The sequence below is a fragment of the Sphingomonas phoenicis genome, assembly GCF_047238005.1.
Classification (GTDB): domain Bacteria; phylum Pseudomonadota; class Alphaproteobacteria; order Sphingomonadales; family Sphingomonadaceae; genus Sphingomonas.
Genome location: NZ_JBDFMC010000005.1, coordinates 110923 through 152871, shown reverse-complemented (window position 1 = coordinate 152871; position 41949 = coordinate 110923). Strand labels below are relative to the sequence as shown.

General features: G+C 65.1%; 43 protein-coding genes (1 of these 43 only partly in view). 33 read left to right on the top strand and 10 right to left on the bottom strand.

The genetic code is table 11. The features are described 5' to 3' along the window. The 7 genes from ABC319_RS19590 to ABC319_RS19560 all read left to right on the top strand — a co-directional run. On the top strand, positions 1–424 hold a 424-nt coding region (locus ABC319_RS19590), incomplete at its 5' end, for a COX aromatic rich motif-containing protein (protein WP_413071943.1). A gap of 20 nt (positions 425–444) precedes the next feature. Then, positions 445–2442: a cytochrome o ubiquinol oxidase subunit I gene (gene cyoB, locus ABC319_RS19585; RefSeq protein WP_413071942.1), complete on the top strand. Its 1998-nt coding sequence runs from the start codon at positions 445–447 to the stop codon at positions 2440–2442. Between the two features lies 1 nt (position 2443). Beyond that, positions 2444–3079 carry a cytochrome o ubiquinol oxidase subunit III gene (cyoC, locus tag ABC319_RS19580; protein ID WP_413071941.1) on the top strand — a complete coding sequence of 212 codons (636 nt, stop codon included), beginning with the start codon at positions 2444–2446 and terminating at the stop codon, positions 3077–3079. Continuing rightward, entirely contained in the window at positions 3076–3456 is a 381-nt protein-coding gene (gene cyoD / locus ABC319_RS19575; protein WP_413071940.1) for a cytochrome o ubiquinol oxidase subunit IV, read from the top strand. The genes cyoC and cyoD overlap by 4 nt, the downstream gene beginning before the upstream one ends. A 35-nt stretch (positions 3457–3491) precedes the next feature. Then, positions 3492–4190 (top strand): SURF1 family protein, encoded by a 699-nt coding sequence (locus ABC319_RS19570; protein WP_413071939.1) that lies wholly within the window; start codon positions 3492–3494, stop codon positions 4188–4190. Positions 4191–4274: 84 nt separating this feature from the next. Further along, positions 4275–4685: a low affinity iron permease family protein gene (locus ABC319_RS19565; RefSeq protein WP_413071938.1), complete on the top strand. Its 411-nt coding sequence runs from the start codon at positions 4275–4277 to the stop codon at positions 4683–4685. A 209-nt stretch (positions 4686–4894) separates the two neighbouring features. After that, entirely contained in the window at positions 4895–5605 is a 711-nt protein-coding gene (locus tag ABC319_RS19560; RefSeq protein WP_413071937.1) for a Crp/Fnr family transcriptional regulator, read from the top strand. A 26-nt stretch (positions 5606–5631) separates the two neighbouring features. Here ABC319_RS19560 and ABC319_RS19555 read toward each other — a convergent pair whose 3' ends face one another. Then, on the bottom strand, positions 5632–5997 hold the full coding sequence (locus ABC319_RS19555) for a response regulator (RefSeq protein WP_413071952.1): 366 nt from the start codon (positions 5995–5997) through the stop codon (positions 5632–5634). A gap of 294 nt (positions 5998–6291) precedes the next feature. Further along, the gene (locus ABC319_RS19550) at positions 6292–7302 is read right to left on the bottom strand and encodes an SDR family oxidoreductase (protein WP_413071936.1); all 1011 of its coding nucleotides are present in this window, start codon (positions 7300–7302) and stop codon (positions 6292–6294) included. A gap of 207 nt (positions 7303–7509) precedes the next feature. Between ABC319_RS19550 and ABC319_RS19545 the strand changes: the two genes are divergently transcribed. Beyond that, on the top strand, positions 7510–10014 hold the full coding sequence (locus ABC319_RS19545; RefSeq protein ID WP_413071935.1) for a PAS domain-containing protein: 2505 nt from the start codon (positions 7510–7512) through the stop codon (positions 10012–10014). A 71-nt stretch (positions 10015–10085) separates the two neighbouring features. On the opposite strand, the gene ABC319_RS19540 is transcribed toward ABC319_RS19545, so the two are convergent. Continuing rightward, positions 10086–11198, bottom strand: coding sequence for a sensor histidine kinase (locus ABC319_RS19540; RefSeq protein ID WP_413071934.1), 1113 nt, complete (start codon positions 11196–11198; stop codon positions 10086–10088). A 174-nt stretch (positions 11199–11372) separates the two neighbouring features. Between ABC319_RS19540 and ABC319_RS19535 the strand changes: the two genes are divergently transcribed. After that, on the top strand, positions 11373–11729 hold the full coding sequence (locus ABC319_RS19535; RefSeq protein ID WP_413071933.1) for a response regulator: 357 nt from the start codon (positions 11373–11375) through the stop codon (positions 11727–11729). A 33-nt stretch (positions 11730–11762) separates the two neighbouring features. Here the strand turns inward: ABC319_RS19535 and ABC319_RS19530 are convergent, their stop codons facing one another. From ABC319_RS19530 to ABC319_RS19510, 5 genes are all read right to left on the bottom strand, one after another. Next, the gene (locus ABC319_RS19530; protein WP_413071932.1) at positions 11763–15299 is read right to left on the bottom strand and encodes a PAS domain-containing protein; all 3537 of its coding nucleotides are present in this window, start codon (positions 15297–15299) and stop codon (positions 11763–11765) included. A 328-nt stretch (positions 15300–15627) separates the two neighbouring features. Then, positions 15628–16305 carry an SOS response-associated peptidase gene (locus ABC319_RS19525; RefSeq protein ID WP_413071931.1) on the bottom strand — a complete coding sequence of 226 codons (678 nt, stop codon included), beginning with the start codon at positions 16303–16305 and terminating at the stop codon, positions 15628–15630. Between the two features lie 65 nt (positions 16306–16370). Then, positions 16371–16670 carry a hypothetical protein gene (locus ABC319_RS19520; protein ID WP_413071930.1) on the bottom strand — a complete coding sequence of 100 codons (300 nt, stop codon included), beginning with the start codon at positions 16668–16670 and terminating at the stop codon, positions 16371–16373. A 42-nt stretch (positions 16671–16712) separates the two neighbouring features. After that, positions 16713–17081 carry a hypothetical protein gene (locus ABC319_RS19515; RefSeq protein WP_413071929.1) on the bottom strand — a complete coding sequence of 123 codons (369 nt, stop codon included), beginning with the start codon at positions 17079–17081 and terminating at the stop codon, positions 16713–16715. 170 nt (positions 17082–17251) lie between these two features. Next, entirely contained in the window at positions 17252–17623 is a 372-nt protein-coding gene (locus ABC319_RS19510) for a hypothetical protein (protein WP_413071928.1), read from the bottom strand. 322 nt (positions 17624–17945) lie between these two features. On the opposite strand from ABC319_RS19510, the gene ABC319_RS19505 reads away from it, so the two are divergent. The 20 genes from ABC319_RS19505 to ABC319_RS19410 all read left to right on the top strand — a co-directional run bounded on the left by ABC319_RS19505 (position 17946) and on the right by ABC319_RS19410 (position 37322). After that, entirely contained in the window at positions 17946–18266 is a 321-nt protein-coding gene (locus ABC319_RS19505) for a TrbC/VirB2 family protein (protein WP_413071927.1), read from the top strand. 35 nt (positions 18267–18301) lie between these two features. After that, complete coding sequence (traL, locus tag ABC319_RS19500) at positions 18302–18586, top strand: type IV conjugative transfer system protein TraL (RefSeq protein WP_413071926.1); 285 nt, start codon at positions 18302–18304, stop codon at positions 18584–18586. Position 18587: 1 nt separating this feature from the next. Next, positions 18588–19172, top strand: a complete 585-nt coding sequence (locus ABC319_RS19495) for a type IV conjugative transfer system protein TraE (protein WP_413071925.1) — start codon at positions 18588–18590, stop codon at positions 19170–19172. Then, positions 19169–19981, top strand: a complete 813-nt coding sequence (locus ABC319_RS19490) for a type-F conjugative transfer system secretin TraK (protein WP_413071924.1) — start codon at positions 19169–19171, stop codon at positions 19979–19981. Before ABC319_RS19495 ends, ABC319_RS19490 begins: the two co-directional genes overlap by 4 nt. Beyond that, a complete protein-coding gene (locus ABC319_RS19485) occupies positions 19978–21306 on the top strand; it encodes a TrbI/VirB10 family protein (protein ID WP_413071923.1) in 1329 nt (442 codons plus the stop codon). The genes ABC319_RS19490 and ABC319_RS19485 overlap by 4 nt, the downstream gene beginning before the upstream one ends. A 49-nt stretch (positions 21307–21355) precedes the next feature. Continuing rightward, the gene (locus ABC319_RS19480) at positions 21356–22162 is read left to right on the top strand and encodes a DsbC family protein (protein WP_413071922.1); all 807 of its coding nucleotides are present in this window, start codon (positions 21356–21358) and stop codon (positions 22160–22162) included. Further along, positions 22159–22947 (top strand): conjugal transfer protein, encoded by a 789-nt coding sequence (locus ABC319_RS19475; protein ID WP_413071921.1) that lies wholly within the window; start codon positions 22159–22161, stop codon positions 22945–22947. Before ABC319_RS19480 ends, ABC319_RS19475 begins: the two co-directional genes overlap by 4 nt. A 23-nt stretch (positions 22948–22970) precedes the next feature. After that, positions 22971–25490 carry a type IV secretion system protein TraC gene (gene traC / locus ABC319_RS19470; protein ID WP_413071951.1) on the top strand — a complete coding sequence of 840 codons (2520 nt, stop codon included), beginning with the start codon at positions 22971–22973 and terminating at the stop codon, positions 25488–25490. Between the two features lie 80 nt (positions 25491–25570). Beyond that, positions 25571–25873, top strand: a complete 303-nt coding sequence (locus tag ABC319_RS19465) for a hypothetical protein (protein ID WP_413071920.1) — start codon at positions 25571–25573, stop codon at positions 25871–25873. Beyond that, the gene (locus ABC319_RS19460; RefSeq protein ID WP_413071919.1) at positions 25866–26534 is read left to right on the top strand and encodes a TrbI F-type domain-containing protein; all 669 of its coding nucleotides are present in this window, start codon (positions 25866–25868) and stop codon (positions 26532–26534) included. The genes ABC319_RS19465 and ABC319_RS19460 overlap by 8 nt, the downstream gene beginning before the upstream one ends. Continuing rightward, positions 26518–27108: a S26 family signal peptidase gene (locus tag ABC319_RS19455; RefSeq protein ID WP_413071918.1), complete on the top strand. Its 591-nt coding sequence runs from the start codon at positions 26518–26520 to the stop codon at positions 27106–27108. Before ABC319_RS19460 ends, ABC319_RS19455 begins: the two co-directional genes overlap by 17 nt. Next, positions 27105–27752 carry a type-F conjugative transfer system protein TraW gene (gene traW / locus ABC319_RS19450; protein WP_413071917.1) on the top strand — a complete coding sequence of 216 codons (648 nt, stop codon included), beginning with the start codon at positions 27105–27107 and terminating at the stop codon, positions 27750–27752. The genes ABC319_RS19455 and traW overlap by 4 nt, the downstream gene beginning before the upstream one ends. A 5-nt stretch (positions 27753–27757) precedes the next feature. Further along, a complete protein-coding gene (locus ABC319_RS19445; protein ID WP_413071950.1) occupies positions 27758–28069 on the top strand; it encodes a hypothetical protein in 312 nt (103 codons plus the stop codon). Continuing rightward, the gene (gene traU / locus ABC319_RS19440) at positions 28066–29079 is read left to right on the top strand and encodes a conjugal transfer pilus assembly protein TraU (RefSeq protein ID WP_413071916.1); all 1014 of its coding nucleotides are present in this window, start codon (positions 28066–28068) and stop codon (positions 29077–29079) included. The genes ABC319_RS19445 and traU overlap by 4 nt, the downstream gene beginning before the upstream one ends. A gap of 8 nt (positions 29080–29087) precedes the next feature. Next, complete coding sequence (gene trbC, locus ABC319_RS19435) at positions 29088–29831, top strand: type-F conjugative transfer system pilin assembly protein TrbC (protein WP_413071915.1); 744 nt, start codon at positions 29088–29090, stop codon at positions 29829–29831. Position 29832: 1 nt separating this feature from the next. Continuing rightward, entirely contained in the window at positions 29833–31854 is a 2022-nt protein-coding gene (locus ABC319_RS19430; protein WP_413071914.1) for a conjugal transfer protein TraN, read from the top strand. After that, positions 31854–32216, top strand: coding sequence for a hypothetical protein (locus tag ABC319_RS19425; protein WP_413071913.1), 363 nt, complete (start codon positions 31854–31856; stop codon positions 32214–32216). The genes ABC319_RS19430 and ABC319_RS19425 overlap by 1 nt, the downstream gene beginning before the upstream one ends. 1 nt (position 32217) lies before the next feature. Beyond that, positions 32218–33078, top strand: coding sequence for a conjugal transfer protein TraF (gene traF / locus ABC319_RS19420; RefSeq protein WP_413071912.1), 861 nt, complete (start codon positions 32218–32220; stop codon positions 33076–33078). A gap of 47 nt (positions 33079–33125) precedes the next feature. Then, positions 33126–34517, top strand: coding sequence for a conjugal transfer protein TraH (locus ABC319_RS19415; RefSeq protein ID WP_413071911.1), 1392 nt, complete (start codon positions 33126–33128; stop codon positions 34515–34517). Between the two features lie 15 nt (positions 34518–34532). Continuing rightward, positions 34533–37322: a conjugal transfer protein TraG N-terminal domain-containing protein gene (locus tag ABC319_RS19410; RefSeq protein ID WP_413071910.1), complete on the top strand. Its 2790-nt coding sequence runs from the start codon at positions 34533–34535 to the stop codon at positions 37320–37322. 755 nt (positions 37323–38077) lie between these two features. On the opposite strand, the gene ABC319_RS19405 is transcribed toward ABC319_RS19410, so the two are convergent. Further along, positions 38078–38347, bottom strand: a complete 270-nt coding sequence (locus tag ABC319_RS19405; protein ID WP_413071909.1) for an HU family DNA-binding protein — start codon at positions 38345–38347, stop codon at positions 38078–38080. Between the two features lie 60 nt (positions 38348–38407). Between ABC319_RS19405 and ABC319_RS19400 the strand changes: the two genes are divergently transcribed. Then, positions 38408–38563 carry a hypothetical protein gene (locus ABC319_RS19400; RefSeq protein ID WP_413071908.1) on the top strand — a complete coding sequence of 52 codons (156 nt, stop codon included), beginning with the start codon at positions 38408–38410 and terminating at the stop codon, positions 38561–38563. Positions 38564–38692: 129 nt separating this feature from the next. Further along, on the top strand, positions 38693–39199 hold the full coding sequence (locus ABC319_RS19395) for a Ros/MucR family transcriptional regulator (RefSeq protein WP_413071949.1): 507 nt from the start codon (positions 38693–38695) through the stop codon (positions 39197–39199). 17 nt (positions 39200–39216) lie between these two features. Here the strand turns inward: ABC319_RS19395 and ABC319_RS19390 are convergent, their stop codons facing one another. Continuing rightward, the gene (locus tag ABC319_RS19390) at positions 39217–39666 is read right to left on the bottom strand and encodes a hypothetical protein (protein WP_413071907.1); all 450 of its coding nucleotides are present in this window, start codon (positions 39664–39666) and stop codon (positions 39217–39219) included. A gap of 278 nt (positions 39667–39944) precedes the next feature. Here ABC319_RS19390 and ABC319_RS19385 point away from each other — a divergent pair, with 278 nt between their 5' ends. Together ABC319_RS19385 and ABC319_RS19380 are read left to right on the top strand one after the other, a co-directional pair. Further along, complete coding sequence (locus ABC319_RS19385; RefSeq protein ID WP_413071906.1) at positions 39945–40622, top strand: ImuA family protein; 678 nt, start codon at positions 39945–39947, stop codon at positions 40620–40622. Continuing rightward, positions 40537–41949 carry the 5' portion of a Y-family DNA polymerase gene (locus ABC319_RS19380; RefSeq protein ID WP_413071905.1) on the top strand. Its footprint extends 387 nt past the window's final position, so 1413 of the gene's 1800 nt are visible here — the first part of the coding sequence; it begins with the start codon at positions 40537–40539; the stop codon falls past the right edge of the window. The genes ABC319_RS19385 and ABC319_RS19380 overlap by 86 nt, the downstream gene beginning before the upstream one ends.

Below are 41949 nucleotides of genomic sequence, written 5' to 3'. Positions count from 1 at the left end.
CGGCGCGCTCCAGACGGCCAACTACATCGATCTGGCCAAGCCGAGCGAAAAGGTCCCGGTCATGCACTTCGCCTCGGTGCAGGCTGGCTTGTTCGATCGCATCGTCAATCGCTGCGTTGAGCCCGGCAAGCCCTGCATGGTCGATGTCATGGCCCGCGACATGGCGCGCGGCGGCGGCAACCCGAATGATCCTCGCATGGGCGCCGGCATGGCTCCCGGCCGCGCTGCGGCACCGATCATGGGCGAGAAGCCGACACCTGCACTGCAGAAGGCTCCCGAGGACAAGGGCACTGGTCCGAACGTGACCAAGCCCGCGCAACCGGACCCGCCCGGTCAGCGCAAACCCGGTGACCAGCGCAACCGCGACCTGTCTGCCGTCTTCCCATTCAACGTCCCCGGCGCCGCCCGCGCCGAGCGGGCCTGACCCCCGCGAACGGAACCACGATGACTGATTCCATGCTGAAAACCGTCTTTGGTCGGCTGACCTGGGAATCCTTTCCCTTTCACGAGCCGATCCTCTTCGGCACCTTTATCGTCGTGTCCCTGCTGGGGCTCGGGATTGTCGGAGCTATTACCCGCTATCGCCTCTGGGGGTATCTCTGGAGCGAGTGGTTCACGAGCGTCGATCACAAGAAGATCGGCATCATGTACATCATTCTCGGCATTATCATGCTGCTCCGGGGCTTCTCGGATGCGCTGATGATGCGCGCGCAGCAGGCGGTCGCGTTCGGGGCGAACCAGGGGTTCCTGCCTGCGCATCATTATGATCAGATCTTCACCGCGCACGGGACGATCATGATCTTCTTCGTGGCGATCCCGCTGGTGGTCGGCATCATCAACTTCGTCATGCCGCTCCAGATCGGTGCGCGCGACGTCGCCTTCCCGTTCCTCAACAATTTCAGCTTCTGGCTGACGGCGGCAGGCGCGGTGCTGGTGATGATCTCGTTGTTTGTCGGCGAATTCGCGCGAACAGGTTGGCTGTCGTACGCCCCGCTTGCTGAGCTCGCCTACAGCCCTGATACCGGCGTCGACTATTATCTATGGTCGCTCCAGATAGCGGGCGTGGGTACGACATTGTCCGCCATCAACATGGTTGCGACCATCATCAAGATGCGCGCACCCGGCATGACGATGATGAAAATGCCGGTGTTCTGCTGGACCGCGCTCTGCTCGAACGTACTGGCGATCGCCATCTTCCCGGCGCTCACCGCCGCCTTCTTCCTCCTCCTGCTCGACCGCTATGTCGGCACCAACTTCTTCACCAACGAGCTCGGCGGCGCGCCGATGATGTACTGGAACATGGTGTGGATCTGGGGTCACCCGGAGGTCTATGTCCTGGTCCTGCCCGCCTTCGGTATCTACTCGGAGATCACCGCAACCTTCTCGGGCAAGCCACTCTTCGGTTACTCGTCGATGGTTTACGCGACCGTCGTCATCACCATCCTCTCATATCTCGTCTGGCTGCACCACTTCTTCACCATGGGCGCTGGCCCGACCGTGAACTCGTTCTTCGGTATCGCCACCATGGTGATCTCGATCCCGACAGGCGCGAAGATCTTCAACTGGCTGTTCACCATGTACAAGGGCGACATCCGGTTCGAGCTGCCGATGATGTGGGTCGTCGCCTTCATGCTGACCTTCACAGTCGGAGGTATGACGGGGGTGCTGCTCGCCATTCCCCCAGCCGACTTCGTGTTCCACAACTCGCTGTTCCTGGTGGCCCACTTCCACAATGTCATCATCGGCGGCGTCGTCTTCGCGCTGTTCGCGGGCATGACCTACTGGTTCCCCAAGGCGTTCGGCTTCAAGCTCGACGAGTTCTGGGGCAAGGTGGCCTTCTGGGGATGGGTGATCGGCTACTGGGTCGCCTGGACTCCGATTTACGTCGTTGGTCTGATGGGCGAGCCACGGCGTGTTCATCACTTCGATGACACGAGCATCCAGCCCTATTTCATCATTGCGGCGATCGGCGCTCTCATCATCCTGGTCGGTATCCTCGGCTTCGTGATGAGCATCGTCATGGGCTTCGTGAAGCGCAAGCAGCTCGCCGACACGACGGGCGATCCGTGGAACGGCCGCACGCTCGAATGGTCGACCAGCTCGCCTCCTCCGGCGTACAACTTCGCGATCACGCCCGTCGTCCACGATCTTGACGCCTGGTACGATATGAAGGCGCGCGGTTATGAGCGGCCGGACGGGGGCTTCCGTCCCATCCACATGCCGCGCAATACCGGCAGCGGCGTGATCCTCGCCGGTCTCGCGCTCGTCCTCGGCTTCGGCATGGTCTGGTACATGTGGTGGCTCGCCGCCCTGAGCTTTGTCGGCCTGCTGGCGGTCGCCGTCGGCCACACCTTCAACTTCAAACGCGATTATTTCATCCCGGCGGATGAGGTGACGCGGACGGAAAGCAAGCGGCGGCAGCTGCTGGCCGCTGGAGCCTGACATGACCGATCACGCAATCGACGCCCGTGAGGCGGGCACTACCTGGCATCTCGCCGAAGAGGAGGACCACGACCACGGCGGCAACGGCGCCACCGTGCTCGGGTTCTGGATCTATCTGATGAGCGATGCGCTCATCTTTGCCTCGCTGTTCGCGATGTTCGGCGTGGTAAGCACCAGCTATGCGGGCGGCCCCGTGCCGCGCGAGATCTTTGACCTCAAGCTCGTTGCGCTCAACACCGCCTTCCTGCTCGCCTCCTCGATCACCTTTGGCGAGGCCATGCCGCACATGGAGGCCGGCCGGGTCGGGCCGACCCGCTTCTGGCTGGCGATCACCGGTCTGCTTGGCCTGGCATTCGTCGGTGTCGAGCTTTACGAGTTCTCGCATCTGATCGCCGAAGGTGCGGGGCCGCAGCGCAGCGCCTTCCTCTCCGCCTTCTTCACGCTCGTGGGCACCCACGGGGCGCACGTGACGGTAGGCCTCATCTGGATTGCTGCTTCGCTGATTCAGCTCGGGCAGCACGGGCTCATTCATCCGATGAAGCGGCGGCTGATCTGCCTCAGCATGTTCTGGCACTTCCTCGACATCATCTGGATCGGGGTCTTCACCTTCGTCTATCTGTATGGAGTGATCCGTTGAGCACCGAACCCTATGACGCCGCGCTGCACGCACACGGCGACACGCACGGGCACGGCAGCCGGCTTGGCTATCGCGTTGGATCGCTGCTCGCGATCGTGCTCACGGTCGTACCCTTCTGGCTGGTGATGTCGCAGTCAGGACCCGCACCCGGCTGGATTGCTGCGGTGATCTTCGGGCTCGCGATCGTTCAGATTGGCGTTCACGTGATCTGCTTCCTGCACCTCGACACGCGCTCGGAGGGCGGCTGGACGCTGCTGGCTTTCCTCTTCACGGCGGTGATCGTCGTGATCACGATCGGCGGGTCGATCTGGGTCATGTTCCACCTCAACACGAACATGATGCCGATGCCCGGTGCGCACATGGGCCCGGTTCGCTGACCGGCCTGCGCCGGTAGCAAGGGCGCCGGTCCACGATGAAGCGGCTGCTTCTGATCGGGCTGGCGCTCGCCGGTGTGCTGCTGTTCACCGCGCTTGGCGTCTGGCAGATCGAACGGCGCACCTGGAAGCTGGCGTTGATCGCGGCGGTGGACGAACGGATCCATGCGCCGCCAGCGGTAGCGCCCTCCGCGAACGAGTGGCTCCGGAGGGGGCCAGCAGCGGAGTGGCAATACCGCCACGTGACCGTCACCGGCCGGTTCGTGCACGCTCGCGAGACCCTCGTTGAGGCCGTCACTGAACAGGGCAACGGTTATTGGGTGCTGACCCCTCTGCGGGTCGCCGACGGGACGCTCATCCTCGTTAATCGGGGTTTCGTTCCTCCTGAGCGGGCAAACCGCACCACAAGGGCGCAGGCGCTGCCTGCCGAGCCTGTCGTAATCACCGGGCTTCTGCGGCTCACAGAGCCGGGCGGACGGGTCCTGCGGCCAAACCGGCCTGAGCAGGATCGCTGGTACTCTCGTGACGTTGCGGCCATTGCCCGAGCGCAGGGCCTTACCTCTGTCGCTCCGTACTTCATCGACGCCGACGCCAGCCCCAACCCTGGCGGGTGGCCGCTCGGCGGGCTGACCGTGATCTCCTTCCCTAACAACCATCTGGTCTACGCGCTGACCTGGTTCGGCCTTGCGCTGCTGTGCGGCTACGCGCTGCTGCTGGTCTTTCGCGCGAAACGCTAGCAAGCGCCTACACTCATCCGCTCCGCACTCGCGCCGCTGCTTAGCGTGCGTGCGACGCTGCATTGTCTCGAAGAAGGCGCAACCATGCTCGACAAGATATTCACCAAGCTGGCGGGTCGCACCGCGCAATTCGCCGGACAGCCGCTTGCCTTCGTCGTCGCGGCTGGCCTGATCGTTGTCTGGCTGCTGAGCGGGCCGGTGTTCCACTTCTCCGACACCTGGCAGCTGGTGGTCAACACAGCCACAACGATCGTGACCTTCATCATGGTTTTCCTGATCCAGAATTCGCAGAACCGCGATGCCGCGGCCATGCAGGCGAAGTTGGACGAGGTCATTCGCGCGCTCACCGATGCGCGGAACGAATTCATTGGGATCGAGCACCGGACCGATCGCGAAATCGAGGCCATCCGCTCGCAGCTGGAAGACGAATGCGCGGTTGCGGACCCCGCACACTCTGCCGCCACGAGCGTGTCTCGGTTGCGCAAGCGGTTCTAAGATCCGGGCCGCCGCGAGAGCCGGCATTTGGCCGCCTGTTGTGACGTTCGCCCAGCTTCAGGCACGTACGGTCATAGGTGCGCAGGTCTTGGGGCGGTGTGTCGGTACCTGGGCGCAGCGGTGGCCTCAGGAACGCTTTTGCACTAGCCTGAGCTTGACGGTCTACCGGAAGATCGCCTGAGTGGAGATCATGCTCTGAGTTCAGCGACGTGAAACAGACCAGCAATCCTCTATATTCCAAGCTTTCGACACACGTCTTTCTCGACGAGGATCATCGAAAGACGATCGACGATCTGTGCCTCGAGCAACGTAGCGTCCCCGGTCGCCGGGACATTTACCGGGAAGGCGACAAGCCGGAACATGTCCTTCTGGTGCTGGAGGGCTGGTTGGGCCGGAGCAAGACGCTGCGCGATGGCTCCCGCCAGTTCACATCCTACCATATGCCAGGGGATCTTTGCGGAACGTGCGCGTCGGTTCGCCGCGCTGCGGACCACAACCTAATGGCTATCACGCCGGCGACGGTTGCGATCATGTCGTGCGAGGGGATTGCCGAAGCTCTCCACGACCGACCCACCCTGCGCGCGGCACTCGCCTGGTCCAGCCTGGTCGAAGAAGCACTTGCCCGATCCTGGATGGTCAATCTCGGACGGCGAGACGCGTACACGAGGACGGCTCACCTGCTGTGCGAGCTACATCGTCGCCTGGAGCGGATCAATCATGCGCGCGACGGCGAATTCGAATTGCCGCTGACGCAAGAGGAAATTGCGGATGGTCTTGGGCTAACGGCAGTTCATGTGAACCGGACCTTGCGGCGGCTGCGCGAAGAAGGGCTTATCAAGCAGCACGGTCACCGCATGACTATTCTCGATCCTGACCGACTATGCGCCGTGTCGGGTTTCGATTCCGCCTATCTCAATTAGGGCAGAGCCGACCCAGGCTGTTTAGGCTACGACACAGCCTGCCTCGCCCGGTTCGGCGCCGTCAGCGCGCGCGTAAGCCCAAATGCGATGTCGGCCAGGCAGTAGGGTTTGGGTAGCACAGGCACATGCCCGAGCGTCGGCGGGATTGCGTCGCGTGCAAAGCCGGTAACGAAGATAAAGGGAATGCCTCGGTCGCTTAGCGTCTGCGCAGCCGGATAGCTCATCTGACCTCGCAAGTTGATGTCGAGGACAGCCACGTCGACATCGCTTCCGAGCGCCGCGCATTGCGCCTCATCGAGGCTTGAGGCGACGCCAGCCACTTCGGCCCCCATCTCATCGATCATGTCCTCGAGGAGCATGGCGATCATGGGCTCGTCCTCAACGATCAGCACCCGCTTGAAACCTAACGCTTCCACTCGTCTCTCCGCCGTATCTGGACCCCCGCCCTTATCCAGCGAACAACACGCTATCCCGCACGAGATCGGTTCAAGAGAAGGAGCCCGTCCCAGGTCCTGCGATCTTGTCAAAGATGTCTTACACAAGCGTTAACCGTCCGGGTGGGCAACTGCGCCCATCTCGTCGGACCGTTGGGTATTCGGCGAGGGCACCGAAGCCTGAACCATTTCGATGAAGCCTGCTGGCGTGACCTGTGCCAGAAACGCCGCCGCCGTTCACCTTGTTATAGGTCAGCCCCGGGGGCGCGGTCGTACTGCACGACCGGCCATGACCAGCGCGCCCAGCCCGACCAGCGCCGCGGTGGCAAGCCCGCCGGGCAACTTCTGCGCCTGGACGAGCAGGCTGCTATTGCGCGCGTAGACGTGCTGCGAGCCGCGGCGAGCGCCATCCGCGCGCGGCTCGTAGAGGTTGTCGCGACGTGCGGGGTCGCCCGCGTCACCGGGCTTCTGCTGTACGGCCACGCCGCCCGCCTCCATCATGAAGTCTGTTAGTCGAGGCGCGAGCCCCGCCAACTTCGCCGCCAGCCAGCCGCCGCCGCCAACGTACAGCTCACGCCGTGGCGTCGTGCAGGCAAACAGCACCGCGTCGGCGACGACCCCCGGCGTATAGAGCGGGGGTGGCAGGCGTGGCGGCGCCTCCATGAAGTTCCGCGCGTGTTCGGGGAACAGCGTATCGATCGCCGATGGCTTGATCAGCGTTACCGAGATCGGCGCGCCGTCGCGCTCCAGCTCCATACGAAGCGTGTCGGTAAGCGCCTGTACGGCATGCTTGGTAGCGCAATAGGGCCCCTGCTCCAAGATCGCACGCTCGCTGAGAATTGAACCGATGTTGATGATCGCCCCTCCTCGACTTCGGAGATGGTTGGCGGCCACAAGTGAGCCGGCGAGCACACCAAAATAGTTCACGTCGAACACATGGCGATGATCGGCGACCGGCACCTGCTCGAGCGTGCCATAGGTCGCAGCGGCGGCGTTGTTGATCCAGCTATCGAACCCCCCGAAGGACGATATTGCGACATCGGCAATCCTCCGCACGTCCGCGTCCACTGCAATATCGGCGGTGCAGACGGCGACCCTGCGACCCCGCGCGGCGAGATCGGCGCGGATCGCCTCGAGTGCGTCGGTGTTGCGAGCGGCCATCACCACCGCCGCGCCCCGCGCCACAGCCTCCTCGGCGATCGCGAGCCCATTGCCGCTGGTGGCGCCGGTAACAACGATCACCTGCTCGCGCAGCGGCTTCAACTTGACCATCACGAAAAGCTCCTGTCGGACCGGTGTGCGTCGTGTCCGCTGAAGCATGAACTAGCTTCGTCGCAGGACGATCCGTCGTTGCCATGGGGGAACAGCACCGCTTGGATTGACGCTGGCGAGTTCGATCCGGACGGAGTTAGATCCGTGTTTCCGCGATCCGAACTGGTCGCTGGAGCACTCGCCAGTTAGGATGGCGCGATGACACCGGTTCGCCCCGCTCTTGATGAGGATCGTCGCCTTGCGGCGTTGGCGCGCTATCGGGTGCTGGACACTGCGCGCGAGCAAGGTTTCGACGACTTGGCGGTCCTTGCGTCGGAGGTGTGTGACACGCCCATCGCGGTGGTAAACCTCATCGCTGACGGCCGGCAATGGTTCAAGGCTGAGGTCGGGCTCGGCGTCGACTCCACGCCGCTCGAAACGTCGTTCTGCGGCACCGCCCTCTTAGAAGATGAGTTCCTGCTGGTCCCCGACGCGACGCAGGACGCGCGGTTTGACTGCAATCCGCTGGTCACGGCCGACGGTGGTCTCCGCTTCTACGCGGGCGCGCTGCTCAAGTCGCCCGACGGTTTTCCGATCGGCACGCTTTGCGTGCTCGATCATAAGCCGCGCGCCTTGAGTGAGCGCCAGCAGCGTGCGCTTCGCATGCTTGCCAATCAGGTGATGGCTCAGCTTGAACTAAGGCTGGCGCTGGTCGAGCGGGAGGAGGCCAACGCCGAGCTCCGAGCAAGCGCGGCGCGCTTCCATGCGGCCGTAGACGCGGTGCAAGGCATCGTGTGGACGAACAGTCCAAGCGGCGAGATGGTTGGGGAGCAACCCGGCTGGGCCGCGCTTACCGGCCAGGGCCATAAAGACTATAGCGGCTACGGATGGGCGCGAGCGGTACATCCCGACGACGCCGAACCCACGGTCCAGGCATGGAACGCGGCGGTCGCCGAGCAGCGACCCTTTGCCTTCGAACATCGCGTGCGCCGGCACGACGGTGCCTGGCGACGCTTCTCGATTCGCGCGATCCCCACCTTCGATGAGGGCGGGGCTATCCGCGAATGGGTGGGCGTGCACACCGACGTCACTGATCTGCGGGAGGCCGAGGAGCAATTGCGGCGGCTGAACGGCCAGCTTGAGGAGCGGTTCTCGGAAGCGCTCGCTGAGCGCCAACTGCTTGCCGAGCTGGTCGAGCGCACGGACGCGTTCGTCCAGGTCGCCGACCTCGAGTTTCGTTGGCTGGCGATCAACAGAGCCGCGGCGGACGAGTTCGAGCGGATCTACGGCACGCGCCCACTCGTCGGCCACTGCATGCTCGATCTGCTGGCCGACCAGCCTGAGCATCAGCAGGCCGTGAAGGACGTATGGTCGCGTGCGCTCGGCGGGGACGAGTTCACGGCAACCGGACAGTTCGGCGCCCCCGGGCGGGATCGACGCTTCTACGAGATGAAGTTCAACGTGCTGCGGGACTCAGACGGCCGGCAGATCGGCGCCTATCAGTTCGTCTATGACGTAACGAAGCGGGTTCAGGAACAGGCAGCGCTGGCGGAGGCACAGGAGGCCCTGCGCCAATCGCAGAAGCTCGAGGCCATCGGCCAGCTCACCGGCGGCGTCGCGCACGACTTCAACAACCTGCTGACCGTGATCCGTGGCTCGGTAGACCTGCTTCGACGTGGCAATCTGAGCGAAGACAAGCGCGGCCGATACCTAGACGCCATCGGTGACACCGCGGAGCGAGCCGCCAAGCTTACCGGCCAGCTTCTCTCCTTCGCGCGGCGCCAGGCGCTCAGCGCCGATCTATTCGACGTCGGCATGTCGCTACAGGAGGTCGCGACCATGCTCCAGACGATGACCGGTTCGCGCGTTCAGCTATCGATCGAGGTGCCGCTGAGCCCTTGTTTCGTCGTCGCGGATCGGAGCCAGTTCGACACTGCCATCGTCAACATGGGCATCAACGCGCGCGACGCGATGGCCGGCGAGGGCCGGCTCAGCATCGCTGCGGGCGCGGTTTCCGGGCTCCCAGCGATCCGGGGGCATGCGGCCGTGGCGGGAGATTTCGTGGCAGTTACGGTGACCGACACCGGCGAAGGCATCCCGGCCGATCAGCTGGACCGCATCTTCGAGCCGTTCTTCACAACCAAAGGAGTCGGTCAGGGCACGGGCTTGGGCCTGAGCCAGGTGATCGGCTTCGCCAAGCAATCCGGGGGCGACATCAGGGTTTCCAGCTCACCCGGCGAGGGTACGACCTTTACCCTCTACCTGCCCCGCGCGCAGGCGGACGAGGCAGCGCTGCCCTCCCCCGTCGAAGAGATCAGTTCTATCCACGGAGGCGGAGTTTGCGTGCTCGTCGTCGAGGACAACCAGGACGTGGGAGGGTTCGCGACGGGCGCGCTCGCTGAACTCGGCTACGACAGCATGCTCGTCGCGGACGCAGCGTCCGCGCTCGAGTTGCTTCGCGACGATCCCGACCGTTTCCACGTCGTCTTTACTGACGTGGTCATGCCCGGGATGAACGGCGTCGAGCTAGCGCAGGAAGTTCGGCGCCTCCATCCGCGAGTCGCCGTCCTGCTGACGAGTGGTTACAGCCACGTTCTTGCTCAGAACGGGAACCACGGCTTCGAGCTCTTGCACAAGCCGTACTCGATCGAGCAATTGTCGCGCGTCTTTCGAAAAGCGGTTCAATGGCGGCTTGAGCCGGAGCGGACCATCCCGGCTCCGTAGGTCGGCTTCTGGGGGACAACCGGATCACGTCCGACCTCCCAGCCTTCTAATCGTTACGCCTGGCACCTCGATCAGGCTTTGCAAGGAAACTCCAGCAGAAGAGCGGTGCCGTTCTCCGACCGCCACTCGGGCACAGCTCCGAGCTGACGCGCCAGCCCTTCAATCAGCGATCTTCCTGTTCCAAATCCTGGTCGTGCTTCCCGGCTTTCTACCGGCAATCCCTTTCCATTATCGCTGATCCAAACCCGTAGTCGATCGTCAATCCTATTCGCCTCAAGCGAGATGATGTTCTCGGTTCCGGTCCGATCGTCTTCAAACGCGTATTTCAGACTGTTGGTCGTGAACTCATTCAGGATGAGCCCGAGCGGAATGGCGGTATCGCTGGATATGCTCAGCTCCTCGATCCCGCCAGCGTCGAGCCGGACCGGCGTCTCCTGATAGAGCTCCAGCCGACATTCGAGGAGCGAGGTTCCATAGGAGCGGAGCGACACGCGATCGCCGCCCTGGGCCGCGTAAACCTGCTCGTGGACGAGGCGCAGCGCCTCGATCCGGCCGCCGATGATCCCCAGCTCCTGGCGCGCATCTTCCGTTTGCGCCTTGTTGATCCGCATTCGTACGAGACTGGTAATCGCGCCGATGTTGTTCTTGATGCGGTGCTGTAGCTCGTGAAGGAGCGTCTGGTTCGTCTCCGCCGCGCGTTGCAGGTCGTGCACCTTGTTCAGACGATCGATGACCGGTCCGAGGATGGTCGCATAGGTCCGCAGAAACTCGGTCGTTTCCTCGTCGGGCTTCCAAATATCGCGGCTGTCCACCTGCAGCAGCCCGTAGGGCTTCCGGCCGGGAAGGAAGATCGGCACGTTGACGATGCCGACGACGCCGGCCTCCTTCAAGAGGTCGGGAAATACGAACCGCTCCTCGTTGAGGATGTCGGGCGTGAGGACCGGCTCGCCCAACTCGACGGCATAGGTCTCCGACGAACGCTCGCTCATGGGCAATCGGACATGGCCGACGATGCCCGGCGGCCAGCCGACGCCCGCCCGAACGAACAGGGTTCGATCTTCTTCCTCGATCTCGATGACCTTGGCGAGATCGGTGCCCAGCGCCTCCCCGACCAGGCGACAGGCTTCGGTCAGCACGCCGTCCAGGTCCTCGCACTCCAAGGCGAGGTCCCCGAAATCGGCCAAATTCGCTGCCGCCGCCTCATGCTCTCAAGATCAGCCACGGTGCCCCCTATGCTAAGACTGCTCTCCTAGCCGACGATAGGCGAGATGACACGGATACTTGCCCACCTCCCGCGGGTTAAGTCCTGACAAACCAAGGGGAGTTCACGTGCCCTCACCGTCCGGAGCCGCCGCGTCATGTCCAGTAAGCTGCTCGCCGGGCGTCGGGTGCTCATCGTCGAGGACAATTTCCTCCTCGCGCTGGGTCTAACAGGAACACTGGAAGCCGCGGGCGCAGAGATAATCGGGCCGGTGGCGAGCGTGCGAGACGCGCTTGACGCGCTCGATCCGCTGCCGGACGCAGCCACGCTGGATGTGCAGCTCGGAGAGGAAACCTCGTTCCCGATCGCCGACGAGCTGGCTCGACGGGGCGTACCGTTCATATTCGCGACCGGCACGGCCTGCGCCATACCTGCCGCGCACCGGGAACGCCCGATCTGCCACAAGCCAGTCTCAGATCATGCGCTTCTGGAGGCGCTTGCCGATGTGCTGTGATACGGCGGAAGGCCGCTCCCCAAACCGCGACGGTTAGCTGACCTTTGGCATGGCAGCACAGCGCAAGCCCAAGTCGCGGAGCGCCTCGGCGAGCTTCGCGCCCGTGTAGGGCTTCGGCAGGACGCCCGTGCATCGGTCGCCAGCAAACTTCTCCGCCAGCTCGGCCGCGTGTTCACCACTCGCGATCAGGACAGGCATATCCATATGCAGCGCCCGGAGTTCAGCCAGCAAGGAATCGCCCTTCTTGTCCGGGAGCGCTGCATCGAGCACTATCACGTCGTACCGTCCCTGCGCCGCGCGCACCTTCATGAGCGCTTCCGCTGCGGTCGCCGCCTCGTCAGCAGCGTAGCCAAGGCCACCCAGCGCCTCCGCCACGAAGGCGCGGACAGTCGGCTCGTCCTCCACGATCAGCACGCGCTGGTTCCTCCCGCTTTCAAGCATGTCGCGCACCTTGGCCGCCAGCGCCTGGAACGTGAACGGCTTGGCGATCATCTCCACGCCCTCATCAAGCCGGCCGCCGTGAACGATGGCGTTCCTGGTATAGCCGGAGGTGTAGAGCACCTTCAGGTCGGGCTGGCGCTGTCGCAGCTCGTCAGCCAACTCGCGGCCTGACATGTTCGGCATGACGACGTCGGTGAAGAGGAGGTCGATCGGTTCCGCCTGACGCTCCATCAGCCGGATCGCCGAGGGCCCGTCATGCGCCTCCAGCACGCGGTAGCCAAGCTCGCGCAAGCACTCCACGGTGTACGCGCGCACGTCGTCGTCGTCCTCCACCGCCAGGATCATCTCCTGTTGCCGGCTTACCTCCAGGCCCTCGACCAGATTGCCCGATCCGGGCTCGTCGCCGGCGTCGGACAGGAGGCGGGGCAAATAGATCTTGACCGTCGTGCCCTGGTCCTCCTCCGAGTAAATTTTCACGTGCCCGCCCGACTGCTTCGTGAATCCGTAGATCTGAGAAAGTCCCAATCCCGTGCCTTTACCGACCTCCTTGGTCGTGAAGAACGGCTCGAAAACGCGGCTCAGCGTGTCTCGGTCCATGCCCTTGCCCGTGTCGGTCACCGCGATGACTACGTAGTTGCCCGGGGCAACTTCGGCGTGGTTCGCGGCATAGGCATCGTCCAGTCTGGCGTTCGCCGTCTCGATGGTGAGCGTGCCCCCCTTCGGCATGGCGTCACGCGCGTTCACCGCCAGGTTCAGGATCGCGGATTCGAGCTGGTTGGGGTCGGCCTCGACGCGCCACAGGCCCGGCGAGGTCACGATCTCCACCTTGACCGTCTCGCCCAACGTCCGATTGAGCATGTCGGACATGGCCGCGACCAGCTTGTCCACGTCCAGCGGCTTGGGCGCCAGAGGCTGCTTGCGCGAAAAGGCGAGCAACCTCTGGGTAAGGGCCGCGGCACGCTCCGCGCCCTTCATCGCTGATTCCAGCGCGCGCTTACTCCTCGCGTCCGATACCCCGGCCGCCTGTAGTGCGCGGGTCGCCATATCGACGTTCCCGGTCACGATAGTTAGCAGGTTGTTGAAGTCATGAGCGATGCCGCCCGTGAGCTGGCCCACCGCTTCCATTTTCTGCGCCTGACGGAGCGCCTCCTCCACCTGCTCGCGCTCGGCGATCGCGGCGTCGACACGGCTCTCAAGCGAAGCGTTGAGGTCACGAAGCGCATCCTCGGCGCGTTTGCGCGCGGTCACGTCCTTGAACAGCACGGCCACTTGCCGACGCTCGGGGGGCTCGACGGGGAACGCAGCAAGCTCCAGATAGCGGCCGGTCGCCGTTAGCTCCTGCTCGAAACGGATCGCCTCTCTCGTTTCCAGGACGCCGCGGAAGGTGCGCACCCAGAGGTCGGCCTCGTCGCCGACCACCTCGCGCAGGCGCTTGCCGACGATGTCGGGGATGCCGGCGTTTGTCGCGTAAGCAGTGTTGGCCTCGACATGGATGTAATCGGACAAGGGGCCATGCGGGCCGTCGATGAACTCGATAACACAAAAGCCCTCGTCGATTGTGTCGAACAAGGTCCGGTAGCGCGCCTCGCTTTCCGCAAGCCTGGCTTGCACCTCCTTGCGCTCGGTGATGTCCACCGACGAACCGACGAGCCCGACCACCTTGCCATCGTTGTCGAGGAGCGGGGCCTTTGTGGAAAGCCACACGGCACGGCTGCCGTCCGGAAAACTGATTTCCTCCTCAAGCTGTTCGACCTCGCCGCTGTCCATGATGCGACGGTCGTTCGCCATGACCAGCGCAGCTTGCTCGGCGTCATCCAGGAACTCGGCGTCGGTCCTGCCAATGACGTCGGGCAACGGCTTGCCGACCAACTCGGATGTGCCGCGGTTCGCGGCCAACATGCGGCCGTCGCGGTCCTTGGCATAAACCACGCCCGGCACCGCATTTGTGAAGGTGCGCAGCAGGGTCAGCGCCTGGTCGCGCTCCTGTTCGACCGCCCGCCTGCTCTCCACGTCCAGCAGCACGCCCGGGAAGCGGACGGACGCGCCCGTCTCGTCCTTATCAACGCGGCCGTTCGCCTCGATCCAATAGTATCGCCCGTCAGCCCGGCGCACCCGGTATTGGTGTGCGTAGCGGCCGCCTCGCGTGACTGCTTCGTCAATTGCAGCGGTCAGGCCATCCCGATCCTCTGGGTGAACGGTCGCGATCACCTGCTCAAGGCTCAGCCCCTCGCGCCCGAGCTTGGGGTCGAGCCCGAACGCGGTCGCAAACCGCTCGTCGACCGAGAAGCTGTCTCGGATAAGGTCCCAGTCCCAGGTGCCGATGATCGCGCCTGCGTCGAGGGCGAGCTGGACGCGCTCCGCCTCGCGCCTGAGCGCGCGTTCCGCTTCATGCCGCTCTGTGATGTCGCGGAAGAAGATCGCCAGTCCCTCCTCTACCGGGAAGGCGCGCATCTCCAGCCAGGTGTGGCGGCCATCGCCCCACTCGTAGCAATGCTCCAGTTCGACGGGCACACGCTCGGACATCGCACGCTTGTAGAGACGGCCGATCTCGCTCTCTTCCGTACCGGGGTGAGCTTCCCAATGGGTCCGGCCAATCAGCGCCTCGCGGGGGCAGGACTCAAGCCGCAACGCCTCCTCGTTGACGTCGAGGATACGGAAGTCGTGATCGAGCAGCGCAAAGCCCTCGCCCATGCCGTTCAGCACGCGCCGGAGCCGAGCCTCGGCCCCGCGTGCGGCCCGCTCGGTCGCAACAAGGTCGGACACCTCGGTGTTGATGCCGAACCAGCGTCGCACGCTGCCCGTCGAGTCTCGGACGGGCGTGGCCCGGGTCTGGAACGGCCGGAACACGCCGTCTGCGCCCCGCAAGGGGAACGTCATCGCGAACGGCTCGCCGGTCGCGAGCGCCTCCGTCCATTGCCGCTCGATCTCAGGCAGGAGCTGCGGATCGTGCACTGCACGCCAGCCCCACCCTTCCATCGCGGCGGGCGTAGTGCCGCAATAGTCATGCCAGCGCCGGCTATACCAGACGATGTAGCCATCGCCGTTCGCAAGCCAGCACGCCGCAGGCAGGTGGTCGGCAAGCAGGCGGAACTCGTCTGCCTCTACTGTGCTCGCCGAGAGGTCGGTCAACGTCCCTTCAACGGGCACGCTGCTTAACCAAAACGGGCGCTTGGGTTCGGGTGCGGGCGGGCGATTGGCCAACGTCAGTCCACGTTTTAATTGCGCTAATCCTATTCTCTCAGCCATGTCGGATAACAGCGCAGTTTGGCTCGTAAAAGCGTAAATCGCCTCGCGAGCCGACGAGGTTAAGTGACCATCGGGGCTACGGCACCACGCCAGCGAGCGTCTCGATCAGCACAGAGTCCGAGACTGGCGACCGTTCTGGCGCGAGCAGATGATCAGGCTCCTCACCCTCCAGAGCAAGCCGGCGATCGGCCGCGTCAACGCCACCCGATCGCTAGGCGTCGATCTCGATAAGTTCGTCGCTAGGCGTGTTGACCTGGCGGATCATCTCGCCGGCATAGGGCCGGACGAGCGCCTTTGCCTCTGCCAAGGCTCCGTCCAGCCAGCCTGTCAGATCGGCTGGGCTAAGAATCGCTGGCATCGCCTTCGGGTGCCACGGCTTCACGAACTCGTTCGGCTTGGTCGTCACGAAGGCGTAAGCCTCGCCTCGCTCCGTCTGCTGCCATAGGCCGGCGAAGAAGCCGATCGGCTGGTCCGGCAACGCGAACCACATCTGCTTGGGCTTGCCGTCGTCCCCCTTGCCACCTTCAGGATGAGGCTCGGCGAACCAGGTGAAGGGCACGATGCAGCGCTGGACCGGGGACGCCAGCGGCGTCCTCCACATCTCGATGTGGAGGTGGCGAGCGTTGGTGACATATCTGTCCAACGCGACCTCCGGGTCGCGTTTGCTCGGCACCTTGGTCGGGAAGCCCCACTCCATCAGGACCATTTCGAGCGGCCGGTTCCCGGTGCTCTGCCGACGCACCACGGGTCCGTGCCTCGCCGTCTTCTTGCCGGTCGGGAAGATCTCTCGCGGCGGTGGCAACACTTCGTCAGGAGCGAAGGCCGGGTCGAAACCGCACGCGCGCAACACCGCAGCCTGCTTGGCGGATATTCGATAGCGATTGCACACGCTCTGCCGTCCTCCTGAGCTTCCTGGGCTATGCGCTTCGGGCGTGTCTTACCCCGACGCACTCCTTAGCCGCCACCCCGGTCGGCTGCGGCGCCGCAGTCAGGTGAAGGCGAAGACGGTCGGTGGGACATGAACTCGTGCCAGAGGAACATGTCGGCGCTGATCAGCTCGAAGACGGCGTTGATCGCGGCGTCGCGGGACGGGAGTCCGAAATTGGCCTTGATCCGCTCGACCACATCAAGAGATGCCGGGGAGAGAGCGACAGAGGCGCGGCGGTAGCCGGCGCCCACCTCTTTCTGACGGCTGCGGCGCATCGATGCGGTGCTGCGCTTCAGCGTTTCGGGTTTTGCCGCATCTTCGGTCATGGCCCGCTGTACCGATGTCAGCCGCTGTGTCGAACGATGAGTCTACGAGAGGCCATGCCCTGGCGGCTGCGGTCGAACGAACGATCGCGCAAGCGTGGCCGCCGCTTCCCTCGCGCAGAGCTCGACCTGATCTGGCGTGACGGCCTCGGCCGCAATCTCCACCAGACCGCGGCCGTAACCGAATTCGACGGTGATCTTCTCGAAGAACGAAAGGGCGGTCGTACACGCCGACTGAAACTTGGGGTCGAAGTAGCTGAGGTGCGACAGCGCAATGTCGACGGCGAACATGGCTCGGATGGGGTCGATCCCGAGAACTTGCACGAACTGGTCGATGATCGGCGCGGTGAGCGGGGTCGTTCCCGCCTTGAGCTTGTTGGTCAGGCTCAGGCTACGGCCGAGCCGCTTCGCCATGTCGACGTTCGTTATCCGTTGCCGTCGCCATTCTTCGACGAACAACCTCCGGAAGCGGTCAAGCCGCTCGATTCGCTGTGACTCCGTCTGTTCCAGGTCTCGCATACCGCAACCCCCCGGGGCTATGGAGCTATCATACGGTCGTATGGAGGGTACCTGTCAACTCACTTTTAACGATTTGGTTCCGCGCCCTCGAATGGTGGTGCTGAAAAAATGCAGACTAGCCCAACAGCCAGGGTTAGCCGAACCGACGCCGGTTCGGCATCGCACCCGGAAATCCGCAGTCGAGCCGCATGAAAGACCTCCCGCTGGGACAGCTGTATCCTCAGTGAAATGCGAATATCGCCGGCCTCGTCGAACTTGAGGCTCTTGGCGACCTTGGCTTCCTGGTCCGGCGCAGCGAGGAAGTCCTCAAGCCCTTTCAACACGGTAGCGGTCAGCGGCTCGAAGCGCTGCACGGCGATCGAGTGCGCGCGCATGGCATCCGCAGCCAGCCGGAAGAGCCGCTTTCCAACCTTGAGCGTGTAGATCGCCGTCGACATCCCGGCGGCACTCTATGCTTCATCCCGGACGCATTCCAGTGAAGCGCTCGTCATGAGGGTTGCGGCGGCCCATCGGAGGCAGTCGGGCGAATCACGTTGGGCCATCTAGATCTTCAGGCGTTGATCATCGACCGTGTAAGCCAATTACACACCGTATAAGCCCGTTACACGACAGTGTAAGCTGGATACATGAAGATGTAAGCCGCTTACACAGAAGTGTGTAATAGTTTGAGCAAGAACAGATAACGCTTGCGCGCTTAATAGGTTTCCATTCCCTTAACGCAGGCGACGCAATTTGCTTCGTCTTGTTAGGGGAAAGAGCATGCACGCACTTTCGATGGAAAGGGACCGTACCAACGGAGTCCTTCTCGGCCTGGCGATCATCGCGGTCGTGATGGTCCTGGGCGCGTCGGCCGCCTTCGCTGGCGCCGATACGACGTTCAATACCGCACTGACCAAGTTCACCGACTTCCTCCAGGGGTCGGGCGGCAAGGTCATCACCGTGATGAGCCTGGCCGGCGGCATCGTGGCGCTCGCCTCGGGTCGCTTCAGCCTGGGCCAGGTCGCGGTTCCGGTCGCCGTCGGTGTCGGCGCCGGCACCGGCGTCCCGATCGTCACCTCGACCGTCACCGCGACGATCTGAGGCAGGAGCAACCGCTGGGAGGGCGGTCGACGCTTATGGACCGGTACACCATTCCTTCGCATCTGGATGACCCGGAGCTGATCGGCTTCTGGACGCTGGACGAGTTCCTCGCGATGGCGATCCCGTTCATCTGGGGGATCCTGTCGCAGCACATCCTGATCGGATTGATGGTTGCGGGAGTGGGTTGGTGGGGTTTTCGCAAACTTAAAGCCGGCAAGGCCTCCTCGTGGATTCTCCACATGGCCTATTGGCATCTGCCTTCAAGCTTCACAGGTCTCAAGGCGACGCCGCCTTCCCACCTTCGCGTGATGGTGGGCTGAGATGGATTATAGTGTCGGGCTCGCGCAGTCGCAGCGGGTCATCAAACAGCGCAATGCCCTCGGCATCGCCGCCCTCTGCCTCGCCGCGCTGGCCGTGATCCTCTTCCTGGTCGGCGCGACGCGCGACCGTGAGATCGTCCTCCAGCCGATCGCCCGTACCCCGCTGACGCTGTCGTCGAGCGGCGTGTCGGAAGACTATCTCGAGATGGTCACGCGCGACACCGCGCTGATGACGCTCAATCGCAGTCCCGAGAATCTCGATTACTGGATGGAGTCGATCCTCGCGATCGCGACCCCCGAGTCACACGGCGCGCTGAAGCGCGACCTGATGAAGATCGTGACGGAGCAGAGCGGGTCGAGCATCAGCCAGTATTTCACGATCTCCAGCATGAAGGTCGACCCCAAGGCGCTCACGTCTCAGGTCTCCGGCACGCTGCACACCGTCGTCGGCTCGAAGTCGGTCACCGCCGAGCCGAAGACCTTTCGGTTCTACTGGGCGTATCGCGGCCTGTCCCTGCAGCTGAAGGGCTTCGGGATGGTGACCAAGGCCGATCCGAGCGGCGCCTCGAACGGAGGCGACGCATGACCCCCTTCTTCGCCTACGGGCTCATGGCGAGCGGCGCGGCCGTGGCGTCGCGCTGGTGCCATCTCTCGCGGGGCATCGGTGCCGGGATGATCGCGGTGGGCGTCCTTGTGCTCGCGTCGCCGGCCTGGGCCGATGAGCATGTTTTGGCGCGCGACAACAGCGAGGTCAGCTGCACGGTCTCCAAAAGCGGGCTCACACGGGTGAGCCTGAAAGACGACCGCTTCGCTAGCGTGTCCAAGCTTACGACGGGTGTGGAGGCAGACGATTTCACCGTCGTCAACGAGCCGACGCGCGGGGACATCTACCTCTCCGTCCCGGAAGGTTTCTCCCGCGCCAAGGTGTCGTTCTTCGGCACCACGGCTAAGGGCTACGTCTATAAATTCGCCTGCCGGCTTGGAGCGGACGACGCGCAACAGGTCTTTGTCGAGAACAAGGACATCCTCGGCGATAACGCCCCCGAGGTCGCGCGGGCGTCGGTGTCGCCGCAGGAGGCATCCGCTTCGCTCGTCCAGGCGATGTATCAGTCGGCGTCGCTTGACGGCTTCGACGTGATCCCGGCCGGCACGGAGCCGGTGATGGTCGGCACCCTGAAGGTACAGATGGTCACCGAGTACCGGGGCGCGGCGCTCGCCGGCCGGGTCCTCAAGATCGAGAACAAGGGTCGTCAACCGGTCTCGCTCGGCGAGGGCACGATCGCCCCCTCAAACGCGATCGCGGTCAGCGTCGCCAATCCTCAACTCAAGCCCGGTGAGGCGACGACAGCCTATATCGTCACTCCGTCGGGCCTCGCCAACGGAGCCCGGCCATGAGCCTCGCCGACATGTTCAAGCGCAAGCCCAAGCAGCTCGACGCCGACACGGAAGAGGGCGACGGCACGGACATGATGGCCGGGAACGACGCCGTCCGGAAGAAGCAGCTCCTCTATATGTCTGGGGGTGCTGCCATCGCGCTGGTGCTGGGCTCCTGGTACATCATGGGCGACAACAAGGCGGCGACGGTCGCCGACGCGAATGGCCGCGAGACCAAGATCGCGACCGACGATATCGTCAACCGCAACATGTCGCAAAAGGAGTGGCAGGCCGCTTCCGAAGCGCAGATGCAGTCGATGAACAACCAGCTGAAATCGGTTGATGGCCAGGCGGCGCAGATGCGTCAGCTTCAGGAGCAGGTTGCCGCCCTTCAGGGGCAGAACACGTCCATGGCGTCGGACGGCCAGCGAGTGATGGGCGCTTATCAGCAGGAGAACGATCAGCTTCGCCAGCAGCTCGCGCAGGCCCGGACCGCCCCGCCTCCCGCACCAGCCGCAGCCCCGATGTACGGACCGGCGGGACCGCAGAACTACCGGACGCCCGGAGCGCCGGTGACGCCGGCCGAGGCTGCGGCGGCGGCCGCGGCGGGCGGCTCCCCGCGCCAGATCAAGCTGGTGTCCTTCGAGGGTGGCCCTTCAGGAACCGCCACGCGGATCTCCGGCGGCACTACCAGCTATACGGACAGTCCCAATTACCTGCCGCCGAACTCAATTGCGCAGGCGAAGGTCATCGTCGGCGTCGACGCCTCGGCGGGCGTTCAGTCGCAAACCGACCCGCTGCCCGTCGTCCTCCGCATCACCGGGCCAGCGCGGTCCGTGTACCGCGATGGTAAGCTGCTGACGACGCGCATCCAGGGCTGCCTCGTCAATGGCGCGGCGCGCGGCGACCTGAGCAGCGAGAAGGTCTACGTCAAGCTGCAGCGGATGACCTGCCCGCAGGCGAACGGGCGCTATGCGGTTTCCGACGTGAAAGGGTTCATCTCGTTCGCGGGCAAAACTGGCGTCCGCGGCCGCGTGGTGAGCCGCGAGGGCGGTCTGGTCGGCCAGGCCTTTCTGGCTGGCGTTGCAGGCGGGTTCGGCCGTGGTTTTTCGGCCAACACCGATGCGGTTCTGAACGGAACGAACGTCACTGTAAACGGGAAGCGTCAGCAGCTCGGCATCGGCGAACTCGCGCAAGGCGGCCTCGGCAGCGGCGTCGCGCAGTCGGCCGACATGGTCAGCAAGTACCTGATCGAGCGGGCCGAGCAGTACCAGCCGGTGATCGAGATGCCGACCGGCATCAACGTCGAGATCGTCTTTCTCGAGGGCGTCTTCATCCAGAACTGAGCCGGCCAGAGCGGAAGCAAGCGGGTCGGGAGCGAGAGGCGGAATGCACATGGCACAAGGATCGATCCTCGCAGCCCTGGGCGGCATCATGATGCTGACCGGCAGCGCGGCCGCGCCGACCACGGCGCAGGTGGAGGCGGCGCTCAAGGAGCGTCTGCCGAAGACCAAGGTGACCTCGGTCGACTGCTCCAAGGTGGACGGCCTTTGCGAAGTGGTGGCGGGGCAGAACCTTTTCTATGTCGACCGGAGCGCCCGCTTCCTCGTCATCGGGCGCATCTACGACATGCAGACGCGCCAGGATCTGACGGCAGCCCGCCTCCTCGCTCTGAACCCTGACATGCTGGTCAGCAGCGCCGCGCGGGCCAACGCCGCGGCCGATGCGCCCGAGGCTCCGACGGCCGGCGCCGGTACGCGGGTGACGCAACCGGCCGTCGCGCAGCGGCTCGATCTCTCGCGTCTCTCCAACAAAGGAGCGATCGTGTGGGGCAGCGGCCCTCAGAAGGTGACCGTCTTCTCCGACTTCCATTGCGGCTATTGCCGCGCGCTCAGCGCGACGCTCGAGACGATGAACGTCACCGTGATCGAGCGGCCGATCTCCGTGCTGGGCAGCCGCGAGATCGCCGACCAGGTGCTGTGCTCCCGCGACCGGCATGCGGCGGTCCGCGCCGCCTATGCGCAGGACCCGATCAAGTCCGGCCCCAGGTGCGACACCAGCGGGCTCGACGAGAACGAGGCGTTCGCGCGCGCGCACGGCCTGAACGGCACGCCGGTGATCGTCCGCTCGGATGGCGCCGTGATCGAGGGCTTCAAGCCGAAGCCGCTTCTCGCCCAATGGCTGAAGGGAGCCAAGTCATGAGGAAGGGTGTCATCCGTCTGCCGGCGTGCCCGGTGTCCGACTACCGTCCGCTCCGCAAGCGTCTCGCCACGGTAGCCCTCCTGGGAAGCCTGGGTACGCTGGCGAGCTGCACCACCTTCGGGACCAACATCAAAGGATCGTTCTCCTGCGGTGCGGCCTCGCAAGGCAGCTGCGCCCCGGCGACGGTGATCGACGACAAGGCGCTTGCCGAGATCACGCAGGACACGAGTTTCCAGCCCGCTGGCCCGTACGCGGCCCCGGCCCGGCAGGCCGCTCCTCAGCGGATCGCCTTCACCGCGGGAGCGCCTGCAGAAGTCTCGCCGCAAAAGGTGCTCCGGATCGTGTTCCCGGCGCATGTCGATGGCGCCGGCCGTTACCACGAGACGAGCGTGGTCCAGGCAGTCGTCGACAACGGCCAATGGATGGCGGCGACGAACGGCCACGGGCCGGCGCTTGCCGCCGCCAGCACACTCAACGTCAGCCCCGAGATCCTGTCGCAGCTCGGCGCGCCTATCCCGGGCCAGCCGCAGGAGGTGTCGGCCGCGGACACCGTGCCCCAGCCGGTTGCGAAGGCGACCGCGCCGACCGTCGCGGCGGTCGCAGCCGCGCGCGCCAAGGCGCGCCCGGGCGCCAGGCCGGTCGCGAGCGCCGCGATCCCGCAAGCCGCGCGCACCGCATCGTCCGCGCCGCGGGTCAGCGCCAGGCAGGACAGCGAGGCTCAGCGGTACGCATCCACGGCCCCGAGCAATCGGCCGGCATCGTTCAATCCGTCGGTGGAGAACTGACCGTGGCCCCGAAATCCGGTCTCATGGCCCGGCTGCTGGGCGACGCGCGCGGGGTCGATCAGGGCACCCCTTCGCACGGCGCACCCATGCTGTCGCAGTGGCTTCCCTACCGCAGCTTCGACCGCAAGACGAACCTGTTCTACCAGACGGACTCGGTCGCGTTCGCACTGGAAGTCGCACCGCTGATGGGCGCCGACGAGCGTACCGGCGAGATCCTGGCGCAGCTGCTGTCCGAAAACATTCCGGCCGGCGCGCGCGTCCAGATCCTGGCGTTCCAGAGCCCCCGTGTGGGTAGCCTCATTGCGCGATACGCACTCCCGCGCTTCGCCGCGGGCGGCGTCCACCGAAAGATCGCGGAGCATCGCTCGGCGTTTTTGCGCTCGGGTGCGTGGTTCACGATGTCGAAGGACGGCCCCTTCCACGTCCGCAACCATCGGGTCTTCCTCTCGCTGTCGATCGCCAACGGCAAGTCGACTCCGGCCGAGATCTCCGCGGTGCGCGACAGCATTGTCTCGACGCTGCAGTCGATCAACATGGCGACCAGCAGCCTGGGTCCGGTCGACCTCATCAGCCTGATCGACGATATCACCGCGCCGGCGTTCGACGTCACCGATCACGCGACCGAGTATTCGGAGTATGACCCGATCGCCGACCAGTGCGTCCGGCGCGACGTCCAGACCGTCGTCCAGGCCGATCGGCTGCTCGTCTCGGTCGAGCCGCTCCGCGCCGTGACCAACCTGTCGGGTGAGACCCATTACGAGGAGATCCGGCCCGACACCTTCGACTACCGCTTCTTCTCGGTTCGCAATTTCCCGAACCGCTGGGCGCCGTGGGACGTCCAGAAGGTCATCGGCGACATGTTCTCCGACAAGCTGCGACCCGGCTGTCCGACGCTCACCTCGCTCTGCCTGTGCTACCAGGACGAGCAGGCCGCGTCGTCGAAGGCCAGCTACAAGTTCATGCGCACCTCCAGCCTCGCGGACAGCAAGTCCGCGCGGCTGCTGCCCCAGCTCAAGGACCAGAGCCGGGAGTGGGAGCATGTGAGCCAGGAGCTCCGCCTCGGCAAGAAGCTGGTCCAGGCCTATTATGCCGTCGGTATCATCAGCCCAAAAGGGTCGGGTGATGCGAACGAGCGCACGCTGAAGTCGATGTACAAGGCGGCCGGCTGGGACCTGCTGGACGAGCGGTTCCTGCAGATCATGGCCTTCATGTCCTGCCTGCCGATGACACTCGCAAACGGGCTCGACGCCGACCTCAAGCGCATGAAGCGGCTGCGGACCATGCTGACCAGCACGGCCGCAAACATGCTCCCGATCCAGGGCGAGTACCTCGGCGGACCTCTGCCCCACCTGATGTTCGTCGGGCGGCGCGGGCAGCCATTCTTCTGGTCGCCGTTCGAGAACAAGGCGGGCAACCACAACGTCGCGGTCTTCGGGAAGTCCGGTTCCGGCAAGTCGGTCGCGCTGCAGGAGCTCTGCGCGGCCTTTGCCGGCGTCGGTGCCAAGATCATCGTGATCGACGATGGGCGGTCGTTCGAGCACATGGCCAAGAGCCTCGGCGGCAACTTCGTCGAGTTCCGGCTCCGCGACGGCTTCAGCCTCAACCCGTTCTCGATGATCGACGAGTCGCTTGTCGCCCACGACGAGGACTATCTCGTCGACGCGCTGGCGATGCTCAAGTCGATCATCGGGCAGATGGGCCGCCACGTCGACAAGCTTACCGACACCGAGCGAGGCCTGATCGACAGCGCCGTCAACCGGGTTTGGGAGGCTAAGGGCCGGGACGGCTCGGTCGACGACGTCGTGTCGGCCCTTAAGGACGACGGCACGCCCCAGGGCGCGGACCTCGCGATCGCGATGTTCCCATTCTCCGCTGGCGGCACCTACGGCCGCTTCTTCAAGGGCGCGGCGTCGGTCGACATGTCGAGCGCGCTGACCGTGTTCGAGCTGTCGGACCTGTCGAGCCGCGAGGAACTCCGGTCCGTCGTGCTGACCGCCATCATGTTCCTGTCGTCGCAGACGATGCGGCGCATGGATCGCCAGGTCCCGAAGGCCCTGCTGATAGACGAGGCGTGGCAGATGCTCCGCGGCGGGTCGATGGCCGACTTCGTCGAGACCTACAGCCGCACGTGCCGCAAGTACGGGGCGTCGCTAATCACGGCGACGCAGAGCCTCAACGATTATTACAAGTCCGAGGGGAGCCTCGCCGCGCTGGAGAACAGCGACTGGTCCGTCATCCTGATGCAGAAGCCGGACACGATCTCCGACTTCCAGAAGCACGGCCGGTTCGACATGGACCCGTACACCGAGAGCCTGCTGCGGTCGCTCAAGCGGAACGGTGCCGAATACTCGGATATCATGATCAAGGGGCCGGACAGCCAAGCCGTGGGTCGGCTCGTCCTCGATCGATACTCCGCCACACTTTATTCCTCTAGCCCACAGACGTTCGCGGCAATCGAGCACCTGATCGAGCAGGGCCTGTCGATGGACCAGGCGATCGAGCGCGTCGCCTTTCCGGAGCAGTATATGGAGGCCGCGGAGTGAGCGCCTCCAGCTCCCCGGCCACAGTGTGGCCTACGGGTGCCCGCTTGTCCCGGGATAGCGAGCGCATAGACCTCAGGCGCTTGATCGCCGATGCGAGCTACGCCGCGCTACGGCTCTCGGCCTGGCTGATCACCACCACGCTCGCCAGCTTGGGCGTATTCATGCTGTTGTTCCTGATGATCGGCGACTTCACGCCGCTCGGGTTCTTCTCGCAGCTAGGCAATCTCGGCACCCGCTTCGTCGCCGCGGACGAGCTGCGCCGCTCCAGTTTCATGGGCCAAGTCGACGTCGTCGCGGCCGTGATCTTCGCGCTCGTCACGGTCGCCCGCTGGCGGCTCCTCCTCACCATCCTCGTGCCACGGAAAGGCGACCGACATGGCTGATGTTCTGGAAGAAGACCGGCCGGTAGCCGCACCGATTCATCCCGCGACCTCGGACGCTGGCGCCCCGAGGCCCCACCCCGCCCGCGGCCCTGTGGCCCGCCCCGCCCCGACGAAGAAGGAAGGCCTGCCGCCGATCACCTGGGCGCTGGCGACAATCGCCGTCGCGATGCTGCTCTGGGGAGCTTGGGTGACCAAACACATCGCCGCCCCGCCCGCGCAAATCCCGATGGCGAGCGTCCGCCTCGAGGCGCTCGTGACCGAATACGTGCAGGCGCAGAGCCACGCCAACGGCACGCCCGACGCGGTCACCCAGCAGACCGCACGGTTTATGGGCGCAATCGACGACGAGCTGAAACGCATCGGCGCGAACGGCACGACCGTGCTGGTCGGCGAGGCAGTCCTGTCGAAAAACGTCCCCGATATCACCGATCAGGTCCGCAAGGCGGTGTATGCGAAGGTGCCGCTGCCGACGGCCGCGCCGGCAGCGTCGCCGCAGGTCGGCGCCGCAGCGCCGGTGCCGTCGGGCGCCCAAGAGACGCCCGGCGCGCCTGCTGGTGTCGCTTCTTCGCCGTTCGCGGCCGCCATAGCGGCTCCGGCGGGTCCTGCGCTCCCTGGCGTGACACCGTCGCTCGCGGGAGGCGGCAATGGCGTTGCGAATTGATGCCCGCCTGCAGGGCGACCTCTTCGCGGCCGTCCCGTCTCGCGGCTCGGATGCGTCGGGGCGTCCCGGGCTCGGCCGCAAGCGACTGAGGCAATGGGGCGCGGTCGCGCTGCTAGCGGTCGTCATGGCCAGCTACAACGCCATCAGCGACTGGCGCGAGACGCACGCCTTCATGATCAACGCCAGCGAGAGCCTGCCCAATTGGGCGTTCTTCGTCGCGAAGGGCAAGGCAGCGGGCAAGGGCGAGTACGTCTTCTTCGTGCCGCCCGACAACGCGCTGGTGCGTCGGCACTTCGGCCCCGCCTCCGGCCCCTTCGGCAAGCGCGTGATTGGCATGCCCGGCGATACGGTGTCCCACGACGGCCCTTGGGTGCTGGTGAACGGGGTGCGCGTTGCGCACATGAAGCCCCGCTCGCGGTTCGGCGAGGCGCTGACCCCTGGGCCGGTCGGGCGCGTCCCCGAGGGCTGCTTCTATGTCGGCACGCCCCATCCTGACGGCTTCGACAGTCGCTACGCGGAGATCGGGTTCGCCTGCCGCAAGCAGCTGATCGGCACCGGGACGCCGATCCTGTGATGCGCCGGGCTCTCCTTCTCGTTGGCGCCGTGGTCGCCAGCTCGGCCTATCCCTTTGCGCGCGAAGCTCTCGCCCGCGACCACGGCGTCATGGGTCAGACCTGGGGGATAGCCGAGCCGGACCTCCTCTCCACGATCGATGCCAAGCTGAAGTCGATGCAGGCGAACGGCAGCGTCGCCCGCATGCAGGCCGCGCTCGCCGCCAAGGCCGAGGAGCGGGTCCGTAACCCTCTGCCGGTCCCCGGCATCGGTGCTGTGCGGGAGGCACGGAGCTGGACGTTCGACCCGTCGATCGTTCTCGAACGCGACATCCGCGACCAGGAGGGTCGGCTGGTCGCCCAGGCCGGACAGCGGGTGAACCCGCTCTCGTTCGTCAGCATGAAGACCGACCTGGTGTTCATCGACGGCCGCGACGATGCCCAGGTGGAGTGGGCCACCAAGCGCTGGAGCGCCGCGGCCGCCAAGATCATCTTCGTCGCCGGCTCGCCGTTCGAGCGCATGGGCGAGAAGAAACGGCGCTTCTTCTTCGACCAACAAGGCAAGCTGACCGAGCATTTCGGCATCGCCCACGTGCCCGCGATCGTCGCGCCGGCGGGCGAGGCACTGAAGGTCAGCGAGATCGAGCTTCCTGGAGGTGCCTCGTGAACGCGATGTGGCTCGACTTCCTCAAGACCCCGATGGCCGCGCCCGAGACCAGCGGGCTGCGAGTGCTGCGGATGACCGTCCTGTCACTCGCGGTGGCGCTGGCGCTCTCGATCGCCATGCTGAAACCGTTGCGGCTCCTGCTCGGCGTCGGCGCCGGGGGGGCGATCGCCGGGCTTCTCATGGCGCTCGCAGTGCTGGTGCCGGTCTACGTCATCCGGAAGAACCGCGCGGACGGGGCCTATCTCGACGAGCTGGTCCGCGAGCATGACGACCGCGCCGACGCCGACGTGGACGCCGTTGCCCAGGTCGCGCGATGATCCGAAGGTTCCTCGCCCTGCTCGGCTTCATGATCGCGCTGGCCGCGTTGCCGGCGCCGGCAGCCGCGGTGCCCTCCAACTGCACCGGCAAGTTCGTGAATCCGGTGACGGACATCTGCTGGAGCTGCCTCTTCCCGCTGTCGGTCGGAGGCTTGCCGATCTGGCCAGGGAGCCGGCCCGATACCAAGAACCCCGCGCTACCGGTGTGCGCGTGCGGGTCGCCCGTGCCGCGCATCGGCATCGCCATCGGTTTCTGGGAGCCTGCCAGGCTCGTCGACGTGACCACCAAGCCCTGGTGCTTCCCGAACCTCGGCGGGCTGAGGCTCAATCCGGGCCTCGACATCGGCCAGGGGCAATACACCGGGCCGTTGATCAAGGGGGGAGCCACCCAAGGGACGGCCAACTGGCAGGCACATTATTACGTCTATCCGCTGCTCTACTGGATGGAGATCCTCACGGACTTCGCCTGCTTCGAGCAGACCAGCTTCGACATCGCCTACATGACCGAGATCGATCCTCTCTGGAACGACGACGTCCTGACGACGATCATCAATCCGGAGGTCGCCCTCTTCAACAATCCGATCGCGGTGGCGGCCTGCGCCGGCGACTGCGCGGCGGCGACGGCGAAGCTCCCGATCGACGAGATGTTCTGGTGCGACGGGTGCAATGGCTCGATGTTCCCGATGAACGGGAATGTCGCGGCCCATAACTCGCCGGTTCAGTCGTCTCGTCTCGCCGCTGAGCGCCTCCTGTTCAAGATGCACCGGCAAGGTCTCGCCTGGGGCACGGCGGGGTCAAAGGCCCTCTGCAACAAGTACATCATGCCGATCCTGAAGAGGTCCCAGTATCGCATTCAGATGACCAACCCGACGCCGACGGTGAACGGCAAGTACGCCTGCTCGCCGATCGGTGCGTCGACGCTGCCGCCGGACGCCGGCCGCGCCTACCCGGTAGGGGGCGAGGACTTCGGCTACCTGCTCTGGCGCAAGCGCAACTGCTGCATGCTGTGAGGTCGACCATGCGCAAGATCCTCCTCTCCGCCGCTGCCCTCGCCACACTGGGAACAGGCTGCGCCGTGCTGGCGCAGACGGTCGAAGGGCTTAACCTCGACGCGATCCGCGCGCGCTCCGCGACGATGGAGGCGGACGCCCGGGCGCTCTCGGGCGAGGTCGAGCGCCGCGGCGACGCCTTCCGCCACGATGCCGAGACGATCCGCTCCGTCGCGATGGAAAAGGTCCGCACGATCGACAAGTCGAGCCTGCCCAAGGGACCGGACGGCGCGGTGGATTTCGACGAGATGATCCAGGCCGCGTCGTCGAACATGCGGGACAACCGCGGCACCGCGCCGCAGTTCATGGTGTTCGTCTCGACGTCGATGCCCGACCAGGCGCTGAAGAGCATCATCGCCGAGACGTCGGCCGCGGGCGGAGTCGTGGTTTTCCGTGGCTTCCCCGGCAACTCGGGCAAGGCCTTCATCGCCGCGATCTCGAAGGTGGTAGAGAAGCAGCAGCAGTTCGCGTCGATCGGCATCGATCCCCGCCTCTTCCGCGCCTTCAACGTCACCGCGGTGCCAACCTACGTCGTGTCGTCGACCGACTTCACGCCGTGCGACGGCCTGACCTGCCGTTCCGACCCGCCTCCGTTTGACAGCATGGTGGGCAACGTGACGGTCCGGTACGCGCTTGAGACCTTCGCCCAGGAGAACGGCCCGGGAGCGCTCATGGCTCGCACGGCGCTGGCCAACCTCGGCCGGACGCCCTGACATGCGCGGGGGGCTCGCCATCGCCGCCTCGATCGCCTGCGCTTTCGCAGTGCAAGGCGCATTACATGCGCAGGAGCAGGCGCAGACCCAAGGCGGCTATTACGACCTCAAGGACTACAGCTACTTCACCGAGCAGCAAGCCAAGCCGGCCACCCCGACTCCGACACCGACGCCTGCGACGCAAGCATCGATCAGCGCATCCGTCTCCGCCAGCGCGGCGCCGTCCGTCGCGGCACCGAAGGCCGCGATCTCGGGCAATCCCTCAGCGCCGGCTGCGGCGGCAGCGGGCGTTCCCTACACCTACCCGAAGGGCGACCTCGCCAAGGCCAAGGCAGACGCGAAGGCGCTGGCGACCCCCGCGCGCCAAGCCGCTGCCGGACTGCCGACCGGCACGGACTTGGGGAGCACGATCCCGAGCTACACCGCCGCGTCGCAGCCGGGGACGGTCTATGCTGACGATCCCGACGGGCTCAGCGTCGCGGGCGCCTCGGCCGCGGGCGGCAACGACGCGTGGCGGACGGTCACCGACCCCTCGCGCAAGGTCGTGACCGTCGCCCCATCGGACCTTGCCGGCGCGCGCGAGGTCGAGAAGGACCCGAACAGCTTCCTCTCGGGCCAGGCGCTCGGGGCCGCGGACGGCAGCTGCAAGCCCCTGCCCTCGCCCGGCGGCACGGATTATTACGAGGCCACCTGCAACAAGGGCGCCACGATCACGGAGACGCCGGCGAGCTGCACCGGCCAGATGGACCCGGTCGTCGTCAACACGCTTCGCTGGTTCTACTACGGCGTGCCCGCGGGGAAGGAAGGCTACGGCTTCGCCTCCAACACGGTGATGAACGCCAAGGTCGCAGCGGGCGTCTGCCGCGCCGAGCCGGTGTCCAAGCACATCTGCGACGCGCAAATCGAGCTCGGGGCGGGCGGCGACGACGTCAATGCCTACCGCAAGTTCTGCATGAAGAACGTGAGCGGCACGGCCCAGCAATACTCCTGCTCGGCCGAGATCCCGCAAGGTGAGATCCCCAGCCACTGGAACTTCAAGACCAGCACCGTCTACCTCAAGACGGAAGGCAGCCAGAGCGTCACGGTGAACCGTAACGAGGGCACCTGCCCGGCGTTGGAAGCGGACACGACCTGCACGGCGCAGGGACCCGAGGTCTGCACCGAAGGCCCGGAGACCCGCATCATTTCCGGCGTCGCCGTGACCCAGGCGTGCTGGCGCTGGTCGCGCGCGTTCACGTGCCAGAGGATCACGCAGGCATCGGACTGCGCCGACCTCGAGAACAACGGCAAATGCGCCTACGTCCGTGACGAGTGCCTCGACGATCCCCAGGTCGGGCCATGCCAGGTGTCGACTAAGGTCTACAAATGCCCTGTGCCGACGAAACCTGCCGACGGGACCGAGAAGTACATCTGCGGTGATGACGTCTATTGCATCAACGGCGATTGCGAGCCGATCGAGCGCGAGGCGTCGACCGAGTTCAAGGACGCGGTCGTCGGGCTGCACGTCCTCGGTCAGGCCAACGCGGAGTTCGACGAGGCGACCCTGACGCTGTTCTCCGGCACGCGCGAGACCTGCAACAAGAAGATCTTCGGCGCGTCGAATTGCTGCTCCGGTAAGGGCGTGCCGCTCCTCACGCCGTGGCTTTGCAGCTCGGCCGAGAAGCAGCTCGATGAGAAGGACGACAAGGGTCTCTGCCACAAGGTCGGGAGCTACTGCTCCGACAAGGTGCTCGGCATCTGCGTCACGTCCAAGGACGCGTATTGCTGCTTCGAGAGCAAGCTGAGCCGCATCCTGCAAGAGCAGGGTCGCCCGCAGCTCGGCAAGCCCTGGGGCAAGCCCAAGACGGAAACCTGCAAGGGTTTCACCATCGACGAGTTCTCGCGCCTCGACCTGTCCGTGATGGACTTCACGGAGGTCTATGCCGAGTTCACCGACGCCGCGAAGCTTCCCGACGAGCTGGAGACCTCCAAGCAGATCCAGGAGCGCATCCACGCCTACTACGACGCGAAGGCGAAGAAGTGATGGCCGACGTGGTCCGCTACGACCGCGAGCGCAAGCTGACCGACCTGACGGTGGTGGAGTTCGCGATCCTGACCGCGCTCTGCCGCGTCGGGCCGCACCCAGCGCCGTTCCTCCTCCCGACGCTCGGCGAGTGGTTCGGGGAGACGCTCGGCTTGTCCGATATCGAGCCTGCGATCGGCCGGCTCGGGCGTGTCGGCTACATCACCCGCGCCGGGGATGTCTTGGTGCCCGATGTGAGCGCTCGGGACGCCACCACCACCCTTTACGGCATGCTCTACCGGATCCTTGCGCACGACCTGGTCAGGTTGATCTCGCTTAAGGATCCGTCCCTCCTCGACCTGCTGAAATCGAAAGGCTCCTGACATGCGCTCGCCGTTGACCCTCGCCCTGATCCTGTCGCTCGCAGTGTCCGGAGCGATGTCGACCGCAGCGACTGCCCAGCTGGCCGACTCCGTCGGCCCGGCTGGCGCGCGCGAGGAGGTCCAGCCGGAGGCGCAGCAGGGACCGGACCAGACCGGCGACGATTTCTACTGCCGCGAGCGTCGGCTCGGCGAATGGTTCTACTGCGAGAAGCCCAAGGCCAAGCCGTCGCAGCAGCGCGCCGAGCAGCCATCGCAATCGTCCTCGGAGCAGCTGGCGGCGATCTCCAAGCAGCTGGAGGAGATGAAGGCCAGAGCGATCCTCGAACCGACGACGGAGAACATCTCCGCCTACATCGCCTTCCAGCGCGAGCAGCTGAACCGGGCGTCGTCGTTCGCCGATATGTGGCGGCGCACGATCTGGCAGAACCCGGAGCTCGACTACACGCTGCAGCGGCCGGTCAACCAGCTCGGCAAGCGCACATGGCTCGACGGGCGCACGGCTGACAAGAACCGCGTGCTGTCCTCGATCTCGAAGCGGTACGGGGTCTTCTACTTCTACTCGTCCGCGTGCGCCGCGTGCGAGGTCTTTGGGCCGATCATGCGGAGCGTCTCAGAGCGGTTCGGCCTGACCGTGATGGCCGTATCGCTGGACGGCGGTCCGTCCAAGGCGTTCCCGAACTTCACTGTCGACACGGGTCAGTACCGCGCGATGGGGATGCAGGGGCAGCAGGTGCCCGCCCTGGTCCTATTCGACACCGTGACGAAGCGTCCCATGCCGATCGGCTACGGCGTCATGGCCGCGGACGAGGTGATGGACCGTATCTTCACCCTTACCAGCGTCGAACCCGGGAGTGACTTCTGATGCGCTTGGCTCTCCGGTTCTGTGCGGCCGTCTTCGCGCAGATCACCATGATCCTGGCCCTCGGCGGCCTGGTCGTCACGCCGGCGATGGCCGACGTCGGCTCCGAGATGAACAGCTACTTCAACTCGGCCGGCACCGCAGCGAACGTCACCGGCCCGTCCGCGTTCAACGGGCAGTCGGCCGGCTACTACTCGGGCGGCAGCCTGTGGAGCCGGTTCCCGTCCAAGACGATCAACCCTGTCAACGTCCAACTGCCGAGCGCCCGCGCTGGGTGCGGCGGAATCGATCTCTTCGCCGGCAGCTTCAGCTTCATCAACGCCGACGAGATGGTCGCCATGCTGAAGGCGACCGCAAACAACGCGATCGGCTTCGCCTTCCAGCTCGCGATCGACAGCATCTCCGCGCAGATCGGCGGGGTGATGAAGGACATGAGCCAGCGGGTTCAGCAGCTCAACGCCTTCAACATGTCGAGCTGCGAGGCCGCTCAGCAGGCGATCGGCTCGATTTGGCCGGCGATGGACGGGGCGAGCTCTACCATCTGCCAGCAGGTGGGCGGCGCCAAAGGCTTCTTCTCCGACGCGGCCGCGGCGCGCCACGGCTGCACGAACAAGGGCGAGCGCGAGGACACCATCGCCAAGGCGGGTGATGCGGCCGAGCTCGTCCAGAGCAAGAATTACACCTGGTATGCGCTGATGTCGAAGTCGGCCACCAAACCGCCGACGGAGTACGCGGAGTTCCTGATGACGATGGTCGGGACGATAATCTACGACTCCACGAAGAAGGCGGACAGCATGGGGGGCTTCCACTTCATCGCCCCCGCCAGCTGGGACATGTACCAAACCTTGCTCGACGGCTCCGCTACGGCACCGACCAAGGTGCTGCGGTGTGACACCAGCGACGAAAAGGGCTGTCTCAACCCCACCAACCAGGACCTGAGTGTATCGAACGACCAGGCCTTCCGCACCCGCGTGATGAAGATGCTCGACAGCATGAGCGCCAAGATCCGCACCAACTCGGCCCTCTCCGGCGAGGAGATCAGCCTGCTCGGGATGACCAGCATCCCGCTCTACAAGATCCTTGTGGTAGACGAGGCGGCGCATTTCGGCATGTCACCGGCCGACAAGTCCAGCCTGTCCGAGATCGTCGCGATCGACCTGCTGATGGCGCAGATCGACCGCATGCTCGACGTCGTATCGCGCGCGCAGAGCGGTGCCGCGTTTGTGAACATGGACGAGTTCAAGACGTGGCGCAGCCAGGTCGACAGCGTGAAGACCGAACTGGCCCGCAAGAGCCAGCGCATGAGCGCGAACCTCAACGACACCTACCGCGTGATCGAGCGCACGCAGATGCTCGAATCCACACTCAAGAACACCATGAGCCCCCAGATGACCGCCTCTCTCCGGTTCGGCCGGGGTCTGTCAGCTCAGGGCCTCCGGTAAGAGGGAACGGGTACGATGCCCACGCTCGAAGTGTTCACCATTGGCGGCGGCGAGTACATCGTCAACGTCTTCAACGCGGTCGCGGCTTGGTGCGAAGGTGGCGGCTACCGGTCGCTCCTCCAGGTCGTGATGGTGATGGGCCTTGCCTATTCGCTGTGCGTGGTGGCCTTCTCGCTGGATTGGCGCGCGTGGCTCAACTGGTTCGTCCAGTCGACGCTTATCTACATGCTGCTGATGGTGCCGACCGTGACGGTCAAGGTGACCGACCGGATCAACCCGGGCCTAGCACCCGCCGTCGTCGACAACGTCCCACTGGGCCTCGGCGTGATGGCGTCGTTCACCAGCCAGATCGGCGACTGGATGACGCGGACGGCCGAAACCGTGTTCGTCATGCCCAATGCCGTGGCGCTCTCAAACAACGGGATGATCTACGGTGCGCGACTAATGGAGAAGGCCCGGACCTTCCAGATCACCGACGCCGTGTTCCGGGCCAACCTCGACGAGCAGCTGAAGCAATGCACGTTCTACGACGTGCTGCTGGGTTTCAAGTCGATGGACGACCTCACCCGCTCCACCAACACCTGGGCGGCGATCGGGCCGGGCAGCCCGGCGCGCAGTCAAAAGTGGATCACGTCGACCGGGCCCGGCACGACAGAGGCGTCTATCATCCCTTGCAACGAGGCCTATTCGCGGCTCGACAGCCAATTCAACGCGGCGATCGACAAGGATCTGCTGCCGTTTGCGAAGAACACCTATCCCAAGCTCGCCGACACGATCGCGGCGCAGAAGCTGCGCGACGACTTGCCGATCGTGGCCGGGTACATGCACGGCACGCCCAAGGATGCGTACTCGTACCTGAAGCAGGTATCGACCATCGACGCCTTCCTGGCCGCGCGGGAAAGCTTCTCCGATGCGGGTTGGGACGCGTATGCCTCGCAGCGTGCCGACGCGCAGGCCAAGAACACCTACACCTCCATCGCCCAGCAAGCGATGACGTGGGTTCCCCTTCTCGGCATTGTGCTCACCGTTGTTTTCTACGCGATGTTCCCCGTCCTTTTCCCGCTCTTCCTATTTCCGCGAACTGGCGTCTCGACGCTGAAGGGGTATGCCGTGGGGTTCTTCTACCTCGCGAGCTGGGGGCCGCTGTACGTCATCCTGCACATGTTCGTGATGAGCCGGGCGGCAAGCGCGTACGCGGCAGTGGCGCCGAACGGGCCGACCCTTCTGGTCGCCGACGGCATCGACAGCGTGAACGTCGATATCTCGACGCTCGCCGGATTTCTGATGATGAGCGTGCCTTTCTTGGCGGCCGGGATGGCGAAGGGCGCAATGGCGATCGCGGGACAGGCGACGTCGATGCTGATGCCGGCGCAAAACGCGGCCGAGCAGGCGGCGACCGAACGGACGACCGGCAACTACTCGTATGGCAACACCTCGTTCCAGAACCTCACGTCGAGCATGGTCCAGGCGAACAAGTGGGACACCGCACCAATGGTGACCGGCGGCTTCGCCCGCCAGTCCTTCTTTAACGACGATGGCTCGCAGACGAACTACATGGCCAACGGCGCCATGGTCTACAATTCGACGGGCGCGATCAGCAACCTGCCGCAGAAGTTCACGATCAGCGAGGGCGGCGTGGCAGAGATGCGCCAGAGCGCGGCCGAGTACCACAACCAGGCAAATCAGTTGCGGAACTCACTTTCCGAGAGTTGGGGCGCAGGAAGCCGCAGCTCGAACGCCTTCACCTCTGGCACACGCAATTCGTTCGGCACTGAGGGTTCGTCTGGCACCGAGAGTGGGTCGAATACCACCAGCTATGATCGTCGGGGAATGTCGACGACGGATGGGAACAGCCAGTCTCGTCAGATTACCTCGGGAGTGCGCGGGAGCGAGGGTGCTCGGGACATTTACACGTCGAACGAGACCAGCAGCGCCTCTATGTCGGCGGGCGTCAGCATCGGAGGCAAAGGGTCTTTGCTGGGCAAGCTCTCGCCCATCAGGGCTGGCGCGGATATCAGCCATGGCGGCAACATTTCGGACGGCATTCAGCTCGATCGAGGGACGGAGCGCTCGCGTGGCGATCAGTCTACGGACGGCACAACGCATGGTGCCGATCAAACGCATGGCAACGGCCAAGACACCCAGGTCTCGGACGGCACCTACCACCGCGACGGGTCGTCGTACCGAAACGAGCAGTTCGCCGGCAACACCTCCACGTCTGAGACCTTCAAGGAGCACGCCGAGCGGATCAACCGTGAAGCCTCGGCACTGGACGACAAGGGCCGGCGACTGGAGGAGGCAGCAAGCTATGCCGAGACCCACGGGTACACGCTGACCGAGGACATGAGCCAGTATGTCGCGTCCAGATACTTCGAACTACAGCACGGCGATTATGCGGCGCTGAACGCACCCGACATCTATCGGACAAACCTCAACCTCGATCAGCGCATGGCACGCGACGAGATCGTGAAGGCCGCGATGCGGGACTACATCGGGGGTCCTCGCGGGACCGTTTCTTCGCGCTTGGAAGAACGGGATATCGTCGACGTGGTCGCCCCAAAGCCAGCATCGGTCGAGCAAATGAGCGGCAGCGTTGCCCATCACGTGTCCGGTCGCGGTGGACCACAGGGCGAAGATTCAGCCCGCGACGCGAGGCGTGGTGCTATCGCTGCAGGACAAGGTGAGATCGGAGACGCGGTGACTGGCTTGCAGGAGTCACACACTGGGTCGGTGATCGGTGCCTCCGACCTCCAGCGCGAGCACGCGGAAGGCACGGATACGAAGTGGCACGCTAAGCGAAGATAGCGGCAAGCTGCTCGGGGAAGAAGATGAACGCCGCTACAACAAGCAGGAATAGTCCTATTACCACTAGGCCAAGTAGCGAGCTATCGGACCCAACGAGGACCGTTGGCTCATCGTCGCGAAGACGTGCAAGCTGATCCTCATGCGCTTGCTCGACCCCAGGCCGATATACGCCAGTGGCAGCGATGTCCCAGCTATTCGTCCAGCCACGAAGCGGCATGATCGTGATCCTCGACGTCAGACCTCGAAATCTAGCAGCTTGCCGTACGAGATGCGACAGCTATCTGTGGCTTAAACGTCACAAGGAGGCCTTTGTGCCGCAAACGGCGCTCGATCTCGAGGTTCGCTATGCTCAACTGGTAGGACGCTACTTGACGTTCTACGACGCTTTGCGGCTTCGTAAGCGGCGACCGTAATCGGCAGCACGACGTCAGTTCCAGGACGTCGCCTCGGGCAAGTCAGAGCCGGTCACCGAACACGAGAAGGCGTATGTCTGGCACCTCACCCGAAATCATACAGCGCCCTTCGGGGTTCCCATGGCAGCATCCCATATCGATCAGATATTGGCTGACTTTGCCGTGGGCTCCAGGCCGGTGGACAGCGATGTTGCCACCAAGTGGGACAACGCCTTCCGAGAACACCGCAACGGCAGGGGATACTATTGATCCTCGCGGAGGAGCAAGGCGCCGGACCGTACATCCTCCGCAGCCCGAGAATCATGCGCGGGCCATAATGGCGGCCGACCGTCCGCCTCTGGCTCAGAGCTTGTCCTTGAGGCTCTTTGCAGCGGCAAACGACACCTTCTTGGATGCGGCGATGTCCATCGGCTTCCCCGTCGCAGGGTTCCGGCCCTGGCGTGCCGGGCGGTCCTTTACCGTGAACTTGCCGAAGCCGGGGATCGACACTTCCTCCCCACGTCCGGCCGCCTCAGCGATCTCGGTGAAGACGGCCTGTATCGTCGCCTTCGCCTGGGGCTCGGTGGAGTTTGTCGTGGCCGCGATCTTCTTGGCGAGGTCGGACGTGTTCATGGTAGGTGTTCTCCGGTTCGTTCGTGAGGGACAATAATGACCGTCGAGAGTGAGACAACCATGATGCTCGATCAGGCCGATGCCAGCGCGGTGAGGCAGATGGTCGAGTGGCTCGACGACAAGGCAGTGATCAAGGTGTTCGAGCTGACCGATGGCGAAGGCGCGATCGCGGACCTCGCTGCAGCGCAGATGGAGAAGAGGAACCTCGACTTCTGACGTGGTGACGGCCGCTCGGCACCGGTGGAAGGGGGCAGTCGCGGCTTGACGTTGCTCTCGCTATACGGGCGTTTGACACCAATGCGGTTCGGCGAGCGGCCGGCCGCTAAACTGATGATGGGAGTGGTAATGGCGGAAGGACAAGGCGGCGCTGAATCGGTCAACGCTGTGGAGCTTGCGGCGGAGCTGACGATCGCTTGGCTCAGCAACTCCAATACCCGTGTTGCCGCCGACGACGTTCCTGGCTTCCTCCAGTCGATGCACAATGCGGTAAGCCAGCTTTCAAACGTCGTTCCCAAGGTCGGGGAAGCGCAGCCGGAGGCAGGGTTCGCACCAGCGGTGAGCGTCCGCAAGTCGCTAGCGTCGAAGGATCACATCGTTAGCATGATCGACGGCAAGCCGTACAAGACGCTTCGCCGCCATCTGGCGACCAACGGCCTCACGCCGGAGGAATACCGGCAGCGTTATGGCCTCAAGCCCGACTACCCGATGGTCGCGGAGAACTACAGCGCCACTCGTTCTGCCATGGCCAAGTCGCTCGGGCTCGGCCGCAAACGTAGCGCGCCCAGTGAGCCGGAGCCGGCTCCGGCGCCGGCCAAGGCGGCACCCAAGCGCAGGAACCGTGCGAAGAGCTGATCGGTGAAGGATTTGCCCTAGGGACCGCCGAGCAGCCGTTCGCGTGTCAGTCGGGGATCCTCGAACAGGTCGCGAAGTGCCCGCAGCCGATAGGCATTCCACCACCGTTGCCAGCGGTGCTCGGCAGCATCGTGGAGCATATGGCAGCGCTGACACAGCGCAGCCAAGTTCGCGGGCGCGCTGTTCGCGGGATCATGGTCCAGGTGCGCGCACGCGAGCACGACGTAGGTCACGCGCACGACAGCCAGATCGAAGGCCTGTCGTGTCCTGATGCGGCGCCCCGTTCCCGATCGCCAGCAGGCGTTGTTGGCGTCCCACCAGCGACCGTCGCCGAGGTGCGCGATCAGTCGCAGATGCGGCCGCGCGCACTGCTCACACCGAGCGCCTGCACGATCAAAGCGAATGGCCGCAGAGAGCTGGGGCCAGTCGATCGGATAAAGCCAGCGGTTCTCGGGTCGGATCGGCACAACGATCCTATGAGTCAGCCAAGCGCCAAACGAAAGAAAAATCTTCTCCTTATGTTTATGCCTTGTCGTGGGTCTGTTCCGCAGGATTCCGCCGTTCCCGCGGTGCCTTAGTCTCTTACCGCACCCGTTCGGCCGGGTTGACGGCTCCCCCTCGTTGACGGAACATAGAGAGAACGATCTGAGTCTAGTCGATTATGCCAGCCGCTTCCGTTCCGCTTAACCCTTCTCTCGCCGACCTCCGCGCTTTCGCAGCGCCGGCCGCCCAGGACCACCGCGTCATGCCGTTCGGAATTACTGATCTCGATGCTCGTCTAGGTGGAGGGCTTCGTGCGGGCGCGCTGCACGAAGCGACGGCGCTCGCGGCCACGCTGGCAGACGATGCCGCAACGACGCTCTTCCTCGCCGGCATCGCCGCGCGAGAGGCGTTTGGACGTGGTCAGCCGGTGCTTTGGGTGACCTGCCGAACGGATCTGTACGCGCCGGGTCTCGCCCAAGCGGGGCTTCTGGCGTCTGATGTCATCTATGCCGAAGCGCGGGAGGACGCGCAGCTGCTGGCGGTCATGGAGGACGCGGTGCGAGACGGCACCCCGGCAGCAGTGATCGGAGAGATTTCGCGCCTCCCGATGATAGCGGCGCGGCGTTTGCAGCTCGTGGCAGCCGACGCGGACATCCCGGTGCTACTGCTGCGCCGATCGCGGGCGCGCCAGCCCGACCCGTATGCCGAGCCATCGGCCGCATGGACCCGTTGGCGGATAGGCGTTGCGCCATCCGCACGCCTCGCCGTGGCGGGGGTAGGCCGCGCGCGCTGGCAGGTCGAACTGGTGCGACAGCGCGGCGGTGAACCATTTTCCCTGATCGTGGAGGGATGCGATGAGACGGGTCGTCTCACTGTTCCTGCCGCACTTGGCCATCGAGAGGCTGAGGCGGTTGGAGCGGTACGCACCGCGGCGGCCTGAGCCGCTGCGCGCCATCGAGCTGCCTGTCGATACCGATCCCGGTGCCTGTTCGGTCCCGCGCGGTGGTGGCTGGCGGCCGGGCGCACGATGGGCGCGAGCTGAAGAGCCAACCCGCGCGGAGGTGGAGCGGCAGGTAGCCGCCCTCCCCGTCCATGCTCAGCCTCCGGTCCGAGAACTGGGGCGTCGCTTGGAAGCGGCTGATCAGCCGTTTCGCCACGGCACCAAGCTGGCATCGCCGACTGCGCCGGCCGCAGCGATGGCGGCCGCTGGGACGGGTCACGAGCCGCTGGTGCTCGTCGGAAAAGTTGGTCGACGCGAGGAGGTGGTCTCCGCCTGCGCGTCCGCGCGGAGCTTGGGCATCAGCATCGGCATGGCGGCGACCCATGCACGAGCGCTCGTCGCCGAACTCGACGTGCGGCCTGCTCAGCCCGACGCGGATGCCGCGGTCCTTTCCCGGCTTGCATTGTTGGCGGTCAGGCGGTGGTCTCCGCTCGTCGAGGTCACTCCGCCGGATGGCCTCTGGCTGGACCTGGCGGGCTGCGCGCATCTGCATGGCGGAGAAGAGCGGTTCGCCCGGCGCCTGCGATCGTTCTGCGCGCGCGCGGGGTTCACTGCCCGCGTCGCGGTCGCGGACACGCCCGGCGCCGCGCACGCTCTCGCCCGGTTCGGACCGGCCGATCTGACCTGGGCGCCTGCCGGCGGGACGGTCGCGGCCATCGCCTCCCTGCCGGTCGCGGCGTTGCGGCTCGAGCCGGTGGCGTTAAGCGCCGCGCGCCGCTTCGGGTTCGAGGCGATTGGTGATCTCCTGCCCGTCGCGCGGGGTCCCCTCGCCCGGCGATTGGGCCTCGGAGTGGTGACCCGCCTCGATCAGGCGCTGGGCGCCGCGGCAGAGCCGATCACGGCCGTGAGCGATCCTGTCGCGCCGGCTGTCGAGCGTCGTCTGCTGGAGCCGATCGGCACCGCGGAAGCAATCGTGCAGGTCATGGCGGACCTTCTCGATGACCTTGCCGGTGTCTTGCAGGAGCGTGGGCTCGGCGCAAGGTCGGTCCAGCTATCCTGCCTCCGTGTGGACGGCGGCGAGCAGCGCGTCGCGATCGGCACCTCGCGCGCGACGCGCGATGCGAAGCATCTTCTGCGCCTCCTGAAGCTCAGGGTCGAGCGCATCGATCCAGGTCTGGGACTGGAACAGTTCTGCATGGTGGCGCCGCATACCGAGCCGCTTGTTGCGACGGACCTCGGTGCCGTCCTGGCGGGCGAGGTGCTCGTGCGGGATCCCGCTCGCCTCGTCGACGTCGTCGCCGGCAGGATTGGGGAGCGGTCAGTGTAT

Coding starts and splice junctions, on each gene's coding strand:
- ABC319_RS19460 (WP_413071919.1), top strand. CDS start 25,866: ATGGCTGATGTTCTGGAAGAAGACCGGCCGGTAGCCGCACCGATTCAT.
- ABC319_RS19535 (WP_413071933.1), top strand. CDS start 11,373: ATGTCCAGTAAGCTGCTCGCCGGGCGTCGGGTGCTCATCGTCGAGGAC.
- ABC319_RS19520 (WP_413071930.1), bottom strand. CDS start 16,670: ATGACCGAAGATGCGGCAAAACCCGAAACGCTGAAGCGCAGCACCGCA.
- ABC319_RS19475 (WP_413071921.1), top strand. CDS start 22,159: ATGAGGAAGGGTGTCATCCGTCTGCCGGCGTGCCCGGTGTCCGACTAC.
- ABC319_RS19445 (WP_413071950.1), top strand. CDS start 27,758: ATGTGGCTCGACTTCCTCAAGACCCCGATGGCCGCGCCCGAGACCAGC.
- ABC319_RS19415 (WP_413071911.1), top strand. CDS start 33,126: ATGATCCTGGCCCTCGGCGGCCTGGTCGTCACGCCGGCGATGGCCGAC.
- ABC319_RS19505 (WP_413071927.1), top strand. CDS start 17,946: ATGCACGCACTTTCGATGGAAAGGGACCGTACCAACGGAGTCCTTCTC.
- ABC319_RS19395 (WP_413071949.1), top strand. CDS start 38,693: ATGGCGGAAGGACAAGGCGGCGCTGAATCGGTCAACGCTGTGGAGCTT.
- ABC319_RS19385 (WP_413071906.1), top strand. CDS start 39,945: ATGCCGTTCGGAATTACTGATCTCGATGCTCGTCTAGGTGGAGGGCTT.
- traL (WP_413071926.1), top strand. CDS start 18,302: ATGGACCGGTACACCATTCCTTCGCATCTGGATGACCCGGAGCTGATC.
- ABC319_RS19565 (WP_413071938.1), top strand. CDS start 4,275: ATGCTCGACAAGATATTCACCAAGCTGGCGGGTCGCACCGCGCAATTC.
- cyoB (WP_413071942.1), top strand. CDS start 445: ATGACTGATTCCATGCTGAAAACCGTCTTTGGTCGGCTGACCTGGGAA.
- ABC319_RS19495 (WP_413071925.1), top strand. CDS start 18,588: ATGGATTATAGTGTCGGGCTCGCGCAGTCGCAGCGGGTCATCAAACAG.
- ABC319_RS19510 (WP_413071928.1), bottom strand. CDS start 17,623: ATGTCGACGGCGATCTACACGCTCAAGGTTGGAAAGCGGCTCTTCCGG.
- traU (WP_413071916.1), top strand. CDS start 28,066: ATGATCCGAAGGTTCCTCGCCCTGCTCGGCTTCATGATCGCGCTGGCC.
- ABC319_RS19480 (WP_413071922.1), top strand. CDS start 21,356: ATGGCACAAGGATCGATCCTCGCAGCCCTGGGCGGCATCATGATGCTG.
- ABC319_RS19515 (WP_413071929.1), bottom strand. CDS start 17,081: ATGGCGAAGCGGCTCGGCCGTAGCCTGAGCCTGACCAACAAGCTCAAG.
- traC (WP_413071951.1), top strand. CDS start 22,971: ATGGCCCGGCTGCTGGGCGACGCGCGCGGGGTCGATCAGGGCACCCCT.
- ABC319_RS19490 (WP_413071924.1), top strand. CDS start 19,169: ATGACCCCCTTCTTCGCCTACGGGCTCATGGCGAGCGGCGCGGCCGTG.
- trbC (WP_413071915.1), top strand. CDS start 29,088: ATGCGCAAGATCCTCCTCTCCGCCGCTGCCCTCGCCACACTGGGAACA.
- ABC319_RS19570 (WP_413071939.1), top strand. CDS start 3,492: ATGAAGCGGCTGCTTCTGATCGGGCTGGCGCTCGCCGGTGTGCTGCTG.
- cyoC (WP_413071941.1), top strand. CDS start 2,444: ATGACCGATCACGCAATCGACGCCCGTGAGGCGGGCACTACCTGGCAT.
- ABC319_RS19430 (WP_413071914.1), top strand. CDS start 29,833: ATGCGCGGGGGGCTCGCCATCGCCGCCTCGATCGCCTGCGCTTTCGCA.
- ABC319_RS19425 (WP_413071913.1), top strand. CDS start 31,854: ATGGCCGACGTGGTCCGCTACGACCGCGAGCGCAAGCTGACCGACCTG.
- ABC319_RS19455 (WP_413071918.1), top strand. CDS start 26,518: ATGGCGTTGCGAATTGATGCCCGCCTGCAGGGCGACCTCTTCGCGGCC.
- ABC319_RS19545 (WP_413071935.1), top strand. CDS start 7,510: ATGACACCGGTTCGCCCCGCTCTTGATGAGGATCGTCGCCTTGCGGCG.
- ABC319_RS19405 (WP_413071909.1), bottom strand. CDS start 38,347: ATGAACACGTCCGACCTCGCCAAGAAGATCGCGGCCACGACAAACTCC.
- traF (WP_413071912.1), top strand. CDS start 32,218: ATGCGCTCGCCGTTGACCCTCGCCCTGATCCTGTCGCTCGCAGTGTCC.
- ABC319_RS19410 (WP_413071910.1), top strand. CDS start 34,533: ATGCCCACGCTCGAAGTGTTCACCATTGGCGGCGGCGAGTACATCGTC.
- ABC319_RS19485 (WP_413071923.1), top strand. CDS start 19,978: ATGAGCCTCGCCGACATGTTCAAGCGCAAGCCCAAGCAGCTCGACGCC.
- ABC319_RS19400 (WP_413071908.1), top strand. CDS start 38,408: ATGATGCTCGATCAGGCCGATGCCAGCGCGGTGAGGCAGATGGTCGAG.